Source organism: Streptomyces sp. S07_1.15 (assembly GCF_020739505.1).
GTDB lineage: Bacteria > Actinomycetota > Actinomycetes > Streptomycetales > Streptomycetaceae > Streptomyces > Streptomyces xinghaiensis.
Genome location: NZ_JAJBZK010000001.1, coordinates 1252705 through 1310375 on the forward strand (window position 1 = coordinate 1252705; position 57671 = coordinate 1310375).

The window sequence follows — 57671 nt, forward strand, 5'->3', positions numbered from 1 at the left end:
GGGTGGCGGCGCCCGCGGCCGGGTCGGGGGCCGCCGTGTCGAGCCGGCCGCTCTGGCCGTAGAAGGCCACGGGGTTGCGCCACAGGACCTGGTCGGTCTCGTCCTCGGTGAATCCGGCGGCGAGCATCGCGTCGCCGGCCTGCCGGGTCGTCAGCGGGTCGCTGCGGCCCCAGTCGGCGGCGGAGTTGACGAGCATGCGTTCGGTGCCGTGGGAGCGGAGGATCGCGACCATGCGGGCCGGGTCCATCTTGGTGTCGGGGTAGAGGGAGAAGCCGAGCCAGCAGCCGCTGTCACGGGCCTCGTCGACGGTCGTCTCGTTGAGGTGGTCGAGCAGGACGAGTCCGGGGTCCAGGTCCGAGCGGCGGACGGCGTCGAGGGTGCGGCGCAGGCCGGCGGCCTTGTCGCGGTGCGGGGTGTGGACCAGGGCGGGCAGTTCGTGGTCGGCGGCCAGCTGGAGCTGCGCCTCCAGGGCGGCGTCCTCGGCGGGCGTCATCGAGTCGTAGCCGATCTCCCCGACGGCGACGACCGAGTCCTTGACGAGATAGCGCGGCAGCTCGTCCAGGACGGGGGCGCAGCGCGGGTCGTTCGCCTCCTTCGGGTTGAGGGCGATCGTGCAGTGGTGCGCGATGCCGTACTGGGCGGCGCGGAACGGCTCCCAGCCGAGGAGCGCGTCGAAGTAGTCGAAGAAGCTGGCGGGTGCGGTGCGGGGCTGGCCGAGCCAGAACGACGGCTCGACGACGGCGCGGACGCCCGCCGCGTACATGGCCTCGTAGTCGTCGGTGGTGCGCGAGGTCATATGGATGTGCGGGTCGAAGATACGCATCGCTGGGTCAGGGCTCCTCTGTCGCGGCGGGCTCCGTGCGGGACGGCTCGGTCGCGGCCGGCTCCATGGCGGGAGGGCCGGTGACGGGCGATTCGGCCGCCGCCGGCTCCGGCTCCGTCCCCGGCTCCGTCCCCGCTGCCGTCAGGGCCAGGACGTGGTGGAGATCCGGAGGGACGGGGCGGCCGGCCGCGGTGCGCTCGCGGGCGTAGTCGGTGAGCATCCGGGCCAGCTCGGCATCGCCGCGGGCCCGGCCCGCGAGACCGGCCACGGCGGCGACCGGCACCTCGGTGAACAGGCACTTCAGTACGGCGTGCCGCCAGGCGTGCGGGCCGAGGTGCCGCGCCGCGTACGGGCCGACGGCGGCGGCGATCAGCCGGGTGTCGTTCGCCCGGAGCGCGTCCTCGATCAGGGGGACGGCCGCGGGCCCGATGCCCGGGAGATACGGCAGAGCCAGCAGGACGGCACGGCGCTCGGCGGCGGTGCCCTGGTGGTAGAGGCGGTCCAGCGTGCCGGGGGTGGCGCGGGCCGCGCGGAGGAGCAGGACGCGGGCGATGTCCGTGGGGTCGGTGAGGCCCGTGGGGTCGGTGAAGCCGGTGAGGCCGGCTGCCCCGGACAGGCCGGTGACGCCGGCGGAGTCGGGCGGACCGGTGGGATCCGCGGGGGCGCCCCGGCGGGGGGTGGCCGCACCGGGGGCGGTGGCCGGGCCGGGACGGGTATCGGCGTCGGGGCGGATGACGAGGTCGCCGCGGCCTGCGGAGCCGGTGTGGGCGTCCGGGCCGGAGGCCGGGGCCGGTCCGGGGCGGGCGCGGGCGCCGGAGTCGCGGCCGATGTGGCGTCCGGCGGCGGCGAACCGGAGTTCCCAGGCCGGGAGCCGGGTCCGGGCCGGGGGTGCCGGGGCTTCTCCGGCCACGGATCCCGGCGTCGGCTGTGAGGGGGCACGTCCGGCGACCGCGGTCTCCGCCGCCGCCTCCGCCGCGGCAAGAGCCCCGTCCAGCCATGTCCGTGCCGGGGCGGACAGACGGGTGCGGAGACGCTCGCGCAGCTCGGCGAGGCCGGGGGCGGCGGATTCGGCGCCGGCTGACCCGGGGTGGGCGGGCGCGGGGTTGGTGGATCCGGCATCGGCTGACGCGGGGCCGGCGGCTCCGGCATCGGCTGATCCGGGGGTCGCGGGCTCGGGGGCGCCGGATACGGCGTGGGCGTCGGCGGGGTCGGCGGTGCCCGGGCCGGCGGAACCTGGGGCGCTGTCACCGGAGTTGCTGACGGGCGCGTCGGCGGCACCCGGACCGCCGGTGCCGGTGCCGGCTTCTCTGCCGGTGCCGGTGCCGGCTTCTCTGCCGGTGCCGGTGCCGGTGCCGGTGCCGGCTTCGGGTGCGGCTTCGGGTGCGGCTTCGGGTGCCGTCTCGGTCGCGGTGGGACGGCCCGGGGTGGAGCCGGATGGCATCAGCGTCCTCCTCCTGTCGCGGAGCCGGAGAGCCGGGAGGGGCGGCCGGGGAGCGAACGCGGTCCCGCGTGCCGCCCGGGGATGCGGCCGGCCGGGTGCGGGGCGCGGCGGGCGGGTCCGGCGGCCCGGTCCGCAGGGGCGGCGGGTGCGGTATCCGCCGGGCCGGCGTGGCGTGCCCGGGCCTCGGCGTCCGCCCGTACGAGGAAGTCGTAGGAGGAGCGGGCCAGTTCGGGGCCCCGGTGGGAGTCGCGGGGCAGTTCGACGCCGACCAGCCCTCCGTACCCCACCGCGCGCAGCGCCGCGAGCACCGGCGGGAAGTCGATCTCGCCCTCCCCGAAGGGAAGGTGCTCGTGCACCCCGCGCCGCATGTCCTCGATCTGGACGTGCCGCAGCCAGGGCGCGACCGCCCGTACACAGGCGGCGGGCGGCTCGGGTTCGAGGCACTGGCAGTGGCCGATGTCCAGGGTGATGCCGAGGGCGTCCGGGGCGCCGAGTGCCGTGCGCAGCCGGTGGAATCCGGCGATGCCGGAGAGGAGATGGCCGGGTTCGGGCTCGACGGCGAGCGGGGTTCCGGCGGCCGCGGCGGCGTCCACGACCGGGGCCATCGACTCGGCGAGGCGCTGCCAGGCGGTGTCCTCGGACACCCCCGGCGGCACGACGCCGCTGAAGCAGTGCACGGCGTGCGCGCCGAGGTCCGCCCCGGCCCGGACCGCCTTGAGCAGCAGGGCGATACGGGCGCCCCGCGCCTCGGGGTCCGGGTCCAGCAGGGTGGGGTGGTGCTTGCGGCGAGGGTCGAGGACGTACCGGGCACCGGTTTCGACGGTGACCGACAGGCCGAGCCGGTCGAGGCGGCGGGCCACCCGGCGGGTGCGCGCGGCCAGGTCGGGCGCGAGCGGGTCGAGGTGCATGTGGTCGAGCGTCAGCCCGACGCCCTGGTAGCCGAGATCGGCGAGGAGCCCGAGGGCGTCGTCGAGACGGAGATCGGTAAGGCCGTTGGTGCCGTAGGCGAAGCGCGGTGCCGTTTCGTCCGCGGCGGCCGGGTTCCGCGCCCCCGCGGTCCCGGTGGCTCCGGGGTCTCCGGAGGATCCGGCGGATCGGCGGGGAACGGGGGCTCCACCGGCCGCACCGGCCGCACCGGTTCGGTCGGCTCGGCCGGCCCCGGTGTTCCCGGCAGCTCGGCCGGTCGCGGCAGCTTGTCCCGCCCGGCCGGCCCCGGCGGCCTCCGCATCCCCGCCGGCCCGGCCGGCCCCGGAGGTCCCCGGATTCCCGCCGGCTCGGCCGGTCCCGGGGTGGTGTGCGGACGGGTCGGGCGTGGGGGTCACGTGGGGCTCACCTTCCGGGACAGCCGACGGGCCAGCGGCACCAGCGCGAGCAGGGCGGTGGCGGTTCCGGTCCGCCCCGCGCGGGCCGCGAGCGACGCCTGGAGCGGGATCATGGCGCGGATGCCGCCGCCCACGGCCCGCTGGTAGAAGTGCGGCGAGGGGTTCAGCGCGGCGTGGAGGAGCGGGCGCGCTGCCGTGGCGCCGTACAGGGCGGCGAACGCGGCACCGGCCGCCGGGCGGTCACCGCCCGGCGCGGGACGGGCCGCGGTCCGGCGGCGCGTGGGCGGTGGGGCTGGGCGGCCCGGGGGCGGCGGGGTCCGGCGGACGCCCCGGGAGCCCCGGCGGCGCGGCGCATCGGGCCAACTCGCCCTGTCAGGGGCGGGGTTGCGACCGGCGGAGCGGGCGATACCGCCCACGGCGGCCAGTGCGGCGAGCGGCAGCGCCGTCGAACCGCCCGTCGTCTCGCGCCGGGAGACGAGGGTGACGCCGTAGGTGTGCGCGGCGAGCAGCGCGGCGGAGGGCAGCGCCCGGCGCGCCTCCCGCCCGGCACCGGTCCCCGGTGCGGGCCGGCGGGTCCGTACGGCTGCGTGGGGTAGCCGTCCACGGGACGGGCGCGGGGCGGCGACATCGGCACGGGCGGCTGCCGTGGCCGTGGCGGCGGTGCCGAGGAGCAGGTCCAGGCCCCGGGCCGCGGCCATGGCGGCCGGTCCCGCCGGGGTGTTCTTCAGCCACAGGTCGTATGCCCAGACGGTGCCCGCCAAGGTGGTGGCGGTGGCCAGGGCGGGGCGGCCCGCCGCCGCGGCGAGGCCCAGCCCCGCCGCCGTCAGTCCGGCCGCCGTACCCAAGGCGGCCCCGGGCGCGATCCGGCCGGACGGGATCGGGCGGTGCGGGCGTTCCCCGGCGTCGAGGGTGCGGTCGGCCCAGTCGTTGAGTGCCATGCCCGCCTCGTAGAGGCAGAGGGAGGCGCAGACGGCCAGGGCGGTGCCCCGGTTCGCGCGGTGCCCGGCGGCCGCCGCGCCCGCGAGGGCGTCCCCGGGCACGCTGAACACGGCCGGGACGCGCAGGAGTTCGGCCCAGGCCCGGCCCCGGTTCGGGCTGCCGTGCGAGCCCCGGTCCGACGGCCGGTTCCGGTCCTCGTTCCGGTCCTCGTTCGGGTCCCGGTTCGGGCTCGGCGAGGCGGCGTCCGATGCCGCCGCCGACGCGGACCCTGTCGCCCGGGCGCCGGAGGTGCCGGTGTCCGCCGCGGCTGCGGCACCACCGGCCGCGGCCCGTACGGCACCGTCCGCGGAGGAGTCGGTTCCGCCGGTCTCCCGCTCGGGGGGACCCTGCCCGGGCGGAGCGTGGCCTTGCCGGTCCTGCCCGTGTGCCGCGCCGTCCTCGGCCGGACCGGAGTCCGCTCCGTGCCCGGGCTCCGGGGCGGGGCTTGACTCCGGGGCCGGACCGGGCTCCGGCCGGCCCGGGGCGATGGGCCGGTCCGGGTGGCCGGGCCGGTCCGTAGGTCTGCTCAGTTCCGTCATGTGCGGGGTACGGCCCGCCGGGGCGCGGCCGTTGGCGCGCCCCGGGAAGCGGCCCGGATCCGTCATCCGTCCGCCCCCAGCCGCTCGGCGAGGGTCAGCAGGTCACGCCACTGCTCGGAGAGGCCGGACGGGCCCCCGTCCGGGTCCTTGAAGTAGAAGCCGAGGCCGGGCACCGGGCCGGACATCCCGGCGGCGTGCGCGGCGGCCGCCAGCCGGGCCAGGTCGAGGACGAGCGGGGCGGCCAGCGCCGAGTCGCAGCCCTGCCAGATGGTCTGGAGGATCATCCGGGAGCCGAGGAAGCCGTCGAAGGCGATGTGGTCCCAGGCGGTCTTCCAGTCGCCGAGCGCCGGTACGTCGTCGATGTGCACCTCGCCCTCGGGAACCGTGCCGAGCGTGTCGGCCAGGACCCGTTCCTTGCCCGCGTTCTTGGCAGCCGCGGCGGCCGGGTCGGCCAGGGCCGCGCCGTCGCCGCCGCCGAGCAGATTGCTGCCGGACCAGGCCCGTACGGTCAGGGCGCGCTGCAGGAACATCGGCGCCAGGACGGAACGGAGGAGGGTCTGGCCGGTCTTGCCGTCCCGGCCCGCGTACGGCAGTCCGGACGCGGCCGCGAGCCCGGCGAGGGCCGGGTGGTGCAGCCCCGTGGACGGCGTGAAGTTGACGTACGGGCAGCCGGCGCGCAGCGCGGCGGCGGCGTAGAGGGAGCTGGGCGGCAGCCGGTCGTCGCCGGGGCCGGGCGCGGGCTCGGTAGAGGCGACGTTGACGACGACGGCGCGGGCGAGGCCGTGCTCCCCGACGAACGCGGTGAGGTCGGCCGCGAAGTCCGCGATCAGTTCCTCGTCGCTCCGGGTGTCGCCGGACTGCGGGCCGCCGGGGCGGATCGCCGCGTCGGCGGCGGCGAGTTCGGCGCGGACGGCGGCGGGCAGGCCGTGCGGCAGCACACCGCCCTCGGCGAGCGCCTCGGCCCGCTTCGGGAGGGGGCAGGCGTGGGTGTCGTGCCCGCCGAACACCAGGCCGTCGAGCGGGGGGAGGCCGCTGCCGGCGAAGGGCGGGGTCTCGGTGACCATGCCGGTCGGCGGGTGCAGTCCGGCGGCGAGCGCGGCGGCGCCGGCGACGGTCGTGGTGGCGACGGACCCCCGCGCCCCGATCAGCCACACGCCGGTACGGGGCCGGTACGGGCCGTCGCCCCGGCCCGGACCGGCGTCCCGGCGCGGTGTCCGCCGCTCCCCCGGTAGCCGGGTGGATGCGCCGCCGCCCGCCGCCGGGACGGCCGGGCCGTGCTCGGGGTGACCGTCCCGGCTGCCGCCCTCGCCGTCGGGGGCGGGGCGGCCGCCGTGGCCGGGGCCGGAGGGGGTCGGGCTGTTCGTCACTGGCTGCCTCCCAGGGAACGGGCGCTGTGCGGCGCGCGGCATGCGCTGTGCGGCCGGCGGGCACGGGTGCGGCGGTGCGGCGGTGCGGCGGTGCGGCGGTGCGGCGGTGCGGCGGTGCGGCGGTGCGGCGGTGCGGCGGTGCGGCGGTGCGGCGGTGCGGAACGAGCCGGGCGGGCTGGTGGACTCGGTGAACCGTGAGTCCGGTGAACGCGTGAGGCGGCGGACTCCTCAAGGGTGGACCGGTGAACCGGCCCGGTGGAACGGGCTGTTACCAGCGGACGGGGTGGCTCGGGATCACTCCCTTGGCTCCCCGGCCCCATGGCCCCTTGGCCGGGCCCCGGTCCTGATCCCGGTCCCGGTCCGGGTCCGGGTCCAGGTCCCGGTCCGGGGCCCGGACCCGGCGGGTGCGCCGGGCCGGGGCGGAGCGGTGGCCCGGCCGTCCCGGGCCACCGTGGGATTACTGCCCACCTCCGTCCGGGAGTTCGCTGATCCGGATGTTCCGGAACGACACCTCGTCGCCGTCGCCGTGGTTCTGGAGGCCGATGTGGCCCTCGCGGAGACTGCGCGCCGGGTCGGTGTTGGTGAAGTCGTTGACGAGCACGCCGTTCAGCCATACCCGCAGCCGTTCGCCCTCGACCCGGATCTCGAAGGTGTTCCACTCCCCCGGCGGGTTGAGCGCCCCGTCCCGGGCCTCGATGTCGGCGGACTGGACTCCGTAGACGGCGCCCGTGGTCCGGTCGGGTGCGTCGCTGGCGTCAATCTGGATCTCGTAACCCTGCTCCACGGCCGTCCAGGGGTCGTCGGAGGCCGGGAAGCCGACGAAGACACCGGAGTTGTCGTCGCCGGACATGCGCCAGTCGAGCTTGAGCGAGTACGCGGCGAACTCCCGCTCCCCGTACCAGAGGAGGCCCATGCCGCCGGAGGAGGTGAGGGTGGAGCCGTCGGTCTCGTCGGGGGTGAAGGAGCCCGGGCCGGCCTGGCGCCAGGCGTCGAGGCCGGCGCCGGCGCCGTCGAAGAGCGGGGTGTAGCCGGTCTCGGGCCGGCAGTCGGCCGCCGCGTCGCCGGCGGCGTAGCGGATGCCGCCGAGGAGGTGGGCGAGGAAGGCCGGTTCGGCGTAGGACTCCCTGGTGTGGCCGAGGCCGGTGTAGAAGGCGCGGCCGCCCTCGTACTCCTGGCACCAGGCGATGGGGTGGTCCCCGTCCATGGTGCCGCCGCGGTAGGAGGACTCGTCCAGGCTTGCCAGCACCCGGGCGGTGTCGCGGGGGTTGGTGCGGTAGTTGTACCACTCGTCGGTGCGGTCCCAGGTGGGCCCGAGGTGCGCGGTGGCGGCGTGGGCCCGGTCCTCGACGAGGACGGTGGCGGGCTGGATCTCCGGATGGCTCTCGAAGTAGGCGCCGGCCAGACCGCCGTAGAAGGGCCAGTCGTACTCGGTGTCGGCGGCCGCGTGGACGCCGGCGTAGCCGCCGCCGCTGCCGATGTAGCCCTCGAACGCCCGCTGCTGCTCCGCGTCGAGGACGTCCCCGGTGGTGGAGAGGAAGACGACGGCGTCGTAGCGGCCGAGGTTCTCGCGGGTGAAGGCGGCGGCGTCCTCGGTGGCGTCGACGAGGAAGCCGTTCTGCGCGCCGAGGTCCTGGACGGCGGCGATGCCGTCGGGGATGGAGTCGTGGCGGAAGCCGGCCGTCTTGGAGAAGACCAGGATCCGCGTGCTGTCGTCGTCGGCGGCACGCTGCGGCGCCGCGCTGCCGGGAAGAGCCATGGCGCCGAGCATAAGCACGGCGGAGAGCAGCAGCGCGGCCCAGCGGCCGGGGGTGTTGCGGAGGGCCGGTGGCAGGGCGGTCCGGTGGGTGGCCGCCTGACGGCGGGCAGGGGTGAGCGGGGACGGGCGCCGGGTGCGGGGGGTGCGCATGGGGGGTGCTCCTTCCTCCGGGCGGCGAGGGCGGGGGCCGGCCCCGGCCCGGGGTGGTCCCGGGGCGGTGGCCGGGCCGTCCGCCCGGGGCGCGGGGTCGGCCGGTGGTGCGGTCGGCGGCCCGCCGCCGGAGGGCGGCGGGCCGGGTCGGGCGGTGCGTCCTGCGTGGTGCGGCGGTGCGGTGCTGCGTGCTGCGGGGTGCCGGGGGTGCGGGGTGCTCCTGGCGTGGCGGGCGGGCCTCACGGGCCGCCCCGCCGTTCGGTGCGGGCCCCGGCCGGGCCGGCTCATCGCCGTCCCGGCCGGTCAGGAACCGGTGGGGCCCGGGTCCCGGCCCCGGCCCCGGCCCGTTCAGCCGGTGCTGAAGGTGAAGTCGTCCACCTCGAACAGTGATCCGTCACCGGAGCCCTTGGCGACCAGATAGAGCGTCGTGGTCTCCCCGGGCGCCCCCGTCAGTCCGGCGGTGACGTCCTCGTAGCTCTCCCAGCCGCCGGTCGCCGGGACCTCCGCCGAGCCGAGGAGGGTGCCGGCGGGTGAACCGCTGCGGATCTCCAGCGTGCCGCCCGCGCCGCCGGAGGCGACCCGCGCGGTGAGACCGGTGGCGTCCGCGAGCAGATACGGCTCAAAGGCGATCCAGTCACCGTCGTCCAGGGAACCGGCCACCCGGCCGCCGTGGGCTCCCTCGCGCTCGGTGGTCTCGGCGCCCTGCGTGTCGCCGTAGTGCTCGGCCTGGCGGTTCTTCGGCTGGACCACGTTGCGGTCGTTACCGGTGAGCGCGGGCTGGCCGCCCCCGCCGTTGTCCGTGTACGCGGCGTCGAAGACCCCGAAGATGTTGGCGTTGGGGTCGTGCTCGCCGTCCGCCGAGGTCTTCAGGGTGCCGGAGCAGCCCTTGGCCGAGGTGACGGGGTGGCCGTGGCTGTCGTGGCCGAGGATGTGCGTGACCTCGACCTTCGAGCAGTCGATCTCGCCGTCCTCCGGGTCGGTCACCGTCACCTTGAACGGGATCTCGTCGCCGAAGGTGAACAGCTGGCCGTCGCCCGGGAGTTCGAGGGTGACGGTCGGGGCGGTGTTGCCGACGGTGAGGTGGACGCTCGCGGAGCCCGAGCGCCCCGAGGGGTCGGTCGCCGTGACGGTGGCGGTGTAGGTGCCGTTCTCGCGGTAGGTGTGGGTGGGGTCGGCGTACTCCGAGGTGCCGCCGTCGCCGAAGTCCCAGTGGTAGGTCAGCTCGTCGCCGTCGGCGTCTTTGGTGCCCTCGGCGGAGAACGTCACCTTCAGCGGGGCCTGGCCGGAGGTGCGGTCGGCCGCGGCCTCGGCGACCGGCGAGTTGCCGCCGGTGGCGTTCTCGATGCGGTAGAGGGCGGAGTTCTCGTCGCCGCCGAACCAGGAGAGGCCGTAGTCGAGGACGTACAGGGCCCCGTCCGGGCCGAAGGCCATGTCCATGATCTGGGTGCCGGACCAGGGGACGTCGTTGATGGACTCGACCGTCCCGTCCGCGCCGTGTTCGATGCGCTTGATCCACTGGCGGCCGAACTCCCCGGCGAAGAAGTCCCCGTCGTAGGCCTCCGGGAACTTGACCGGCGAGTCGAGGTCCGCGTCGTAGCGGTAGACGGGTCCGCCCATCGGGGACTCGGAGCCGGTGCCGAACTCGGGCAGGGAGCCGCCGTCGTACGGGATCCAGGCCGGCTGGGCGGCGGGCAGCTCGGTGAGGCCCGTGTTGTGCCGGGAGGTGTTGCGGGGTCCGGAGCAGTCGAAGGTCTCGCCGGGGGTGCCGGTGGCGAAGTCGTAGTCCCGGTAGGGCTCGTTGTCGCCGACGCAGTACGGCCAGCCGAAGTTGCCGGGGGCGGTGACGCGGGTGAACTCGACCATGCCGGCCGGGCCGCGGTCCGGGTCGGCGGCGCCCGCGTCGGGGCCGTAGTCACCGACGTAGACGATGCCGGTGGGCCGGTCGACGCTCATCCGGAAGGGGTTGCGGAAGCCCATCGCGTAGATCTCGGGGCGGGTCTTCTCGGTGCCCGGGGCGAAGAGGTTGCCGTCCGGGATCGTGTACGAACCGTCGTCCGCGACCTTGATCCGCAGGATCTTGCCCCGCAGATCGTTGGTGTTGCCGGAGGTGCGGCGGGCGTCGTAGGCCGGGTTGCGGTCCGCGCGGTCGTCGAGGGGCGCGTAGCCGTCGGAGGCGAAGGGGTTGGAGTCGTCGCCGGTGGAGAGGTAGAGGTTCCCCTCGGCGTCGAAGTCGATGTCGCCGCCGACGTGGCAGCAGATGCCGCGGGTGGCGGGGACGTCGAGGACCTTCTTCTCGCTGGCGGTGTCCAGCGTGCCGTCCTCGTTCAGGACGAAGCGGGAGAGCCGGTTGACGCCCTGGTACGGGGCGAAGTCCTCCGCACTGCCGTTGTCCGGGGCGTCGCCGCCGGGGGTGTCGAGCTTGGGCGCGTAGTAGAGGTAGACCGCGCGGTTGTCGCTGAAGTCCGGGTCGACCGCGACGCCTTGGAGACCTTCCTCGTCGTGCGAGTAGACGGGGAGCTTCCCGGAGACCTCGGTGTTCCCGGCGGCGTCGGTGATGCGTAAGGTGCCGTCGCGCGAGGTGTGCAGGACCGAGCGGTCGGGCAGCACGGCGAGGGTCATGGGCTCGCCGGTCTCGGCCACGCCCTTGGCGAGGGTGACCTGCTGGAAGTCCTCCGCCGCGGGGGCCGCCTGCCCGGCGCGTTCGCCGGAGGCGGGAGCGGGGGCGGCGCCCGAGGGCGGGGCGGTGAGGGCGAGGGTGGCTCCGGCGAGCAGTGAACTCGTCAGCAGCGCGAGGGACTTGCGGAGTCTGAGCCGTTTCCTGTGCACGGATGTCCTCCGGAGGATGACGGTGTGTGACAGGCGCGCGCCGTCGCGCCGTGGGGGGTGCGGATAGCGGGGCAGGTGCGGGACGGTAGGGCGGGGTACCGGCCCGGCGGGTACGTCGTACCACCGGGATCACCGTGACCAGTACATCTCAAGGACCGTAGCTTTGTTCGTCCTTTTCGGAAACCCCTTTGACACACATCGGTCACGGCTTCTTCCTGACGCTGGACAAAGGGCGAGGAGGGGCGGACGGGGCCCGGCGCACCATCAGAATGTTCGCGAGGCGGAACATGAGCCGGCCCACGAGGAGTTCGTCCGCGTCATCGAGGAAGGAGAGGTGGAGCAATGAGCCACAGCCGCTGGAAGGCCCTGCGTGAGCGCAAGCTTGCCGAGGGCTTCACCGAGCCGGAGGACGTGGCCGAGGCCCGTCGCGAGATCCGGCTGTCCATGGCCCTCGCACAGGCCGTGTACGACCGGCGCACCGAACTCGGGCTCACCCAGACCGAACTGGCCGCCCGCGCGGGCCTCACCCAGGCGAAGATCTCCCGGATCGAAGGCTCCGACACCGTCCCCACGCTGCCGCTCCTCGCCAAGCTCGCCAAGGCCCTGGACGCGACCCTCAACATCGCCCTCGACAACGACGACACCCAAGTGAGCTTCACCGGGCACCGCACCGACGCGGCCTGAGCCGGCCGGGCACCTTCCTCTGCGTCATCCGTCGGCCTCGCTCCCCTTCCGGTCGTGCTGTCCTCGGACCTGGAGTGCAGCGGAGCCGAGGGCGACAGCCCGCCCGGCGGCCGTGGGGGTGGTCGCCGGACGGGCCGCGCCCTGCCGGCGGCGGTGCCGCCGTGGACCGGGGCCCGCGCCGAGGGCGCGGTGCGGGCCGGGCCCGGTCGGCGCCGCTCGGGAGCGACCGGGCCCGGCGGGCGGGCTGTCGTGGTGCCGGGCTGCCGGGGCGCCGTGCCGTTCAGTCGTCCCCGCCGCCGAAGGCCGCGTCGAAGCTCGCGGACGGCGGGTCGAAGTCGTACGCCTTGAGGTGGCGCAGGGCCTCGGGGGCGCCGGTGAGGCGGTCCATGCCGGCGTCCTCCCATTCGACCGATACCGGGCCGTCGTAGCCGATGGAGCGGAGCATCCGGAAGACGTCCTCCCAGGGCACGTCGCCGTGGCCGGCGGAGACGAAGTCCCAGCCGCGGCGGGGGTCGCCCCAGGGGAGGTGGGAGCCGAGGCGGCCGTTGCGGCCGTCGAGGCGCTTGCGGGCCTCCTTGCAGTCGACGTGGTAGATCCGGTCGCGGAAGTCCCAGAGGAAGCCGACCGGGTCGAGGTCCTGCCAGACGAAGTGGCTGGGGTCGAAGTTGAGGCCGAAGGCGGGGCGGTGGTCCACGGCCTCCAGGGCGCGGTGGGTGGTCCAGTAGTCGTAGGCGATCTCGCCGGGGTGGACCTCGTGGGCGAAGCGGACGCCCTCCGCGTCGTAGACGTCGAGGACGGGGTTCCAGCGTTCCGCGAAGTCCTCGTAGCCGCGTTCGATCATCTGCGGCGGGGCGGGCGGGAACATCGCCACAAGGTGCCAGATGGCGGAGCCGGTGAAGCCGATGACGGTGCGGACGCCGAAGGCGGCGGCGGCCCGGGCGGTGTCGGCCATCTCGGCGGCGGCGCGCCGCCGTACGCCCTCCGGTTCGCCGTCGCCCCAGATGCGGCCGGGGAGGATGGCCCGGTGGCGCTCGTCGATGATGGCGTCGCAGACGGCCTGGCCGACGAGGTGGTTGGAGATCGCGTGGCAGGTGAGGCCGTACTTCTCCAGCAGGGCGTGGCGGCTGGCGAGGTAGTCCGGCTCGGCCAGCGCCCGGTCGACCTCGAAGTGGTCGCCCCAGCAGGCCAGTTCGAGGCCGTCGTAGCCGAAGTCGCGGGCGTGCCGGCAGACCTCCTCCAGGGGCAGGTCGGCCCACTGGCCGGTGAAGAGGGTGAACGGTCGGGTCATCGGGGGCCTCCTCAGGCGAGGGCGGGGAGGACGGGTGCGGGCTCGACGGGTGTGTAGCGGCTGTCGTGCTCGGCGCTCTCCTCGACGGCGGCGAGGACCCGCTGCACCTGCAGCCCGTCGGCGAACGACGGCCGGGGGCCGGTGCCCGCGGCGATGGCGTGCACCAGGTCGCGGGCCTGGTGGACGAAGGTGTGCTCGTAGCCGAGGCCGTGGCCGGGCGGCCACCACGCCTCCAGATACGGGTGTTCGGGTTCGGTGACGAGGATGCGGCGGAAGCCGGAGACCGCGGCCTCCTCCGTGTGGTCGTGGAAGCACAGCTCGTTGAGGCGTTCGAGGTCGAAGAAGAGTGAGCCGAGGGTGCCGTTGAGTTCGATGCGCAGGGCGTTCTTGCGCCCGGCGGCGACCCGGGTGACCTCGAAGGAGGCCAGCGCCCCGGAGGCCAGCCTGCCGGTGAAGAGGGCCGCGTCGTCCACGGTGACCGGGCCGCGCCCCGCGCCGTCCGCCGCCGCGGACAGGCCGTGCGCGGCGCCCGGCAGCGGCCGCTCCTTCACGAAGGTCTCGGTGAGCGCGGAGACCCCGGCCAGGTGTTCGCCCGTCAGATGCTGCGCGAGGTCGACGATGTGCGCGCCGAGGTCACCGAGCGCGCCGGAACCCGCGCGCTCCTTCCGCAGCCGCCAGACGAGGGGGAACTCCGGGTCGGTGATCCAGTCCTGGAGGTAGGTGACGCGGACGTGGCGCAGGGTGCCCAGCCGGCCCGACGCGACCAGCCGCCGGGCGAGCGCCAGGGCGGGCACCCGGCGGTAGTTGAAGCCGACCATGGCGAGTTGGCCGCGCTCCCGGGCCCGGTCGGCCGCCTCCACCATGGCCTCGGCCTCGGCGACCGTGTTGGCGAGCGGCTTCTCGCACAGCACGTGCTTGCCGGCCTCCAGGGCCGCGATGGCGATCTCCGCGTGGCTGTCGCCCGGGGTGCAGATGTCGACGAGCTGGACGTCGTCGCGGGCGATCAGCGCACGCCAGTCCGTCTCGGCGGCGGCCCAGCCGTGCCGGCGGGCCGCCGCCCGCACGGCGGCCGGGTCGCGCCCGCAGACGGCGGCCATCACCGGCGTCAGCGGGAGGTCGAAGACCCGGCCCGCGGTGCGCCACCCCTGGGAGTGGGCGGCGCCCATGAAGGCGTAGCCGACCATGCCCACCCCGAGGGTGGCCGGTGGGGTGTCCGGTGTGTGGGGGCCGGTGTGCGTGTCCGTGCCGGTGCCGGTCTCGTCCATCGGTGCCTCTCCTCGTCGTCATCTCGCTGCTGGCGGGGCGCTCTCCCCGGGCGTGCGGGGCGGGGCGTCAGCTGAAGCCGGTCGGCAGGTACTCGTCGACGTTCTCCTTGGTGACGACGGCCGAGTAGAGGGTGAGCGAGGCGGGGATCTCCTGTTCGGCGAGCCCGCCGACGCCCTTGCCCTGGCCGAGGGCGCGCGCGAGGTCGATCGCGGAGGCGGCCATGGTCGGCGGGTAGAGGACGGTGGCCTTGAGGACGGTGTTGTCCGCCTTGATGGCGTCCATGGCGTGCTTCGCACCGGCGCCGCCGACCATCAGGAACTCGTCGCGTCCGGCCTGCTTGATGGCGCGTTCGGCGCCGACGCCCTGGTCGTCGTCGTGGTTCCAGAGCGCGTCGAAGGAGGACTGGGCCTGGAGCAGCTGCGCCATCTTGGCCTGTCCGGACTCAACGGTGAACTCGGCGGCCTGCCGGGCCACCTTCTTGATGTTCGGGTAGTTCTTGAGGGCGTCGTCGAAGCCCTTGGTGCGCTGCCGGGTGAGCTCCAGGTTGTCCAGGCCGGCGAGTTCGACGACCTTGGCGTTGCGCTTGTCCTTGAGCTGCTCGCCGATGTAGCGGCCGGCGTTGAGGCCCATGCCGTAGTTGTCGCCGCCGATCCAGCAGCGGTACGCCTGCTGGGAGTCGAAGATCCGGTCGAGGTTGACGACGGGGATGCCGGCCCGCATCGCCTTCAGCCCGACCTGGGTGAGGGCCTTGCCGTCGGCCGGCAGGATCACCAGCACGTCGACCTTCTTGTTGATCAGGGTCTCGATCTGGCCGATCTGCTGGGCGGTGTCGTTGGAGCCCTCGGTGGTCTCCAGCGTCACGTCCTCGTACGTCTTGGCGCGGGACGTCGCCTGCTCGTTGATGGCGTTGAGCCAGCCGTGGTCGGCCTGCGGGCCGGCGAAGCCGATGGTGACGGCCTTGCCGGGCTTGTCGTCGGTACCGCCGGCGGGATCCTGCGCGCCGCCCTTCTCATTGCTCTCGTTGCTGGTGCAGCCGGTGAGGAACGCGCCGGCGGAGACGGCGGCGGTGCCGAAGAGGAGACCTCTGCGGCTGGGGACCGGTGGTGTCATGACGGGGAACCTCCACTGTGAGCGGACGCCGGACGCGGCCGGTGGTGCGCGGATGGGCGGTGCGGTGGGGCGGGGGGTGCGGTGGATCGGTGGATCGGGGGTGCGGCGGTGCGGTGGCTCGGCGGTGCGCGGGGCGGCCGTGCGGACGGCCGAGGGGGGCGGCTGGCTGCGGCTTGCGCGCGGGTGTGCGTGCGAGTGTGCGCGCCTCTGCGAGCTCCGCTAAGAGCTCCCGCTGCGCGCCGTGCGGTGCTGGACCAGGACGGCGGCGACGATGATCGCGCCCTTCGCGATCTGCTGGACGTCGCTCTGCAGGTTGTTGAGCGCGAACAGATTGGTGATCGTGGTGAAGACGAGGACGCCGAGCACCGAGCCGGTGATGGTGCCCCGGCCGCCGCTGAGCAGGGTGCCGCCGATGATCGCGGCGGCGATGGCGTCGAGTTCGTAGAGGTTGCCGTTGGTGTTCTGGCCGGATCCGGTGAGGACGATCAGCAGGAACGCGGCGATGCCGCAGCACAGCCCGGAGAGCAGATAGAGCATCAGCCGCTGCCGCCGCACGTCGATGCCGGCCAGGCGGGCGGCCTCCGCGTTGCCGCCGACGGCCACGGTGCGGCGGCCGAAGGTGGTGCGGTTGAGCACCAGCCAGCCGACGACGGTGACGGCGGCGAACACCAGCACGAGCGGCGGTATGCCCAGCACATAGGCGTCGGGCAGGCCGAGTTCGAGCACCGGGTCGACGGTGACGACCTGCGTCCTGCCGTCGCTGATCTGGAGCGCCAGCCCGCGGGCGGAGGCGAGCATCGCCAGGGTGGCGATGAACGGCACCATGCCGCCGTAGGCGATGAGCGCCCCGTTGACCAGCCCGCAGCCCAGGCCCACCAGGACCGCGCAGAGCAGCATGCCGCCCAGCCCGTACTCCTGGGTGGCGAGGGTCGTCGCCCACACCGAGGCGAGCGCGACGATCGCCCCGACGGACAGGTCGATGCCGCCGCCGATGATGACGAGGGTGACGCCGACGGTCACGACCCCGATCACCGACGCCTGGGTGAGGACGAGCTGGAGGTTGTCCCCGGAGAGGAACTGCTCGGGCCGGGTGATCGCGCCGACGACCACCAGCGCCGCCAGCACCCCCAGCAGGGAGAGGTTGCGCAGATCGGCGAAGGCGGCCGGGACGGCCCGGCGCCCGGGCCCCCCGCGCGCTCCGCGCGGCGCGGACGGCTCCTTGCCGGGCGGCGGCCCCTGCGTTCCCGGGCCGTGACCCGCCGGGGAGGCGGTGGACGGCGCCGGGGACGGCGGGGGCACGGCGGGCCCGGGGGTGGCACCCGTGGTCATCGCGACGGGCTCCCTTCCATGACGAGGTCGAGGACACGGTGCTCGTCCAGCTCCCGGGCGGGCGCCGTGTGCACGACGCGGCCCTCCCGGAGGACGAGCACCCGGTCGGCGAGGCCCAGCACTTCGGGCACCTCGCTGGAGACCAGGAGGACGGCCACGCCGTCGTCGGCGAGCCGCCGGATCAGGGCGTACAGCTCGGCCCGCGCGCCGACGTCCACGCCCCGGGTCGGCTCGTCCAGCAGCAGCACCTTGCAGCCGCGCAGCAGCCAGCGGGCGAGAACCACCTTCTGCTGGTTGCCGCCGGAGAGGGTGCGGACGGGGACGGACGGGTCGTCCGGGCGCAGCGACAGCTCGCGGGTGGAGCGGTGCGCGGCGGCCCGCTCACGGGCCCGGTCGAGCCAGCCGCCGCGCGAGAAGCGGGCGAGGGAGGAGACCGAGACGTTGCGGACGACGGACTCCAGCATCAGCAGCCCCTGCGCCTTGCGCTCCTCCGGGGCCAGGCCGATCCCGGCTCGTACGGCGGCGCGGACGCTGCCCGGCGGAAGCGGGCGGCCGTCGACCAGTACCCGGCCGGCATCGGGCTTCCGCGCGCCGAAGACCGTCTCCAGGATCTCGGAGCGCCCGGAGCCGACCAGTCCGGCCAGGCCGGCGATCTCGCCGGGGCGCAGCTCCAGGTCCACCGGCTCGAACTCGCCCGTCCGCGCGAGCCCTTCGACCTTCAGGACGGGGGCCGGGACGGCGGGCCCGGCGGGCTCCGGCGGCGCGGGCCGCTCCGGGAACACGTACTCGACGTCGCGTCCGGTCATCAGCGCCACAACCTCCCGGGTGGGGGTGGTGCGCGCCGGCAGGCCGCGGGCGGCGGCACGGCCGTCCTTGAGGACGGTGACCCGGTCGCCGATGCGGCGGATCTCCTCCAGCCGGTGGGAGATGTAGACGACGGCGACCCCGGCGGCGGTGAGATCGCCGACGATGCGGAAGAGGTTGTCCACCTCGTCCGGGTCGAGGACGGCCGAGGGCTCGTCCATGACGATCAGCCGCACATCGTGCGAGAGGGCGCGGGCCATGGAGACGATCTGCCGGCCGGCCGCGGAGAGATCGCGCACCAGGGTGTCCGGGTCGATCTCGGGGTGGCCGAGCCGGGCCAGCAGGGCGGCGGTGGCGGAGCGGGCGGCGCGGGAGCGGACGAAGCCGGCGGTGGCCGGCTCATGGCCGAGATGGACGTTCTCGGTGACCGACAGGCCGTCGACCAGGTCGAGTTCCTGGTAGATGGTGGCGATGCCGAGGTTCATGGCGGCGGTGGGCGAGGTGAGGTGGACGTGTTCGCCGCGCCAGCGGATCTCCCCCGCGTCGGGGCGGTGGGCTCCGGAGAGCACCTTGATGAGGGTGGACTTCCCGGCCCCGTTCTGGCCGAGGAGGCAGTGCACCTCGCCCGGCAGGACGTCGAGATCGACCCCGTCGAGGGCCCGTACGCCCGGGAAGGACTTGGTGATGCCGGTCATGGTGAGCAGCGGGCCGCCGTCCGGCGCGGACCGGCCGGCCGCCGGTGCCGCGGACGGTTTCGCGGACGATGTCGCGGACGGGGCGGGTGACGGCGAGGGGTCCGGCAGCGGGTCCGGCGACGGGTCCGGTGACGGCGGCGGGTGATCGGGCACGGGTGCCATGGCAGGGCCTCCTCGGCGGGTGCGCCGGCGGGCGGGCAGGGCGCGGCTGCGGTACGGGCGTGCGGAGTTCGCGGCGGAGCCGCGGTGCGGGCGGCTGCGGTGCGGTGGTGCGGCTCGTTCAGCGGTGCGGCTCGGTGGTACGGCGGCGCGGTTCGGCGGTACGAGGTGCGGCGGTACTGAGGTGCGGCGGTACTGAGGTGCGGCGGTACTGAGGTGCGGCGGTACTGAGGCGTCCCCCGGGCCGGTCGCCCGGCCCGGGGCGGCAGGGGTCAGGCGGGTGAGAACAAGTGGTCGCTGATCAGGCGGGCCGCGCCGATCACACCGGCGACGGCGCCGAGTTCGCCCAGGACGATCGGGAGGTTCCCGGTCGCCAGGGGCAGGGACTGGCGGTAGACCTGGGTGCGGATGGCGGCGAGCAGGGTGTGGCCGAGGCCGGTCACCCCGCCGCCGATCACCACCAGGCCCGGGTTGAAGAAGCTGACGAGCCCGGCGATGACCTGGCCGGTGCGCTCGCCGCCCTCACGGATCAGGTCGAGGGCGGCCCCGTCACCCGCGGCCGCCGCGGCGGCGACATCGGCGCCGGTTAGCCGGCCCGCCGTCTCCAGCCGGGCGGCGAGTTCGGCGGAACTGCCGTCGCGGGCGACGGCCTCGGCGTCCCGGGCGAGCGCGGAGCCGCTGAAGTACGCCTCCAGACAGCCCCGGTTGCCGCAGGCGCAGGGACGGCCGTCGGGTTCGACCCGGATGTGGCCGATGTCGCCCGCGCTGCCGGTCGTCCCCCGGTGGACCTCTCCCCCGGCGACGATGCCGCAGCCGATGCCGGTGCCGATCTTGACGCAGAGGAAGTCCTGGACGGAGTTGGCGACCCCGGCGTGCTGCTCCCCCATGGCCATCAGGTTCACGTCGTTGTCGACCATGACGGGGCAGCCGAGCTCCTGGCTCAGCACCTCGCGGACGGGGAAGCCGTCCCAGCCCGGCATGATCGGCGGTGCGACGGGGACGCCCTCGGGGAAGCGGACCGGTCCGGGGACGCCGACGCCCGCGCCGTCGAAGCCGTCCGGCGCGACGCCGGTGGCCCGCAGCTTGCCGGTCATGGCGAGGACCTGCTCGAAGACGGCCACCGGTCCGTCGCGCACGTCCAGCGGCTGGTTGAGGTGGCCGAGGATCTCCAGTTCGGCGTTGGTGACGGCCACATCGACCGAGGTGGCGCCGATGTCCACCCCGAGGAAGCGGAGCGCGGGCGCGAGCCGGATGTTGTGCGAGCGGCGCCCGCCGCGCGAGGCGGCCAGCCCGTCGGCGACGATCAGCCCGGTCTCCAGCAGCCGGTCGACCTCGACGGCGAGCTTGGACCGGGACAGATCCACCCGGTCGCCGAGCTGCGCGCGGGAGTGGGGGCCGTCGTCGCGCAGCAGCCGGAGCAGCCGCGCCTGGTGCGCGTTCGCGGGTCGTGCTGTCATGCGCCTCACGCCACCCCAACCTCCCCCCGCCCACGGCATGGGAAGACACTGGAAGACACTGTCTTCGCCGGTCATCGGCCTCGCCCGGCGGTCCGTCTCCGGCTCGCCGGGCTTTAACGGGGAAGTTAGCAGCGGTCGTTGGGACTGGGAAGAAGTTTGGCAGGAATCATCGGTAACTTTCTCCTGACCGTGGACAAAGGATCGGCCGGAGACGCGGACGAAGCGGACAGCGGACAGCCGCTCCGGGAAGGCCGTCCGGCGGGCCCCCGTCCGGCCCCACCGGTAACGGCATCCGTGCCGGACACCGCAGTGCCCCTCCGCCCCGGGACATGACTGTCACGAAGCTGCAGCCCTCGTGCAGCAAGCTGACACCCATCCATCTGTTCGAGCCCCCGAACGGCTGGGATCGTCTTGTCCACCGCAGAGATCAGCAGAGATCAGCAGGGCACAGCTCGTCCCAGGGGGAAGCCATGTACAGGAATTGCCGTGAGAGAACGATGCCCGTCCGCCGGCGGAGGACCACCGCCGTGATCGGGCTGGCCCTGGTGCTCTCGCTTCCGGCCGGAGTGGCCGCCGCCGCTTCCCCCCAGAGTTCCCCCCGGAACCCCATCCCGGCCGTCCGGAGCGGTCCGGCGGCCCCGGACGCCGGCGCCCCCGGCCTCGGCGGGCTGCCGTCCGCCGTGGTGGGCACCGTCTGCGCCCAGTGGGACCGGCTCGCCGCCGCGGTGCCCGTCCCCGTGGAACCACCGCAGGTGTGCAAGCTGGTCAACGGCTGGGACTAGGCGGCCCGGTGCGGTTTCAGCTGCTCGGGCCGCTGAGTGTCACCGACGGGGCCGACGCCGTCGTCCTCCCTCCCTCCAAGCCGACGATTCTCCTGGCCGTGCTGCTGCTGCACGCCAACTCCGTGGTGTCCGCCGAGCACCTCCAGCGGGCCGTCTGGGGTGAGGCGCGGCCCGCCACCGCGAAGGCCGCGCTGCAGACCTGCGTGCTGCGGCTGCGGCGGCTGCTGCCCCGGCACGGGGTCACCGAGACGCCCATCGAGGCGGTCCCCGGCGGCTACCGGATCACCGCCGGGCCGAAGACCCTCGATCTGCTCGGTTTCCGGGACGCCGTGCGCCATGCCGCCGCCTCCGCGCACGCCCCGGAAGCCGAGCTCTCCACCCTGAAGGAGGGGTTGTCGCTGTGGCAGGGCCCGCTGCTGGCCAACGTGCGGTCCGACACGCTGCACCGGGACGAGGTGCCGCGGCTGGCGGAGGAGCGGCTGCGCGCCGTGGAGCGGGTCTGCGACCTCGAACTGGCCCTCGGGCGGTGCGGGGAGGCGCTGGCCGAGCTGTGGGCGGTGACCCGTGCGCACCCCGGGCACGAGCGGTTCCACGAGCAGCTGATGGAGGCCCTGTACCGCACGGGGCGGCAGGCGGAGGCGCTGGCCGAGTACCGGCGCGTCAAGGAGTACCTGCGGGAGGAGCTGGGCGTGGACCCGTCCCCGACGCTCCGCCGGCTGGAGCTGGCCATCCTGCGCGGTGAGGAGCTGGCCCCGGCGGCGGACGGGGCCGGCCGGGGGCACCCGCGGTCCGGGCCGGTGATCCGCGTCGACCGGGAGCCCGCGGGAGGCGGAACCCCGGGGAGGACAAAGGGACTTGACACCACCGCGCCGGCGGCCGCCCTGGCCGCCGCGCCTCCCCCACCGGCCGCGCTCCCCGCGCGGCCCGCGGACCGGCGGCCGGCCCCGGCCGCCGCGGCCTCGGAGCCGCCCGGCACCCCCGCCGTGCCGTCGTTCACGGGCCGGGCGGCCGAGGTCGGAACCATGGCGGAGAGCCTGGCCCGTTACGCGGAGCACGGCGGCGAACCCCCGCTGATCCTGCTGTGCGGCGCCCCCGGCATCGGCAAGTCGGCGCTGGCCCGGCACGTCGCGCAGCTCGTACGGGCCGCCTTCCCGGGCGGGCCGCTGCTGGTGCCGATGACGGGCCCGGACGGCGCGCCGCGCGAACCGGCCGATGCCGCGGCCGCGTTGACGGCCGGTCTCCGGGAGCGCGGGGACCGCGAGCGGACCCTGCTGATCCTCGACGACGTGGCGGACGCCGCCCAGGTGCGCCCGCTGCTGCCGGCCGGGGCGGGCGGCGCGGCCGTCGTCACCAGCCGGATGGGACTCGCGGGCCTCGTGGCGACGCACGGCGGGCGGGTGCACCGGCTCTCCGTCTTCGGCGAGGACGAGTCGTACCGGCTGCTGTGCGCGGTGCTGGGCGCCGAGCGGGTGGAGGCCGAGCCGGAGGCGGCCCGTCGGCTGGCGGACGTCTGCGGTCACCATCCGCTCGCGCTGCGGATCATGACGGCCCGTCTGCTGACCCGCCCCGGGCTGCGGCTGGCCGACGCCGCCGGCTGGCTGGCCGGCGACCCGATCGGCCGGCTCTCCCTGGCCGATTCCCCCGGTATGTCCGTTCCGGAGGTGTTCGGTGGCGCCCTCGGACGGCTCGACCCCCGGCTCGCCGAGGCCTTCCTGCGGCTCGGGTCACTGCCCGGTGGGACCTTCCGGGCCGGGGACGGCGCCCCGGCGCTCGGCATGACCGGCGCCGAGGCGGAGGCCGTCCTGGAACGGCTGGCCGACGCCGGGCTCCTGGAGGAGGGGCCGCCCGGCCCGTACCGGATGCATCCGCTGCTCCATCTCTTCGCGCGCGAAGCCGCGACCCGAACCCGCCCCACAGAGAAGGTGTGACCGATGACAGCAGACGTGACCGGCACCGCGCCCACCACCGCGAACGGCACCTTCGAGGCGCTCGCCGGCACTCGGCCGCGGGTACGGCGGGACGTGCTCTTCACCGAGACCCCGGGCGGGGTGCTCTTCCACAACGCCGACGGCGGGTTCCACCTCACCGGCCGCGCCGCCTACCGCTTCGCCGCGCTGATGGTGCCGCACCTGGCCGGGCGCAACCGGCTCGGCGAGATCTGCGAGGGCTTCGGACCGGCCCAGCGCGCCATGGCCGGCGAGCTGGTCAAGACGCTGTACGAGCGCGGCTTCGCCCGCGACGTACCCGACGCCGACACGGACGGCCCGGAACCCGGCGACGTCTCCCGCCGGTTCGCCGCCCAGATCGCCTACGTCGACCACTACACCGACGGCGCGCCCCGCCGCTTCGCCCGCTTCCGGGACACCCGCGTCGCCGTGCTGGGCGAGGACGAGACGGCCCGCTGGTGCGCACTGAGCCTGGTCCGCAACGGCTGCGGCCACATCGCGACCACCGCCGCCTTTCCCGAGGTGGACGCGGAGGCGGCCGAGTCCGCCTCCGACGGCTGCCCGGTGCGGGCCGACCGCCTAGACCCCGGCGAGACCACGGGCTGGGCCGCGCTCGACGGCTACGACGTCGTGGTCGTCACCGGCCCCGGGGCCGAGGCCCGCGCCCACCGGCTGCTGTGCGAGGGCGTACCCGAGGGCCGCACCCTGATCCCCGCCTGGACCTTCGGCGGCCGCGCCGTCACCGGTCCGCTGTCCACCGCCACGTCCACCGGCTGCCTGCACTGCGCCCTGCTGCGGCTCGGCGGCACCACGGACGCCGCTGCCGCGGCGGAGATCTGGAGCGGCCTGGCGGGCGGTTCCGCCGCGCCGGCACCCGGCGCCGGCGGACCGCTCGCCGGCCCCGTCGCCGCCATGTCCGGCAATCTGCTGGGCTACGAGATCTTCCGGCTGCGCACCGGGGCGCTGCCCGCCGAGACCGCCGGCCAGGTGCTGGTCCAGGACCTGGAGTCGCTGGACGTCATGGCCGAGCCCGTGCACCCCCATCCGCGCTGCCGCCGCTGCGCCGCAGCGTCTGGTGCGGCGTCCGGCGCGGCGGAGCCGCCCGAGGTGCCGGACCGGCTGGTGCTCCCCGTCACCCCGACCGTGGAGACCGCCCGGGAGGCGGAGGACCTGGTCGAGGAGCTCAACCGGATCAGCGACGCGCTCGTCCGCCCGTACACCGGGGTCTTCCGCCGGTACGACGACGAGGAGCTGACCCAGACCCCGCTGAAGATCAGCCGGGTGGAGGTTCCGCTCGGCCACGGCGTGCGGCGCGAGATCGCCGCGTTCGACGTGCACCATCTCGCGGGTGCGCGCCTGCGGGCCCTGTACGCGGCGGCCGAGGCCTACGTCGAGCACGTGGTCCCCGCCGTGCCCGCCCCCGCCGTGCCCGCCCCCGCCGGAGCCGCCGCCCCCGCCGGAGCCGCCGTCCCCGCCGGAGCCGGCTCCGGGGCCGCGCCGCTGCCGGCCCTGGCCCCCGACGCGCTGACGACGGGCGGCGGCACCGGCCGGGAGGCGGCCGAGGTCACCGCGTGGGTGACCGCCGTGTCGCTGCTCACCCGGGAACCGGTCCGGGTGCCGGCGGCGGCGGTGCGGCCCTTCGGCCCGTACAACCGGGACCGGCTGCACCAGGCGAGCAGCGCGGGAGCCGGGGCGGGCGGCGGATCCGGGGAAGCCGCCGGGCGCGGACTGCTGTCGGCGCTGGCGCACGACGCGCTGCTGCGGGCGGTGCGCGGCACGACGGAGGTGACCCCGCTCGGGGACGCCGTGGGCGATCCGGAGCTGGTCTTCCTGCGGAAATCGGCGGGCAACCTGGATCTGCCGGTGGAGCTGCTCGATCTCGGGGAGGACGCCCGCTCCTCGGCACGCGTGGTGCTGGCGCGGGAGCCGGGGGGCCGCTGGGCGGCCGCCGCCGGCCTGTCGCGCTCCGCGGCGGCCTGCGCGGCGCTGCGGGACCTGCTGGGGCAGGCCCAACTCGCCGCCGAGGAGCCGGAGAGGACCGTCGACCAGGGCGACCCGCTGCTCACCGACCTGGCCCCCGCGGCCATCGCGGTGACGGGCGGCGGCGCGGCGGACGCCGGGACCGGGACGGTGGCACCGGACGCGGAGGCCACGACGTTCGAGACGGTGCTGGACCGGCTCCGCGCGGCCGGACGGGACGTCCTGTACGTCGACACCACGCCGCCCGACCTGCCCGCGGGCGGCATCCGCACCGCCCGGGTCCTGCTCACCACCGGCGCGGCCGGCGGCTCCGGCGCGGACTCCGCGACCGGCACCGGCGCCCGGACCGGCACCTCCACCGCTGCCCGTTCCGGCTCGGACGGCGGCGCCGATGGCCACTGAGACCCCCACCGGGACCACCGACCGGACCACCGACCGGACCACCACCGTGGCCGGGGCCGCCGCGGCCGGGACCACCGGCCGGACAACCCCCGCAACCGCCGCACCGGCCGGGCCGGTCGCACCGGCCGCTGCCCCGGAGGGCGCGGGCGGAGCTTCCCCCGCCGCCCCCGGGGCCGAAGCGCCGGCCCCGGGGGCGCGGCCCCCGGGTACCTCCCCCGGCGCGGCGGCCACCGGACCCGGAGCGCCCTGGGAGCGGTCCCGCCGCGAGCTGGCCGCGCTGCTGCACCGCGGCCTCGCTGCGCACGGAACCCCGGCCCCGCTGGATGTCGCCGCGCTGGGCGTCACCGACGCCTTCACCGCACCGGAGCCCCGGCCGTCCGGGGAGCCCGGCCCGGCCCGTCCCTCCGGCTCCGCCAACCAGCCACATACGCACGGCGGTTCGGGGGCAACGGTGAAGGCCGCTGCCGCACACGGCCCCGCCGGGGCCACCGCACCGGCCGCCCCTTCCGCGCCGGGCACCCCCGCCGTGCCGACCGGTATCCCGGGCACCGGCGGCACCGGCACGGGCACCGGCAGTACGGGCGACGCGGCCGGTACGGCCGGCACAGCCGCACCGGCCGCCCCGGAGGCCGCGCCCCGCGTACCCGGCCCGGCGTCAACTCCCGTGCCGGCCATACCCGGTGGGGCGAACGCCCCCGCCGGGCCCGTCCCCGTACGGTTCTACGGGCATCTCGCCGTCGTCGGCCCCCTCCCCCCGGGGGCCGGCGACTCCCCGCACGCGCCCGGGCCGGCGGGCCCCTGCGCCCGCTGCCTCGACCGCCGGTGGCAGGCCGTGCGCTCCGTCGCGCTGCGCGAGGCGCTGGAGCTGGGCTCCGGTACCCGGGCCGCCGGGGCGTGGCCGTATCTCACCCCGTTCACGGCGGACGCGCTGGCCGCGCTGGTGGCCGCGCGGCTCGGCGGGGCGGGGCCGCGCGGCGGCGCGTTCCCGGCCGTCCATCTGGTCGATCTGCGCACGCTGGCCGTCCGGCACCACCCGCTGGTACCGGACCCGGAGTGCCCGCGCTGCGGCCGCGCCGAGGAGGACACCCCCGAGGCGGCCGTGCTCACCTTCCGCCCCGCGCCCAAGCACCGGCCCGGTTCCTTCCGCGTCCGCGACATCGGCGACTACGAGCTGCCGGCCGAGCCGTACACCAACCCGGTGTGCGGGTCGCTGGGCCCGGCCGTGGTGCACGACATCGCGTCTCCCTCCACCTCCGCGACCATCGGCTGCTTCTCGATGCGCTCCGGGGAGTACCTCCGCGAGACGTTCTGGGGCGGCCATGCCGACAGCTACGCGCAGAGTGTGCGGATCGGCGTCCTGGAGGGGCTGGAGCGGTACGCCGGGATGCGGTCGCGCGCCAAGCCGGCGCAGCTGAGGGACTCCCTGGACGGGCTGCGGGCGCGCGGTGTCCGCGCGCTGGACCCGCGCACCTGCGGCCTGTACTCCGAGGAGTTCCACCGCGCCAATCCGCGGGTCACGCCCTTCTCCCCCGGCCGGGAGATCCCCTGGGTGTGGGGGTACTCGCTGCGCGAGGGCGAGCCCGTCCTCGTCCCCGAGGTGCTGACGTACTACCACGCGCCGGGCCTGGAGAACCGCTTCGTGCAGGAGAGCTCCAACGGCTGCGCGTCCGGCGGCTGTCTGGAGGAGGCGGTCTACTGCGGGCTGATGGAGGTCGTCGAGCGCGACGCCTTCCTGCTCACCTGGTACGGGCGGGCCGCCCTCCCGGAGATCGACCCGCGCACCAGCGCCCGCGCCGCCACCCGGCAGATGGTGGACCGGCTGGAGATGTACGGCTACGAGGCCCGCTTCTTCGACACCCGGATCAGCTTCCCCGTCCCCGTGGTGACCGGGGTCGCCGTCCGCCCCGACGGCGGGATCGGCCGGATGTGCTTCGGCGCGGGCGCCGGTCTCGACCCGGAGGCGGCACTGGCCGGCGCCCTCTGCGAGATCGCCACCGACGCGGTCAACCTCCAGGGGCGCACCGAGCGCGACTGGGAGCGGCTGAGCGCCATGGCACACGACTTCGCGAAGGTCGAGGCGCTGCACGACCATCCGCTGGCCTACGGCGTCCCGGAGATGGGCGACCACGCCCACTTCCTCCTCGGCGAACCGGGCGCGCCCCGCCCGCCGATGCGTTCGCTGGCGGATCTGCGGCGGGAGGTGCCCCCGGTCTCCGGCGATCTCCTGGACGATCTGCGGACCTGCGTGGACGCGGTGACGGGCGCGGGCTTCGACGTGATCGTGGTCGACCAGACCATGCCCGAGCAGCGGGGCCTGGGACTGACGACGGTCTCCGTCCTCGTGCCGGGGCTGCTGCCGATCGACTTCGGCTGGACCCGGCAGCGGGCCCTGGGGATGCCCCGGCTGCGCACCGCCCTGCGGGAGGCGGGGCTGCGCGAGCGCGATCTCGTACCCGACGACGTCAACCCGGCGCCGCACCCGTTCCCCTGACCGCCACCGCCGGCCACGACCGACCACGACCGCTACCACGACGCACCACGGCGCACCACGACCGGCAGACGACCGGCCACGCCCGCGCACGGCCCGGCGGGCCGGCCGGGCCCGACAGCTTCAGAGGCAGCAGGAAAGGCAGGGCACACCGTGGGATACGCCCAGGAGTACGCCACCGCGATCATGCACCGCGGGCGGGTCCCGATGGATCCCGCCGACTTCGTCCCCGACTGGGCCGACGGCCCGCGCAAGGCCAAGTTCTACCCGGGTGCGGACAGCCTGCCGCTGCCCGCTTCCGGCTATCCGGCGGCGGCCGGCCTGGACCGGGGCCTCGCCGCTCTCGGCGGGGCGCTGCCGGCGCTCGCGGAGCGGGACGAGGCGGACGGCCCGGACAGCCCGAACGGCGGGACCGGCCAGGACGGCGAGGCCGGCGAGGCCGGGGAGGCCGGCGAGGCCGGGGAGGCGGGCGCCGGGCGGCCGTTCGACCTCGCCGCCCTGTCGGGCATGCTGCGCGACTCCTACGGGCTGACCGGCCGCCGCCTCGGCGTCCAGGCCAACACGGACCTCGGCGCGCTGCCGTACTACCCGCTCGCCAACTGGTCGCGCGGCTCGGCCTCCGGCGGCGGCCTCTACCCGGTCAGCGTCTACTGGGTCTCCGGGCGGAGCGGCCCGGTGCCGCCCGGGGTGCACTACTACTCCACCCGCCACCACGCCATGCAGCGGCTGCTCACCGGCGACGTCTCGGGCGAGGTGCGGGCCGCGCTGGGCGGCGGCGCGCCCGGACCGGCCACCGACCAGTACCTCGTCCTCGGCGTCAAGTACTGGCAGAACGCCTTCAAGTACAACAGCTTCTCCTTCCACGCCGTGTCCATGGACCTGGGCGCCGCCGTACAGACCTGGCGGCTGTGGGCCGGGGCGCGCGGACTCGCCGTCGAGCCCGCGTTCTGGTTCGACGAGGAGCGGCTGGCCCGGCTGCTCGGGGTGCGCACCGAGGAGGAGGGCATCTTCGCCGTCGTCCCGCTGCGGTGGGAGGGCGCCGCGCCCGGTCCGGCGGCCGGCCGGGCCCCGGCCACGGCCGGCCCAATCTCCGTGCGCCGGCGGGACGTCGAGCGGTCCCGCACCGTGCTGACCTTCGACGCCCTGCTGCGGATGCAGGCCGCCACCGCCGAACACGCCGCCGACCGGCCCGCGCCGGGTGCGCTCGCCCCGGCCGCCGCGCCGCCCCCGGACCCGGACCGGCCCGTCCGCCCGCTGCCCCCACCACGGCCGCTCGCCGCCGACGTGCGCGCGGCGCTCCGCGCGCGGCGCAGCAGCTTCGGCCGCTTCGACGCGCAGCGGCCGGTGGCGGCGGACCAGTTCGCCGCCTGTCTGGCCGCCGCCTCCGCCGGTTCCGTGCTCGGCGGGGACACCGGCACCGGAAAGACCCCGCTCACCAAGCTCTACGCCTTCGTCAACCATGTGGACGGCCTGGAGCCGGGGGCGTACGAGTACGATCCGGCCGGGCGGGCGCTGCGGCTGGTCAAGCCCGGCCGGCCCGGGGAGTTCCTGCAGAAGAACTACTTCCTGGCGAACTACAACCTGGAGCAGTCCGGCGCGGTCCTGGTGCCCGCGGTCCGCACCGCGGCCGTGCTCGACGCGGTCGGCGACCGCGGCTACCGCCTGGTCAACGCCGCCGTCGGGGCGGTCGCGCAGACGCTCTACACCGCCTGCGCCGCGCTCGGCCTCGGCTGCGGGGTCGCGCTGGGCTTCGACAACATCTCGTACATCGAGGAACTCGGCCTGGCGGAGACGGGCGAGTCCCCGCTGCTGATCATGATGATCGGTCATGAACGGCCCGCCCCGGCCGACTTCCGGTACGAGATCGCCTGAGCGCGGCATGAACACCGGACGAGAGACCACCGGACGAGAGACCACCGCCCTGCCGGACCCCGCCCCGGCAGCCGGCGAACCCGCCGAACCCGGCCGCGCGGACGGCCCGTTCGTCCTGCGCATCGCGGGACTGCCCGTGGAGACCCTGCGGGAGCTGCGCTGCCCCGGCAGCCGCCGCTGGGCCGACAGCGTGCTGTGCGAGACGGAGCGGCTGCGCGCCGAGGGCGAGGCCGTCGGCGACCGGCTGCACGACCTCGTCGGCGGCCACCCGGCCACGGAGAGCGGCACCGTGCGCCGCGGGCTGCTGAAGCTGCGCCGCGAGGTCTACAACAACCGGCTGCCCCGGGACGGCGACGCCGCCCTCGCCCTGGTCGCCGGGGTGGACGGGGCCGCCGGGGAGGCGCTCGCCGGCTGGCTGCGCGACCGGCGCCGGCTGGAGGAGCAGCGCACCGGGGGCGCGGCCCTGCTCGCCGGGGAGACCGCGCGGAGCCGGGCCGCGCTGCGCCGGCTGGCGCAGGAGGAGCGGCTGCGCAAGGGCCTGCTGCTGGCCTCCCCCGCCCTCGACGGGCAGCTCGACGGCCTGCTGCGGGCGGCGGACGGCGGTACCGCCGGCGATTCCCCCGGCGGTCCCCCCGGCAAGAAGCAGCGGAAGATCGAGCGTTCGCTGCTGTCGTACCTCTACCGGACGGTCTGCAAGACCAGTCCGTTCTCGACCTTCACCGGGGTCGCCCTCGGCGAACTGGCCGAGGGGGACGGGCGGCACGGCGGGGACAGCGCGCTCACCGTGCACGCCGGCGCCCCCTGGACCGGCCACGCCCGGCTCAACGTCGTCGCCCTCGGGCGGCTGGCCGAGACCGTGCTCGCCGACCCGGCCCGCCGCGCCGATCTGCCCGTCTCCCCCGCCTCCGGCTGGGGCCGCGAGGCGGACCGGGTCCGCTATGTGCGCCGCTGGGTGACCGAGGGCGACGAGGACACGGCCGTCACCTTCGACGCCGTGAAGGACCGGCTGTTCTTCCTGCGCCGCACCGGCACCCTGGAGCGGCTGCTCGGCCTCTTCGAGGAGCGCGGCACCGTCCGCTACGGCGAGCTGTCGGCGTGGCTGGCCGCCGACCGGGGGGCCTCGGCGGAGGAGTGCGACCGGTATCTGGAGGCGCTGCTGCGGATCGGCATGGTGCAGGTGCCGTGCCTGCGCACGGAGGTGCACGACACCGACCCGCTGCGGGCGTTCCAGCGGTCCCTGCGGGGCCTGGACCGGCCGTGGGCGGCGCGGCTCGCGGACCGGCTCGGCGGGCCCGTCTCCCTCGTCGACCGCTTCGCCGCCGCGGAACCCGCCGCGCGCCGCGCCCTCCTCACCGAGCTGCGCCGCGAACTGGTCGCCGTACAGGAGGAGTTGGGTTCCGAGCGGGCCAAGGTGCCGCAGACGCTGCTCTACGAGGACGCGGCGGCGGACCGGAGCACCACCCTGGACGCGGCCGCCTGGACGGAGCTGGCCGCCGGGCCGCTGGGCGCGGTGGAGAGGATCCTGCCCGCGTTCGACCTCACCCTGCCGCAGCGGATCACCTTCAGGGGCTTCTTCCTCGCCCGCTTCGGGCAGGGCGGCCGCTGCGACGACCTGCTGAAGCTCGTCCACGACTTCCACGAGGACTTCTTCGACCAGTACATGACCTTCACCGCCGGCCACACCTCGTACGACGCGGACGGCCGCTATGTACCGGAGGTCAACTGGCTGGGGCTGCCCCAGCTGAAGGCCCTGGACACGGCCCGGCAGACCTTCACCGAGCGGATGCGGGGCCTGTGGGAGGCCCGGGACGGGGCCGGGGGCCGGGACGGAGCGGCGGCGGCCGGGGGCGAGATCGTCCTCGGCGAGGCCCTCATCGACGAGATCGCCGCCGAACTGGCGCCGGTGGCACCGGACTTCGCCCCGATGAGCCACCACGTCCAGATCGCCGACCGCCCGGCGGACGCCGGCGGCCCCCTCCTCGTCCTGAACCGCTCCTACGGCGGGCTGTCCTTCCCGTTCAGCCGCTTCACCCACTGCTTCGACGGACTGGAGCAGCGGCTGCTGCGCGCCGCCGGGGAGGTCTGCCCGGAGGGCGCGGTGTTCGCGGAGGTCACCGGCGGCCCGGTGACCAGCAATCTCAATCTGCACGGGCGGCTCACCGAGTACGAGATCGTCTGCCCCGGCGAGACCGGCACCCTGCCGGAGGAGTTCCGGCTCGGCCTGGACGACCTGTCCGTCGAGCACGACGAGAGCGCCGACCGGCTCGTGCTGCGCTCGGCGCGGCTCGGCCGCGAGGTGATCCCGGTCTACCTCGGCTATCTGGTGCCGCTGGCGCTGCCGGAACTCCCGCGCACCCTGCTGCTGCTGTCGCCGACCTCCATGGCCCCGCTCAACGTCTGGGGCGGCGTACCGGAGAGCGAGCCGGTGGACGGCGTGACCGCGCGGCCCCGGGTGCGGCACGGCGGTGTCGTGCTCAGCCGGCGCAGCTGGAGCGCCCCCGCCTCCGCCCTGCCGGAGCGCCCGCCGGGCCAGTCCGAGGCGGACCGCTTCCTGGAGTGGCACCGCTTCCGCCGCGCGCACGGGCTGCCGGACCGGGTGTTCGCCACCGTCTCCGACAGTGGGGCGCGCGGTGCGACCGGCGCGAAGCCGCAGTACCTGGACTTCGACAGCCCGCTGTCCCTGGCGGCGTTCGAGGCGCTGGTGAAGTCCCCCGAGGCACGGGTGGTGTTCCGGGAGGCGCTGCCCGGCGAGGACGAACTGCACGCCGTCTCCGGGCGGGGCCGCCATGTCGCCGAGCTGGCCGTGGAGACGGCCGTCGCGCCCGCCCGAACCCGACCGAGGAGCAATACCCGATGACGGCCACCACGACCACCACGACCACCACACCCTCCGCGGCCTCCGCAGCCTCCGCGGCCGGCGGCGGCGACGCCGGGGCGGGCGCCTGGCAGGCGACGCACATCTTCTACGCCGCCAACCCGCGTCCCCTGCTGCTGCAGTGCGTCCGCCCGCTGGTGGACGAGCTGGCGGCGGACGGGCTCCTGGCGAACTGGTTCTTCATCAACTACTGGCTGGAGGGCCCGCACGTCCGCCTCCGCATCAAGCCGTCCTCACCGGAGGCGGCGGAGGAGGTGCGGCGCCGCACCGGGGCGGCCATCGACGCCTTCCTCGCCGAGCGGCCCGCGCTCTACGAGGTGGACTCCGGTTTCCTCAACGACTTCTACAACACCCTCTTCGAGATCGAGTTCCCCGGCGGGGAGCGCGCCCCGTATCTCGACGGCGACGGCCGGATGCGGCTGCGGCCCAACAACTCCCGGCACGCGGAGCCCTACGAGCCGGAGGACGGCAAATACGGCGGCCCGGCCGGGATCGAGCTGGCCGAGTGGCACTTCCGGCACTCCAGCGAGCTGGTCGCCGACGCCTTCCGCACCAAGAACCTGCATCTGCGGACCGTGCTGCTCGGCACCTCGGCGCAGCTGATGATGGTGATGTCCGGCTGTTTCCTCCCCGGCGACCGGGAGCTGGCCGGCTACCTGGACAGCTACTACGAGTTCTGGCACCGGGCCTTCCCCGGCACCGGCTTCATCGGCACCGAGGAGTACGACCGCAACTACGCGGCGACGGCACCCGCCCTGGCCGCGCAGTTCGCGCGCATCCGCGCCGCCGTCGCCGGGGACGGGACGGCGGCAGCGGGGTCCGCGGACTCCGCGGACCCCGGGGCGGGCACGGGCGCCCCGCGGCTGCCCGCCTTCCTCGCCGGCTGGGCCGAGCACTGCGCCGAACTGCGCGATCGGGCGGTGCGGCTGGCCACGGACGGCGAGCTGGTGTTCCGGTCCTGGGACGGCGAGCGGGACGAACAGGTGACCGACCCGGCGGTGGCTCTGCCGCTGCTGCTCTCCCCGTATATGCACATGACCAACAACCGTCTGCACGTGACCATCCGGGACGAGGCGTACCTCTCGCACGTCCTGGGCCGCTGCCTGCGCGAGTCCCGTCCCGGAACGGCGGAGGCCGGGGCATGACCGCCCCGGCGGCCGTCCCGCGCCGCTACCGGCCCGAGCTGCGGGCCGGAGTGCTGGTGGGCGGCGCCCTGCTGCACGGGCCGGCGACCGTCCATCTGATCAAGAACACCGAGAGCGGCCTGTCCTTCAAGGTCGGGGAGAAGGAGCACTTCCTGATCTCCCGGATGGACGGCTCGCGCAGCCTGGAGGAGCTGGGCGCGGAGTACGCGGCCCGGTACGGGCGCCGGCTGGCCGACGCCAACTGGCAGCAGCTGCTGGGCATGCTGGGCACCCGGGGGCTGCTGGCCGGGGCGCCCGCCGGCTCCGGCGGCGGCCCGGGGGCGCGGCCCGGCCCCGGGCCCGGCCCGGAGGCGGGCCCGGATGCGCAGCGGGCAGCCGGCCCGCAGGCGCCCCCGGAGCGGAAGCTGCTGAGCGGCAGCATCCGGCTCGTCGCCGACGCGGACGCCACCACCGGCCGCCTGCACCGCGCCGTGGGCTTTCTGCTGTCGCCGCCGTGGATGGTGCCGCTGCTGTGCCTGGCCGTCGTCATGGAGGCCGTCCTCGCCACCCGTCTCGGCGAACTGGTGCTCGGCGCGCGGGCGTTGTTCCTCCACCCGGTGCTGCTGACGGCCGCGGGCACTCTGCTGTGGCTGAGCACCGCCCTGCACGAGCTGGCCCACGGCGTGGTCGCGCGCCACTACGGCGGCCGGGTCTCCGAGATCGGGCTGCGCTGGCGGCTCCCCGTGGTGATCATGTACTGCACGGTGGACGACTACCTCCATCTGGGCACCCGGGCGGCCCGGATCGCCACCGCCGCGGCCGGCGCGGTGATGAACCTGCTGTTCCTGCTGCCCTTCTGGGCGGTGTGGATGCTGGCCCCGGTGGACGACGCCACCGGGGACGCGCTCGCGGGGCTGCTGTTCCTGGGCAGCGTCCAGGCGCTGGCCATGCTGATCCCCCTCCCGCCCCTCGACGGCTACAAGATCGCGAGCCAGCTGCTGGGCGCCACCGGGCTGGCCGCCTCCAGCAAGGAGTACCTGCGGCTCGCCGTGCGCCGGGACCCGGCCGCGGCGGCCTATCCGCGCCGGGCCAGAACCGCCTATCTTCTCTACGGCCTGGGCGCGCCGCTCGTCCTGGCGGCGCTCGCCGCGGCCCTCGCCGTCCTCGTCCACTTCCTGCTGACGGCACCGTGAGCGCCCGGTGAGCCGCAGCCGCCCCCCGACCCCCGCGCCGTCCGCCGCGTATTCCGCGGCGTCCGCGCCGGCACCACCCGCTACCAAGGAGCACCCCATGCCCCCCATTCCCTCCCCGGACGGCCCGGCCGTCGTCCTCGACGAGGTGCACAAGTCGTACGGCGCCACCCGGGCCGTCGACGGCATCTCGCTGACCGTGGCACGCGGGGAGTTCTTCGGGCTGCTCGGGCCCAACGGCGCGGGCAAGACCACTCTCATCGAGATCATGGAGGGGCAGCGGCGGGCGGACTCCGGCACCGTCACCGTCCTCGGCGAGCACCCCTGGCCGCGCAACACGGCGCTGCTGCCCAAGCTGGGCGTGCAGACGCAGACCTCGGCGTTCTTCGTCCGGCTGACGGCCCGTGAACACCTGGAGACCATGGCCGCCCTCTACGGCGCCGGCCCGGACGCCGCCGAACGCGCCCTGGCCACCGTCGGGCTGACCGACGACGGCGGCACGCGCGTCGACGACCTCTCCGGCGGCCGGCGGCAGCGGCTGGCCATCGCCTCCGCCCTCGTCCACGACCCCGAACTGATCTTCCTGGACGAGCCGACCGCCGCCCTCGACCCGCAGGCGCGCCGCGACCTGTGGCAGGTGCTGCGCGACCTCAAGAGCGCCGGGCGCACCATCGTCTACACCACCCACCACCTCGACGAGGCGGAGGCGCTGTGCGACCGGGTGGCGATCGTCGTCAAGGGGCGGATCAGCGCCCTGGACTCCCCCGGCCGCCTCATCGCCGCGGGCAGCCCCGTCACCCGCCTGGTGGTCCCGGCGGGCCGGCTGACCCCGGAGGCGGCGCGGGCCATCCCCGGCGTCGACCGGGTCGGCGAGGAGGGGGACGGCCTGGTGCTGGAGACGCTGGACTCCGGTCCCGTGCTGGCCGCGATCGCCGAACTCGCCGGGCTCCAGGGGGTGCAGACGCGCACCGCGAGCCTGGAGGACGTCTACCTCGAACTGACCGGCACCGGCACCCCGCGGCCGTGAACACCGAAGCCGCGAACACCGCGGCCGTGAGACCGCACCGCCCGCCCGGCGGCGCACGCCTGGCACCGCACCGGATACGGAGAACACCTTCCACATGAGCGCCTACGCCGCACTGAGCAGGGCGGGCTACCGGGCCTACGTCCGCGACAAGACCACCCTGTTCTTCACCTTCGCCTTCCCGCTGCTCTTCCTCGTCGTCTTCGGGCTGATCTTCCACGGCAAGTCCGTGGAGGAGAGCGGCAAGCCGTACATCAACTACATCGCCCCGGGCGTGCTGTCCTGGGGCGTCGCCAACGCCGCCGTCTTCGGGGTCGGCTTCGTGCTGATGCAGTGGCGCCGCGACGACATCCTGCGGCTGATCCGGATGACGCCGGCCCGGCTGCCGGCCGTACTGGGTTCCCGCTACGTGCTGGCCATCGGCATCGGCATCGTGCAGGCGGTGCTGTTCGTCGCGGTGGCGCTGCTGCCGTCCTTCGGGCTGAGCCTGGCCGGCGGCTGGCCGCTCGCGCTGCCCGTCCTGGTGCTCGGGATCACGGCGTTCCTGGCGATCGGCGTGATCGTCGGCTCGTACGCCCGGACGCCGGAGGCGGTCGCCGCCGTGGCCAACTGCCTGATGATCCCGATGGCCTTCCTCTCCGGTTCCTTCTTCCCGCTGGACGCCATGCCGGAGTGGATGCGCTCGCTGTCGCTGGTGCTGCCGCTGCGCTACCTCAACGACGGGGTGTCCGCCGCGCTCACCGGCTCCGGGCCCGCCGGGGACATCGTCACCGCCTGCGCTGTACTCGCCGGATTCGCCCTTGTCTTCGGCGCCGTGGCCCTGAAGACCTTCCGCTGGAGCGACCGCACATGACGACGACCGCACCCCCGGCGCCGGATGTCCCGGCGGCGCCCCTGGAGACGGGCCGGGACCTGCTGCAGCGCGCACTCACCGAACGCTACGAGCGCGACGAGCGGTACGAACACGATGAGCGGCACGCGCGCGCGGCGCGCGCCGCGCGCGAGCAGCGGGCCCCCGCGGGAGCCGCCGGGGCCGGGCGGCCGCTGCCCGCGCCGCTGGTGGTGCCGCTCGGCGCCGCCGACACCCTCGGCTTCGGCCGGCCGGACCCGTACGGCCTGCTGCGCCCCCGCGCCACCGTGCAGCTCACCGCGCGGGCCGCGCTGATCGGCCCCTGGGGCGGCGAGGGGACGGCCGCCTGCGGGCAGTGCCTGGCCATGCGCTGGCAGCGGCTGCGCAGCCGCTCCGAACGCGAGGCGCTCGAACTGGGCCACGCACCGCACGGCGCCACCGGCTGGCCCGTCCTCACCGGCTACGCCCTCGACGCGGTGTGGTCCGTCTACCGGGCCGTCATGCCCGGCGGGCGCGCAGCCCCGTCGGCGGTGCCGGCCGACCGCGTGCTGCCGCAGGTGACCCGGGTCGATCTGGGCACGCTCGCCACCGCGACCTTCCCGCTGCTGCCGGAACCGCTCTGCCCGGCCTGCGTGCCGCTGCGGCCCGACACCGCGGAGGACGCCCGGATGGTCCTCGGGCCGGTGCCCAAGCCGGACCCGGACGGCTACCGCTCGCGGTCCCTGGACGCGTATCCGCTGCCGGAGTCCGCGCTCGCCAACCCCGTGTGCGGCGCGCTGGGTTCGGACACCTGGATCAACCCGGTCTCCACCACGACCGCGCCGGTGGCCGGCACCCACTTCGTGCGCGGCTACGCCGGGCTCAACGACGTCACCTGGAGCGGGCAGGCCGACGCCTACGGCACCAGCCGCCGGCTGGCGTTCCTGGAGGGCCTGGAGCGGTACGCGGGGACGCACCGGCGGCGCGGCACCTCGCCCGTCACCGCCTCGTACCACCGGCTCCTGGCGCGCGGGGAGCCGGTCCTGGACCCGGCCGCGTGCGGCTTCTACGCGCCGGAGACCTACGAACGGGACCATCTCGTCAGCCCGTTCGACCCCGACCGGGACATCCCCTGGGTGTGGGGCCACTCGCTCCGCGACGACCGGCCCGTCCTGGTACCGGCCCGGCTCGCGCACTACAGCGCGGGCGTGGACGCCGACAACTTTGTGTTCGAGTGCTCCAACGGCTGTGCCACCGGCGGCACTCCGGAGGAGGCGATCCTCTTCGGGCTGCTGGAGCTCGTCGAGCGGGACGCCTTCCTGCTCGCCTGGTACGGACGGGCCCGGCTGACCGAGATCGACCTCGGCTCCTGCCGGGGCGGCGCCACCCGCACCCTGCTCGACCGGGCCGCGCTGCACGGCTACGACGTCCGGGCGTTCGACACCCGGATGGACACCGCGGTGCCCGTGGTGACCGCCCTGGCGGTGCGCCGCGACGGCGGCCTCGGCACGCTCTCCTTCAGCGCCGCAGCGGGGTTCGGCCCGGAGGGCACCGTCGACGCCGCGCTGTCGGAGGTGCTGACGTACATCCCGCACCTGCCGTACCAGGTCGCCGAGCGGCGCGCCGAACTGGAGGCCATGGCGCGGGACTACGGCAAGGTGCTGCACCTGAAGGACCACGCCCAGCTCTACGGGCTGCCGGAGATGGCCGGGCACGCCCGGGAGTATCTGGAGCCCGAGGCCGTCGTGCCGCTCGGCGAGGCGTTCCCCGGCTGGCGGGAACGGAGACCGCGCACCGGCGATCTGCTGGACGACCTGCGGCTGCTCCGCGACGAGTTGGTGCGCACCGGGCACGACGTCATCGCCGTGGACCAGACGACGCCGGAGCAGCGCGCCATGGGCCTGCACACGGTCGGCACCATCGTGCCCGGGCTGCTGCCGCTGGACTTCGGCTGGAGCCGGCAGCGCGCGCTGCTGATGCCGCGGCTGCGCACCGGCCTCAGGGCGGCGGGACGGCGGGACACCGACCTGGGCGAGGCGGAGATCAGGGCCGTGCCGCACCCGTTCCCGTGAGCGCCGTCCGGTGAACAGGCGCGCCGGTGCGGCGCCCGGCGGCATCCGGCAGCCCCCTCCGGTACGGGAGATCCCGCTCCGGAGGGGGCTGCCGGGCCCGGGGCGCCGTGGATCAGGCGCTGCAGGAGGTGGTGGAGGTGGTGCTGGAGCAGGTGGACGTCGAGGAGGAAGACGTCGAACCCGCGAGCACGACCTCGACGGCGTCCGAGTAGTCGGAGATCTCGAAGGTCTCCGACTCCAGCTCCAGGATGTCGTTGGCGAGGGTGGCGAGCTCGGTCTTGGCGTCCATGTGGTTCTCCCTTGGCCTGCCGGGGCCCGCCGGCGGATCCGGCGGCGCTCCCGTGCGCTGGTCCCATTGGAGCGCGGGCCGCTGTCGGATCGGCCCGGCTTCCGCTGTCAGATCGCTGACACCCCGTGAGAGCGGGGGGTGGAGCACCTGACGCGGCGGAACCGCACACTGGCGGGCGGCGGGCGGCCCGCGGGCCCGGAGGCCGCGGAATCCGGAAGTCCGGGCGTCCGGGATTCCGTTCGGCCGGCGGATGACGGGGAACGCGCGAGAACCCGGGGCCCGGCGGCCACCGCGGCGCCGGGGACACCGGGGCACCGGGGCACCGGTGGTCCGGGACGCACGGAACGGAGAGCAGGCACCGCACACCGGGACGCACGGGAGAACGGCGCCGTCCGGGGCAACGGTGACGCCCGGGGCGTGCCGTCCGCTGGATGGACAGACGGGGCTCGTCCGGAGGCGGGGGGTCCGCGCACACCGGGGGGACGGGCCGGGGGCCTGCCCGGGACCGGCACCGTCGCGGCCGTCCGGCCGGCGGCCGCCGGGGGAAGCGGAAGGCCGGCGGCAACGAGGGCGAGGGGAGAGGTGATCCATTGACCGGGACAGCGCGGGCCGTACCGGAGAACGGACCGCAAGCCGGGCCGCGGGCCGGGCAGCAGGCCGCGTCGCCGGCCGCAGCGCCGCCCGCCGGGCCGCAGGGGGTGCCGCTCGGCATCCTGCGTCCCGCCGTCGAGCTGTACGTCGATCTGCACGCCCATCCCGAGCTCTCCGGTGCCGAGGTGCGCACCGCCGGCCGGTTCGCCGCCGCGCTGGAGCGGCACGGCGCCGCGGTCACCCGCGGTGTGGGCGGGCACGGTGTGGTCGGGGTGCTGGCCAACGGCCCCGGGCCGGTGGTCCTGCTGCGCGCCGAGCTCGACGCCCTCCCGGTCACCGAGCGCACCGGTCTGCCGTACGCCAGTACCGCCGCGGGCGTGATGCACGCCTGCGGGCACGACCTCCATCTGGCCGCCGCGTCCGGGGCGCTGGCGCTGCTGGCGCGGTCCCGGGAGACCTGGCGCGGCACCGTCCTGGTCGTCGGCCAGCCCGCCGAGGAGACCCTGGAGGGGGCACGGGCGATGCTGGCGGACGGTCTGTACGAGCGCTTCGGCACCCCGGACGCGGTCCTCGCCCAGCACGCGGCCCCGCTGCCGGCCGGCACCGTGGCCCACGGCCGGGGCGGCCCGCTGATGGCGGGCAGCGCGGCACTGGACGTGGTGATCCACGGGCGGGGCGGCCACGCGGGCGCGCCCCAGCTCGCCGTCGACCCGGTGCTGACGGCCGCCGCCACCGTGCTGCGGCTCCAGTCCGTCGTGGCGCGCGAGACCGCCCCCTCGGAGCAGGTGGTGCTGACGGTCGGTTCGCTGCACGCGGGCGAACGCGGCAACGTCATCCCGGACCGGGCCGAACTGAGCCTGTCCGTACGGGCGTTCAGCGATGCCGCGCTGGACCGCGTGACGGCCGCCGTGGAGCGGATCGTGCGGGCCGAGTGCGCGGCCTCCGGCTGCCCGGACGAGCCGGAGTTCACCCTCGTCTCGCGGTCCCCGGCTCTGCTGCCCGATCCGGACACCGCGGCCGCCGTGCGCCGGGTGCACGAGGGGCTGTTCGGGCCGCACCGGGTGACCGACTGGCCGCCCGCCACCGCCACCGAGGACTTCCCGCGCTACGGCGCCGCCGACGCCGGGATCCGCACGGTGTACTGGATGCTGGGAGTGACCGGTGCCCGGCAGTGGCGGGCCGCGCGCGAGGGCGCCGTGCCGCCCCCGGCCAACCACGCGCCGGACTTCGCCCCGGACGTCCGGACGGCCCTGCCGGCCGGCATCACGGCGATGGCCGGCGCCGCCCTGCACATCCTGCCCGCCGCCGAGGAGGAAGCGCGTTGACGGACGACGACACCCCCGGCCGGGACCATCTGCTCGTCACCGTCCGCCGGAAAGGCCGGGGGGCCGCGGCGGCGACGACGGTGGTGCGCCTTCTGGGCCTGCTCCCGGCGGACCGGGTCTGCACGGCGGAGCCGGCGCAGGACACCATCCGGCTCCGGATGGAACTGGACGGCACGGACGCCGACCGTGCCGCGGCGCACGGCGCCGTACGGCGGGTCCTGGCCGACCGGGCGCTGGACGGCTGGGCGCTGGACGGCCGGGCTGAGGACGGCCGGGCGGAGGAGAACTGAGCCGGCGGTGCGGAGCGGCCGGCACCCGCGGCCCGCGGCGGCCCGCGCATCCGGTGGCGGCCCGGCACCCGGGCGCGGCGACCCGGCGGGGCCGGTCAGATCCAGCCGCGCTCGCGGGCCAGCAGCGCCGCCTGCGCCCGGCTGGCCGCGCCGAGCGTCTGCAGCAGATCGGCGACGTACCGCCGGTAGGTGCGGACCGAGACGCCCAGCTCCCGGGCCCCCGCCTCGTCCTTCCCGACGGAGCACATCGACACCAGCACCCGGCGCTCGAAGTCGGGGAGCGCTTCCCCGGTCTCCTCGCCGCCCTCCTCCCCCGGGCCGGTGAACTCCTCGGCCTGCTGCCAGATCTTCTCGAAGAGGGCGACGATGTTGGCGACGAGCCCGCTCTTGCGGGCGAGCAGCGCGCCCCGCGCCGTGTTGGCCGGGTCCAGCGGCACCAGGGCGGCCCGCCGGTCGTAGACGAGCATGCGTTCGGTGATGTCGCGGGCCACGCGGATCCTGGCCCCGTGGGCGACCAGTTCCCGCAGATAGTCCGCGGTCGGGGTGTCGTCCAGGGCACGGCGCAGGACCACGCTGCGGATCTCGACGCCGCGGCGCAGACAGCGGTGGTCGAGCGGGCGGGAGCGGGCGATGTTCTCCGGCGACAGCCGGGTGTACGGTTCCACGGACAAGATCTCGTCGCGGGCGAAGAAGGCCAGGTCGTCGATCCGGTCCCGGATCTGTTCCAGCCCCTCCAACTGCTCGATGCCCGTGCCGGCCTGGGCCCGGGGTCCCTGCTCCGCGCGTAGACCGTCGACGACGTGGCGTGACTGGGTGACCTGACGCAGCTCCTGGTGGAGTGCCCGCAGCCGGATGTCCGTCAGCCGGGCCAGAGCGATCTCGGGGTCCGCCGGGTTGATCAGCTTGTCGTCCCCCATGGGGTGGAGCAGCCCGAGTCCGCGCAGCCGGTCGAGGGAGCACCGGACGCGTTCGCGCTCGGTGTGGAGCAGGAGGTGGATGTCGTCCGGGGAGGTCCCCGGGTTCCGCAGGAAATGCCGGTAGATCTCCTCCTCCAGAGGAGAGACCCCGAACACGGACATCTCGTTTCCAGCCAACTGCGCCCCCATGCCGCCGGTCCACCACCGGCCGTTGCCCACGGCGGGTCGAGCCCATGGCTGCCGGAGTGGTTCGGCACACAGTAAACGGCGGAAGTGACGTCCCTGGAAAGGGATGAGAGCGACCAGCAGGCCGAATGCGGGATTTTGTGGTATTACGCCCTGCCGATTGACATCGGGTCAATAAGCATACGCCCCTCAACGCGCCATCCACAGCCGTTGGTTGAGGGAACGGCCAATCCCCCGCCCCCTCCCGGCAGGACCGCCACATCACCGCCACATCACCGCCACGGCCCCGTCCGCGCCCCCTTCGGGGCCCTCGCCCGGCTCCACCCGCCACCGCCCGCCGCCACCCGCACGGAGCAGCCGTCCGGCCCGGCCGTCCACCCGGACGGAGCGCCGCCCACCCCACGCCGCACGGCCGTATACCGGTAGAAAGATAATTAAAGCGGTAGAAGTGCGCTAATCTGCGCTCATCCCTTGGTTCTCCCCGCGGGCCGCGGCACCGCTCCCGGGGACGCGCCCAAGCCCACCCGGCCTCGCAGGTGAGGACATGTTCAATCCGAGCGCACCGGTCGTGACCGTGTTCGCGGTCTATCTGGTCGCCGTGATCGGCGTGGGTGTCTGGGCCTACCCCCGCATCCGCACCTTCGCCGACTTCGCCCTGGGCGGCCGCCGCCTCCCGCCGCTGGTCGCCGCCCTGTCCGCCGGGGCCAGCGACATGTCCGGCTGGCTCTTCCTGGCCCTGCCCGGAGCCGTGTACGCGGCCGGGATCGGCGCCACCTGGATCGCCGTCGGCCTGGCGGTCGGCACCTACCTCAACTGGCTGTTCGTCGCGCCGCGGCTGCGGACCTACACCGAGCGCGCCGGCAACGCCGTGAGTCTGTCGGCCTATCTGGAGGAACGCTTCGAGGACCGCACCCGGCTGCTCCGGATCGTCACGGCCGCCGTCACCATCGTGTTCTTCACCCTCTACGTGGCCGGCGGACTGGTCGCCGGGGGGCTCCTCTTCGAGCAGGTCTTCGATGCCGCCTTCGGGCTCGGGGTCGTCCTGACCGCGCTGGTGATCGTCGTCTACTCGTGTCTGGGCGGCTTCCTCGCGGTGAGCCTGACGCACGTGGTGCAGGGCACGCTGATGTTCCTGGCCCTGGTCGTCCTGCCGGTGACCGGCCTCGTGATGCTCGGCGGGTTCGGGACGCTGAGCGAGGAACTCGGCCGCGAGACGGGCTCCCTCCTGGAGATGGGCTCCCAGGCCGACTACTCCGGCGGCGAGTGGTCCGCGGGCCGGCCGCTCGGTGCCGTCGCGGTCGTCTCCCTGCTCGCCTGGGGCCTCGGCTACTTCGGCCAGCCGCACATCCTCGCCCGCTTCATGGGCATCCGCAGCATCCGCGCCGTCCCGGCGGCCCGGCGCATCGGCACGTTCTGGGTGCTCGTCGTGCTCACCGGCGCGTCGCTCACCGGCCTGGCGGGCATCGCCCTGCTCGACGAGCCGCTCGCCAACCCCGAGACCGTGTTCATCGCCCTGTCGGAGACCCTGCTCACCCCGTGGATCGCGGGCTTCATGCTGATCGCCGTCCTGGCCGCGATCCTGTCGACCGCGGACAGCCAGCTGCTGGTGTCCTCGGTCGCCCTCACCGAGGACGTCTACCACGCGTTCCTCAGCCGCCACGCCTCGGACCGGGTCCTGGTGTGGGCCGGCCGCCTCGCCGTGGTGGTGGTGACGCTGACCGCCACCGTCATCGCGCTGGAGGGCGGCGGCGTGCTGGACATCGTGGCCCACGCCTGGGCGGGCTTCGGCGCCTCCTTCGGCCCCGTCGTCCTCCTCTCGCTCCACTGGCCGCGCATGACCTGGGCCGGGGCCATGGCCGGCATCGTGACGGGCGCGGGTGTCGTCCTCTTCTGGGAGCGGATCAATCCGCTCCTCGGGCCGCTGGAGTCCGGGATCTACGAGATGGTCCCGGGCGTGCTGGCCGCCACCGCCGCCACCCTGCTCTTCGGCCGCTGGGCCGGCCGCCCCCCGCAGCGCGCCTTCTGGCGGCTGCCGGGAGGCGGGGTGAACCAGCTGATGCTGGAGCCGTCCCTCGGCCAGGCGCCGATCGGCATGGCCATGGTCGACAGCGATCTGCGGTACGTCTGGGTGAACAAGGTGCTGGAACGCATGGCCCCGCTGGAGCAGCGGCTGGGACGGCGGGTGACGGACATCCTCCCGCGCCGGCAGGCGGAAGCGCTGGAGGAGCGCATGCGGTCCGTGCTGGACACCGGCGAGCCGGTGCTGGACTACGAGTTCGGCGGCCCCGGTTTCACGGACCCGCACCAGGACCGGGCGTACTCGGTCTCCATCTTCGGGATGGAGGACCGCCACGGGCAGCGCGTCGGGATCTGGTACATGGTCCTCGACGTCACGGACCGCTGGAAGGCCCGGCAGCGCCTGGCCCTGCTGAACGACGCCAGCGCCCGGATCGGCAGCACCCTGGACGTGATGCTGACCGCGCAGGAACTGGCCGACGACACCGTCCCCTCCCTCGCCGACTTCGCCGCCGTCGAGCTGCTGGACTCGGTGGTGCGGGGCGAGGAGCCCGCCGCCGGCCCGCTCGCCACCACCCCCGCCCTGCGGCGGGCGGGACAGAAGCCGGCGGCCGAGCCGGCGGCCCCCGGCGGGGAGGCCGGACCGGCCGCCGGGCAGCCGGCCCGCACCGTGCCCGGCTCCCCGGCGGCACGCTGCCTGCTCCGGGGCGAGACCCTGCTGGAGACGGGTCCCGGTCTCACCGGGCAGTCCTGGGTGACGGACGATCCGGCCCTGGAGGCCTTCGCCGGCGCGCCCGGGTTCCACGCGGTGATGGCGGTGCCGATGCGGGCCCGCGGAGTCTTCCTGGGCGCGGCCGTCTTCCTCCGCTCCCGGCGCCTGGGCGCCTTCGAGGAGGACGACGTCCGCCTCGCCGAGGAGCTGGTCTCCCGTGCCGCCGTGAGCATCGACAACGCCCGCCGCTACGCCCGCGAGCGCACCGCGGCCCAGACCATGCAGCGCTCCCTGCTGCCGCACGGCCTGACCGGGGGTTCCGCCCTGGAGGTGGCCTCCTGGTACCTCCCGGCCGACGCGCCGAGCGGCGTCGGCGGCGACTGGTTCGACGTGATCCCGCTCTCCGGGGCGCGGGTCGCGCTGACCGTCGGGGACGTGGTCGGCCACGGCATCAACGCCGCCACCACGATGGGGCGGCTCCGCACGGCCGTCCGCACGCTCGCCAACCTGGACTACCCCCCGGACGAACTCCTCGCCCATCTGGACGACCTGGTCATCGACCTCATGGGGCCGGACCCGGACCGCGAGGAGGGGCCGTCGGCCGCGGCGAACGAGAGCGTGGCCGCCACGTTCCTCGGCGCCACCTGCCTCTACGCCGTGTACGACCCGGTCAGCGGGCTGTGCACGCTGGCCCGGGCCGGTCACCTCCCGCCCGTGGTCGTCCGCCCCGACGGCTCCGTCGAGGTGCTGGAGCTGCCCGCCGGGCCGCCGCTGGGCCTGGGGGCCCTGCCGTTCGAGTCCGCCGACTTCACGCTGGAGGAGGGCAGCCTTCTCGCCCTCTACACCGACGGCCTCATCCAGGCGTACGACCTGGACCTCGACGTCGGGCTGTCCCGGCTGAGCCGGGTCCTCGCCGCCCCCCGCCCGGGCCTGGAGGAGACGGGCGACCAGGTGATGGAGGCCCTGCTGGCCGGCCCGCCCTCCGACGACGCCGCCCTGCTCCTCGCCCGGACCCGGGTCCTGGACTCCACCCGGGTCGCCTCCCTCGAACTGCCGGGGGATCCGGCCGTCGTCTCCGAGGCCCGCGCCTTCGTCACCCGGCAGCTGTCGGAGTGGGACATGGACGAGCTGCTCTTCACCACGGAACTCATCGTCAGCGAGCTGGTCACCAACGCCATCCGTCACGGGGCCGGGCCGATCACGCTGCGCCTGATCCGGGAGCGGGCACTGATCTGCGAGGTGTCCGACACCAGCAGCACCTCGCCCCGGCTGCGCCACGCGCGGACCACGGACGAGGGCGGCCGGGGCCTGCTGATCGTCGCGCAGCTCGCCCGGCGGTGGGGCACCCGCTACACGGCGGAGGGCAAGATCATCTGGGCGGAACAGGGCGTGCCCTCCGACGACGCCCCGGACGGCGCCACCGTTCCCGGGGTGTGACCCGGCGGTCGCGGCGCCCCTTCTCGGGGTGCGAGTCTCGGGTGTGAGTCGCAGGTGCGAGTCTCAGGGTGCGAGCCGGCCCTCCGGCGTCCAGACGCTCAGCGCCCACAGGACGACCAGGTCGATCCCGATCATGACGATCGCCCAGACCGGGTAGTACGGCAGCCAGAGGAAGTTGGCGACCAGATGGAGCGCGACCAGCACGATGGCGGTATAGCGCGCCCAGGACGCTCCCTGCACGACGCCGTAACCGGTGAACGCGACCAGGGCGCCGAGCACCAGGTGGAGCCAGCCCCAGCCGGTCAGGTCGACTTCGAAGACGTAGTCGCCGACCTCGGCGAAGACGTCGTCGTTGGCGATGGCGGCGATCCCCTGCAGGACGCCGAGGACCCCGGCGATCAGCAGGACGGCGCCCGCGAAGACGGCGGTCCCGCCGGGTCCCGTGGTGCTGCGGGTCGAGGACCGGTGAGCACTCGCCGTGGTGTGTGAAGCCTGGTTCATGACTGCCTCCAGGACATGAGCCGCGTTGCGCGGCGGCGCGGCGCCCGGGCCGGCGGGCCGCCGGCGGGATGGGCCGCGCCTCCTTCAGGCTAGGCAGAGGCGTCTCCGCCCCGCATCCGGAGGCGGGGCCCGCCGGAGGCGGGCGGCGGTGACGGGGGTGACGGTGCTCACCCGTCACGGCCCGGGAATCCGCTGTGCCGAGGGGGCCGCCCTCCGCAGAATGGGCGGTGTCCACTCCGGGTGGCCGTCCCGTCCCGGCCGTCCCGGCCGTCCCGTCCGCCGTCACAGCAGTCACACCAGTCACAGCAGGGAGCAGCCCGTTGCAGCGTCTCGACCCCGCCGAGGTGAAAGCGGCCGCCGGCCGGACCGCCGGGCACGTCCGGCCGGTGAGCGTGGTCCCCGTCGAGCCGGGCGGCGTCCTCACCGCCCGCGGCGGAACGGGCCCGGAGCAGGAGGGGCCGGAGCCGTACCGGCTGTGGCTGGCGCTGGAGCAGCTGCAGCACACCGGTTCCTACAAGGCGCGCGGCGCCTGGAACTTCGTCGCCGCCCACCGCGACGCCGGGACCCTCCCGGCCGCCGGGGTGACCATCGCCTCCGGTGGCAACGCCGGGCTGGCCTGTGCCTGGGCCGCCCGGCGGTGCGGGGCGCGGGCGACGGTCTTCCTCCCGGCCACCGCCCCGGAGGTCAAGGTCGAACGGCTGCGCGGTTACGGCGCCGAGGTGCGGCTGACCGGCTCTTCCTACGCGGAGGCGCTCGCCGCCTGCGAGGAGTTCGCGGCCTCCAGCGGCGCGCTGCGCTCCCACGCCTACGACCATCCGCTGATCGCGGCCGGGGCGGGGACGCTGGCGGAGGAGATCCGGCAGCGGGTTCCCGAGGCGGACACCGTCGTGGTCGCCGTCGGCGGCGGCGGGCTCTTCGCCGGAGTGGCCACCGCCGCCGGCCGGCACGGCCTGCGGACCGTCGCCGTCGAACCCGAGCACTGCCGGGCGCTCAACGCCGCCGTGGAGGCGGGCCGGATCGTGGACGTCACCGTGGACTCGGTCGCCGCCGACTCCCTGGGCGCCCCCCGCACCTCCGAGATGGCGCTGTCGGCGGCGCTCGGCGGCGACGCGCGGTCGGTGCTGGTGCCGGACGCGGAGATCGTCCGGGCCCGCCGGGCGCTGTGGGAGGACCGGCGGCTGGTGGTGGAGACCGGCGCCGCGAGCGCCCTCGCGGCCCTGACGGCCGGCGAGCCGTACGGGTACCGGCCCTCCCCCGGGGAGAACGTCGTCGTGGTGCTGTGCGGGGCCAACACCGATCCGGGCGACCTGGTGGACCGGGACTGACGCCCCCGGAACCGGCCGCGGCGGGGATCAGCCGTCCCGTCCCGTGCGCGGCGCCGCCGATCCGGGGCATACGGTGGCCGTCGGGACGGACACGCAGGCGGGAGACAGCACATGGGCCGGGTCACCGAGCGGCGGCGGGTCGTACGGATCCGGGACGGCGCGGTGAGCACGCGTCCGGACACGCTCGTCGCGGAGGAGCCCCTGGAGATCCGGCTGGGCGGCAAGCCGCTCGCGATCACCATGCGCACCCCCGGTGACGACTTCGCGCTCGCCGCCGGGTTCCTGGTGAGCGAGGGCGTTCTGGGGCGGGCGGAGGAGCTGACCGGCATCGCCTACTGCGCCGGGGCCACGGCCGACGGGGGCAACACGTACAACGTGGTGGACGTCCGGCTCGCCCCGGGGGTGCCGGTGCCCTCCATCACCCTGGAGCGCAACGTCTACACGACCTCCTCCTGCGGGCTCTGCGGCAAGGCCAGCCTCGACGCCGTGCGTACCACGGCCCGCTGGGCGATCGCCGACGAGCCGCCGGTCCGCGTCACGCCCGGGGTGCTGGCCGGGCTGCCGGAGCGGCTGCGCGCCGCCCAGCGGGTGTTCGACCGGACGGGCGGGCTGCACGCGGCCGGACTGTTCTCGCCCGAGGGCGAGTTGCTGGACCTGCGGGAGGACGTCGGCCGGCACAACGCGGTCGACAAGCTGGTGGGGCGGGCGCTGCAGGACGGGCGGCTGCCGCTGTCGCGGTGCGTGCTGCTGGTCTCCGGGCGGGCCTCGTTCGAGCTGGCGCAGAAGGCGGTGATGGCCGGAATCCCGGTCCTGGCGGCCGTCTCCGCGCCGTCCTCGCTCGCGGTGGACCTCGCCGATGAGGCCGGGCTGACCCTCGTCGGCTTCCTCCGCGGCGCGTCGATGAACGTCTACGCGGGCGCGGAGCGCGTCACGGTGTGAGAAGCCGGGGCCGGCTCCGGACCGGGCACGGAGCGCCGCCGGGAGCGCCGCGCCCCCGCCGGGGCGGACTCCCCGTGCGGCGGCGCCCCGTGAAGCACCGGTGCCCGTCCGGCGGGGATCGCGTGGAGACGGTGAAAGGCGAACTGACTCCCCGGTCAGGTATCGGCCGAGGTCAGCGCCCCGCTCCGCCATTTCCCCACCTGACCTGCACATTTACCGCACTCTACGGTTGCGGTGCGAACCTCACGCCGATCAGGATCCATCGGGTACCGTCACCGCGCTGTGCGAAGTTCCGAGGAGCGATGCGTTGCGCGACATCTCCACCCCCGCTGTCACGGCGGCGCCCCGGGCCGGCGGCCTGGCCGACGCCGTCTTCGACCGCGCCGCCCGGGAGCCGGACAAGGTCGTCCTGGGCCGCAAGTCGGACGGCGTGTGGCGGGACGTGACCGCGGCGGAGTTCCGGGACGAGGTGATGGCGCTCGCCAAGGGACTGATAGCCCAGGGCGTCCGCTTCGCCGACCGCGTCGCCATCATGTCCCGGACCCGCTACGAGTGGACCCTCTTCGACTTCGCCCTGTGGAGCATCGGCGCCCAGCCCATCCCGATCTACCCGACCTCCTCCGCCGAGCAGGTCCTGTGGATCCTCCACGACGCGGACGTCTCGGCCTGCCTCGTCGAGCACGAGGACCACGCCATGACGGTCGGCTCGGTGATCGACCGGCTGCCGCGGATGGGCCGGCTGTGGCAGCTCAACGCCGACGCGGTCGGGCAGCTCACCGCCGCCGGGGCGCACATCGAGGACGATGTGGTGCACCGCCACCGGCGCGCCGTGACCCCTGACTCGACCGCCACGGTGATCTACACCTCGGGCACCACCGGCCGCCCCAAGGGCTGCGTGCTGACCCACGCCAACTTCCTCTTCGAGACCGACACGATGGCCACCCGCTGGGAGCCGGTCTTCCACTCCCGGCCCGGTGACGAGCCGTCCACCCTGCTCTTCCTGCCGATCTCCCACGTCTTCGGCCGGATGGTGGAGGTCGCGGCGGTCCGCCACGGCGTCAAACTCGGCCACCAGCCGAACCTCGCCGCGAGCGAACTCCTCCCGGATCTGGCCGTGTTCCAGCCCACCTTCGTCCTCGCCGTGCCGCACGTCTTCGAGAAGATCTTCCACGCGGCCCGGCGGAAGGCGGAGGCCGAGGGCAGGGTCAAGCCCTTCGACCGGGCGGTGGAGGTGGCGGTGCGCTACGCCGAGGCGCTGGAGGACCGGGCCTTCGGGGCCGGCTCCGGGCCCGGCCCCGGGCTGCGGATGCAGCACCAGCTCTTCGACAAGCTCGTCTACGGCAAGCTGCGCGCGGCCATGGGCGGCCGCATCCGGCACGCCATGTCGGGCGGTTCGGCGATGGAACGCCGGCTCGGACTGTTCTTCGCGGGCGCCGGCGTCACCGTCTACGAGGGCTACGGACTGACCGAGTCGACCGCCGCCGCCACCGCCAACCCCCCGGAGCGCACCCGCTACGGCACCGTCGGCCTGCCCATCCCCGGCACCTCGGTGCACATCGCGGAGGACGGCGAGATCTGGCTGAGCGGCGGGAACGTCTTCGGCGGCTACCTCAACGAGCCCAAGGCCACCCACGAGACCCTGCGCGACGGCTGGCTGGCCACCGGGGACCTCGGCTCGCTCGACGAGGACGGCTATCTCACCATCACCGGGCGGAAGAAGGAGATCCTGGTGACCTCCAGCGGAAAGAGCGTCTCCCCGGGCCCGCTGGAGGAGCGGGTGCGGCTGCATCCGCTGGTCGCCCAGTGCATCGTCGTCGGCAACGACCGGCCCTATGTCGCCGCGCTGGTCACCCTGGACCCGGAGGCCGTGGACCACTGGCTGCGGATGCGCGGCAAGCCGCGGCTCAAGGCCTCGGAGCTGGTGCGGGACAAGGAGCTGGAGACGGAGATCCGCCGCGCGGTCGTAGCCGCCAACACCATGGTGTCCAAGGCCGAGTCGATCCGCACCTTCCGCATCCTCTCCGCCCAGTTCTCCGAGGAGCAGGGGCTGCTCACCCCCTCGCTGAAGCTCAAGCGCAAGGCCATCGAGTCCGCGTACGCCGGCGAGGTCGAGGCTCTGTACCGCGGCTGAACGGGCGGCCCCGCCGGCACCGCCGGCCACGGAGGCAACCGCCGGGCTCCGGCATCCCCCGGGAACGGTGTCACGCGGAATACGCTTACCGGAACGCGGAATACGCGGGCCGTCATTGATCGTCCGATCAGGGGCAGGAGCCGCGGGAGTGCCGCGGTTCCCGAGTGACCGCGCACGACGACTTCCGAGTGACCGCACGAGACGCAAAGGACCGACCGCCTGTGAGCCACGTCCCCACAGTCACCCTCAACAACGGTGCCCGCATGCCGCAACTCGGCTTCGGCGTCTGGCAGATCCCGGACGACGAGGCCGCCGCGGCCGTGGCGGCCGCGCTGGAAGCGGGCTACCGCAGCATCGACACCGCCGCCGTCTACGGCAACGAGACCGGCACCGGCGCGGGCATCGCCCGCTCCGGCGTCCCCCGCGAGGACGTCTTCGTCACCACGAAGGTCTGGAACAGCGACCACGGTTACGACGCCACGCTGCGCGCCTTCGACACCTCGCTGGAGAAGCTCGGCCTGGACTACGTGGACCTGTACCTCATCCACTGGCCGCTGCCGAAACGCGACCGCTACGTCGAGACCTACCGCGCCCTGGAGAAGATCAAGGAGGACGGCCGCGCCCGGGCGATCGGCGTCTCCAACTTCCTGCCCGGGCATCTGACCCGCCTGCTGGACGAGACGTCCGTCGTGCCCGCCGTCAACCAGATCGAGCTGCACCCCTGGTTCCAGCAGGCCGGCTCCCGCGCCTTCCACGCCGAGCACGGCATCGCCACCGAGGCGTGGTCCCCGCTCGGCCAGGGCAAGGGCCTGCTCGACGATCCCGTCATCGCCCGGCTCGCCGCGCGGCACGACCGCACCCCCGCGCAGATCGTGCTCCGCTGGCATCTGCAGCTCGGCAATGTGGCGATCCCCAAGTCCGCGACCCCGGCCCGGATCAGGGAGAACTTCGACGTCTTCGGGTTCGAGCTGGGCGAGGACGACATGGCGGCGCTCGCCACCCTGGACTCCACCCGGCGTCTGGGCGCCGACCCGGCCACGGCCGACTTCAGCTGATCCCCGGCCCGGCGGCCCCCCGCGCCCCCGCGCCCCGGCCCGCCGGGGCGCGGGGCGGCGGCCGTCCGGCGGAACCCCCGCGTCCGCGGCCGGCGGCGGCCCGCCCCCGTAAAAAAGGCGTTGACCTCACGTTCGCTTGAGCTCCTACGGTGGCGGCCATGGATATGGAAGTCACCGCGTGGACCTCGCTCCACCATGCCGCGAACGCCACCCGCAAGGACGACGGGCGGCCCTTCTCGCGGGAGACGCTCCGCCGCATCGGCGCCTTCGCCCGCCCCCACCGCACCCGGCTGAGCTGGTTCCTGCTGCTGAGCGTCGTCACGGCGGCCCTGGCCGTCGCCACCCCCGTGCTCGCCGGGCGCGTCGTCGACTCCATCGTGAAGAGCGCACCCGCGGCCACCGTCACCTCGCTGGCCGTGCTCATCGCCGTCATCGCGGTGGCCGAGGCCGGGCTCGGGCTGCTGGCCCGCCGGCTCTCCGCCGGCATCGGCGAGGGGCTCATCCTCGATCTGCGCACCGCCGTCTTCGACCATGTGCAGCGGATGCCCGTCGCCTTCTTCACCCGGACCCGCACCGGCGCCCTGGTCAGCCGGCTCAACAACGACGTCATCGGCGCGCAGCGGGCGTTCAGCGACACCCTCTCCGGGGTCGTCGGCAACCTCGTCACGCTGGCGCTCACCCTGGTCGTGATGGTCAGCCTCTCCTGGCGGATCACCCTGCTGGCGCTGCTCCTGCTGCCGGTGTTCGTGCTGCCCGCGCGCCGGATGGGCGCCCGGCTGGCCCGGCTGCGGCGGGAGGCCGCGCGCTACAACTCCGAGATGTCCACCCAGATGACGGAGCGCTTCTCCGCGCCCGGCGCGACCCTCGTGAAGCTCTTCGGGCGGCCCGCGGAGGAGTCGGCCGAGTTCGCCGCCCGCGCCCGGCGGGTGCGCGACATCGGCGTCCGCACCGCGATGACGCAGACGGTCTTCATCACCGCCCTGACCCTGGTCTCCGCCCTCGCCCTGGCCCTCGTCTACGGCCTCGGCGGCTTCTACGCGCTGCGCGGCAGCCTGGAGCCGGGCGCCGTCGTCGCGCTGGCCCTGCTGCTCACCCGGCTCTACGCACCGCTGACCGCCCTGGCCGGGGCCCGGGTCGAGGTGATGAGCGCCATGGTCAGCTTCGAGCGGGTCTTCGAGGTGCTGGACCTGAAGCCGCTGATCGGGGAGAAGCCGGACGCGGTGCGCGTACCGGAGGGCCCGGTGTCCGTGGAGTTCGACCGGGTGTCCTTCGGCTACCCGCCGGCGGACAAGGTGTCCCTGGCCTCCCTGGAGGAGGTCGCCGTGCTCGACACCCGGGGCGGCACCGAGGTGCTGCACGAGGTGTCGTTCCGCGTCGAACCCGGCCGCATGGTCGCGCTCGTCGGCTCCTCGGGCGCCGGCAAGTCCACCATCGCGCAACTGCTGCCGCGGCTGTACGACGTGGACAGCGGGGCGGTCCGGCTCTCCGGCACGGACGTCCGGGAGCTGACGGCCGAGTCGGTGCGGGCGACGGTCGGCCTGGTCACCCAGGACGGCCACCTCTTCCACGAGTCGGTGCGGGCCAACCTGCTGCTGGCTCGCCCGGAGGCCACGGAGGAGGAGCTGTGGGAGGTGCTGCGCCGGGCCCGGCTCGACGGGCTGATCGCCGAACTCCCCGACGGCCTCGACACCATCGTCGGCGAACGCGGCTACCGGCTCTCCGGCGGCGAGCGCCAGCGGCTGACCATCGCCCGGCTGCTGCTGGCCCGGCAGCGGGTGGTCGTCCTGGACGAGGCCACCGCGCATCTGGACTCCACCTCCGAGGCGGCGGTGCAGGAGGCTCTCGGCGAGGCGCTGTCCGGGCGGACGGCCGTGGTGATCGCCCACCGGCTGTCGACGGTACGGGCGGCGGACGAGATCCTCGTCGTCGAGGACGGGCGGATCGCCGAACGCGGCACCCACGGGGAACTGCTGGCCCGGGGCGGCCGCTACGAGGAGCTGTACCGCACCCAGTTCGACGAGCCCGGCGCGGAGCCGGACGCCCTCACCCCGGCGGGGACGGCATGAACGGCGCGGGATCCAACGGCACGGGGTCGAACGGCACGGGGGTGAACGGCGCGGACGGCGGACGGCTGGTGCCCGGCGCCGAGGTCACCGTACGGCTCGTCAAGGCCCCCCGCCCGGACAAGAGCTATCCGGCGGCCGTGGTCGGCGACGACGGGACACGGATCGTGGTGCGGGCGCCGTGGGCGGGGGGCACGGCGCGCGACTTCGGCTTCGTCCGGTTCGAGCCCGGCGACGTGTTCACCGAGCACTTCTGGCGCGACCGCTGGTACGCCGTCAAGGAGGTCCGGGCGGCGGACGGCACCCTCAAGGGCTGGTACTGCGATGTGACGCGGCCCGTGCGGGTGACGGACGAGGACGGCGGCACCCTCGTCGTCGCGGACCTCGACCTCGACCTGTGGCGGTCGGCCGACGGCCGGCTCGTCCTCCGCCTCGACGAGGACGAGTTCGCCGCGAGCGGCCTCGCCGGACGCGACCCGGACGCGGCGGCCCGCGCCGAGGCGGCCCTGGACGAACTCGAACGGCTCGCCCGGCACGACGGGTTCACCGCGCTGACCGGTTAGGACCGACAGGACCCGACCGCGCTCCGCGCTCCCGCCCGGCCGGCGGCGGGAGCGCGGAGGGGAGCATGCCGAACACGGCGATCTTCCGTACCGCGACCAGGGCGGCCACCAGCAGGATGCCGTCCCAGGTGGGGTCGTGCGACAGCCGCAGCAGGCCGGCGCCCGTGAGGAAGTCCAGCAGCACCCGCAGGGCGAGACGCGGCCGGCGGGTGCCCGCGAGGGTGGCGAGAGCGGAGAGCAGACCGGCCGCGGTGACGAGCAGCGCGGCCGTCTCCAGCAGGGAGTTCACCGCCCCGGTTCCCCGGCGGCACGCGGATGACCGGTCTTCTCCGTGCCCACGGGCGGGTCGTCCCCGCGTTCGAGTTCGGCGCGCTCATGGGCGATCTCCCGGGCGAGGAAGAAGTTGAGCGCGGTCCGGATGGCGGCGATCGCCGCGAGCTGCCCGATCTCGGTGAAGCTGGGCGCCACCGCCGTGCGCAGCACGTCACCGGCGAGCTGGAACTCCAGCCCCAGCGCGAGGAACCGGCCCAGGGTCAGGCGGATCCTGTTGAACCCCCGGGCCCGCCCGCCGGCCCGGACCAGAGCCGTCAGGAAACGGGCGAAGGCCCATACGGCGCCGATGAAGATGATCAGGGCGCCGGCCGCCTCCACGAGACGGACCAGCAGCCCGACGGCATCGCGCAGCCATGACTCCGGCAGAAGCTCAACAGAAAGGATCACGCCCACGCGGTTACCCGCCGGCCGGACGTCCTACCGCCGCGGCTGCCCCGCCGGCGCCTCTTCGACCCGAACAGCGGGTGCCGCCCGGCCACGCCCTCCCCCGGCGGGCGCCGCCCGCGCCCGGGCCGCGCGGCCGCTCCGCGGCCCGATCGAGGACCGGGGAGTGCGGTTCCGTTCCCCGTCCGCCTTCTGTTCGGCACCGGACCGAGTGCTTCCCCGTCCGTCTGCGTACTGTCCTGCGTGCTGTGTTCGTGCCGGGTCATGAGACCCCTGCCCCCGTCCGGGATGTCCGGTGGCCGCCCGGGGCTCCTCGGCGGCTCCCCGGACGGGCCGGGCGGCGCCGGGGGCCGGCCCGGGCGGCGCGCGATCCCGCCGTTCCGGCAGGCCTCCCGCCCCCGGACCCATCCGTACGGCGCACGGCTCCGAATACGGGGTGGGCCGGTCCTCGGGGCCGGCCGTCCCCCGTGCACGACGGCACGACGGCCGGTTCTTCCGCCGGCCGCCCCCTGCTTCCTGGAGGACGACATGAGGTCAGCCCGCACCGGCCGGCCCGGGCACGGCGCTCCGCCGCCACCCGGGTCCCGGCGTCGGAGAGCCGGAGGTGCCGCGGCGTGAGAGAAGCCGTCTTCTTGGGCGAGGTATCGGCTCCCGGCCCCGATCTGGGGGCTCTGCTGGGCAGGGTCGCGCGCGGCGACCAGGAGGCGTTCGGAGCGGTGTACGACATGGTGGCCGGACCGGTGCACGGTCTGGTGCGCCGTGTGCTGCGCGACCCCGCGCAGTCCGAGGAGGTCACCCAGGAGGTGCTGGTGGAGATATGGCGCGGCGCGGCCCGCTTCCGGCCGGACCGGGGCAGTGCCATGGCCTGGGTGATGACCCTCGCGCACCGGCGCGCGGTGGACCGGGTGCGGTCGGTGCAGGCCGGCTCCGACCGGGAGCACCGGGCGGCGCTGCTGGACCGGACCCCGGCGTTCGACGAGGTGACCGAGCAGGTGGAGGCCCGGCTGGAGCGCGAGCAGGTGCGGCGCTGCCTGCGCGGCCTGACCGAGCTGCAGCGGCACGCGGTGACGCTCGCCTACTACCGCGGCCTCACCTACCGTGAGGTCGCCGAACTGCTGGGGGCCCCGCTGGGCACCGTGAAGACACGGTTGCGCGACGGGCTCATCCGGCTGCGCGACTGCCTGGGGGTGACGGCGTGAGCAGGCGCAGAGGGCGCGGGAACCACGGCAGGCCCGGACACGGCGGGCCGGGCGGCGGCACCGGCTGGTTCGACGGCCCCGACGGAGGCGGCCCCGGCGGGCTGCCCGGCGGACCGGCCGGACCGGGCGGGTTCGGCGGTCCTGCCGGCCCCGGTGGGTTCGACGGCCCATCCGGTCCCGGAGGATTCGGCGGGTCCGGCGGTCCCGGCCGGGACGACGGCCCCGGGGCCGGGGACGGCTCCGATGTGCACACCCTCACCGGCGCCTACGCCCTGCACGCGCTGCCGGCGGACGAACGGGCCCGGTTCGAGCGGCACTTGGCGGTCTGCGGGGCCTGCGAGCAGGAGGTCCTGGAGCTGTCCGCGACCGCCGGCCGGCTCGGCTCGGCCGAGTCGGTGGAGCCGCCGCCGGAGATGCGGGACCGGGTGCTGGCCCGGATCGCCTCCGTCCGGCAGGACCCTCCGGGGGTGCCCCGGCCCCGGCCGGAGGGCCCCCGGCCGCACGCCGCCCGGCCCGGCGGCGGCGGAGCGGAGAGGAACGGCCCCGGTGGCGGCCGTGCCGGTGCGGGCGGCGCCGGACGGCGCGGGACGCGCGGAAGGTCGTACTTCGTCCTGGCGGCGTGTCTGGCCGTCCTGGCCGGCGGGCTCGGCGGAGTGGCGGTGTGGCAGCGGCAGGAGGCACGGGACGCCCGGGCCGAGGCGCGGGCGGCGGAGCGGCGTTCCGGGGAGCTGGCCCGGGTGCTGACCGCGCCGGACGCCCGGACCGGTTCGGTCCCGCTGGGTGACGGCGCCAGCGGGACGGTCGTCGTCTCGCGTTCCGAGGACCGGGCGGCGTTCC

Annotated in this window: 40 protein-coding genes and 1 pseudogene (2 of these 41 only partly in view); 23 read left to right on the forward strand and 18 right to left on the reverse strand. The window is 75.2% G+C overall.

The genetic code is table 11. The features are described from left to right. The 7 genes and pseudogenes from LIX60_RS05365 to LIX60_RS05395 all read right to left on the reverse strand — a co-directional run. Positions 1 to 823 carry the 5' portion of a TatD family hydrolase gene (locus LIX60_RS05365; protein WP_227957436.1) on the reverse strand. Its footprint begins 35 nt before the window's first position, so the window shows 823 of its 858 coding nt (coding positions 1–823); its start codon is at positions 821 to 823; the stop codon falls past the left edge of the window. 7 nt (positions 824 to 830) lie between these two features. Beyond that, positions 831 to 1556 (reverse strand): EboA domain-containing protein, encoded by a 726-nt coding sequence (locus LIX60_RS05370; protein WP_374117961.1) that lies wholly within the window; start codon positions 1554 to 1556, stop codon positions 831 to 833. A gap of 707 nt (positions 1557 to 2263) precedes the next feature. Further along, positions 2264 to 3277 (reverse strand): annotated as a pseudogene (locus tag LIX60_RS05375) (sugar phosphate isomerase/epimerase family protein); the annotation flags it as partial. A gap of 305 nt (positions 3278 to 3582) precedes the next feature. Further along, positions 3583 to 5169, reverse strand: coding sequence for an SCO3242 family prenyltransferase (locus LIX60_RS05380; protein WP_374117800.1), 1587 nt, complete (start codon positions 5167 to 5169; stop codon positions 3583 to 3585). Then, entirely contained in the window at positions 5166 to 6257 is a 1092-nt protein-coding gene (locus LIX60_RS05385) for an inositol-3-phosphate synthase (RefSeq protein ID WP_227962632.1), read from the reverse strand. The genes LIX60_RS05380 and LIX60_RS05385 overlap by 4 nt, the downstream gene beginning before the upstream one ends. Before the next feature lie 670 nt (positions 6258 to 6927). After that, positions 6928 to 8226 (reverse strand): ThuA domain-containing protein, encoded by a 1299-nt coding sequence (locus LIX60_RS05390; protein WP_227962633.1) that lies wholly within the window; start codon positions 8224 to 8226, stop codon positions 6928 to 6930. Positions 8227 to 8724: 498 nt separating this feature from the next. Beyond that, positions 8725 to 11202 (reverse strand): PQQ-dependent sugar dehydrogenase, encoded by a 2478-nt coding sequence (locus LIX60_RS05395; RefSeq protein ID WP_227957438.1) that lies wholly within the window; start codon positions 11200 to 11202, stop codon positions 8725 to 8727. A 342-nt stretch (positions 11203 to 11544) separates the two neighbouring features. On the opposite strand from LIX60_RS05395, the gene LIX60_RS05400 reads away from it, so the two are divergent. After that, positions 11545 to 11886: a helix-turn-helix domain-containing protein gene (locus tag LIX60_RS05400; protein ID WP_227957439.1), complete on the forward strand. Its 342-nt coding sequence runs from the start codon at positions 11545 to 11547 to the stop codon at positions 11884 to 11886. A gap of 280 nt (positions 11887 to 12166) precedes the next feature. On the opposite strand, the gene LIX60_RS05405 is transcribed toward LIX60_RS05400, so the two are convergent. From LIX60_RS05405 to LIX60_RS05430, 6 genes are all read right to left on the reverse strand, one after another. Next, positions 12167 to 13174, reverse strand: coding sequence for a sugar phosphate isomerase/epimerase (locus tag LIX60_RS05405; protein ID WP_227957440.1), 1008 nt, complete (start codon positions 13172 to 13174; stop codon positions 12167 to 12169). A gap of 11 nt (positions 13175 to 13185) precedes the next feature. Continuing rightward, a complete protein-coding gene (locus LIX60_RS05410; RefSeq protein WP_374117801.1) occupies positions 13186 to 14439 on the reverse strand; it encodes a Gfo/Idh/MocA family protein in 1254 nt (417 codons plus the stop codon). A gap of 67 nt (positions 14440 to 14506) precedes the next feature. After that, entirely contained in the window at positions 14507 to 15550 is a 1044-nt protein-coding gene (locus tag LIX60_RS05415; RefSeq protein ID WP_019710906.1) for a substrate-binding domain-containing protein, read from the reverse strand. A 219-nt stretch (positions 15551 to 15769) separates the two neighbouring features. Continuing rightward, the gene (locus LIX60_RS05420; protein ID WP_227957441.1) at positions 15770 to 16879 is read right to left on the reverse strand and encodes an ABC transporter permease; all 1110 of its coding nucleotides are present in this window, start codon (positions 16877 to 16879) and stop codon (positions 15770 to 15772) included. After that, positions 16876 to 18378 carry a sugar ABC transporter ATP-binding protein gene (locus tag LIX60_RS05425; protein WP_227962635.1) on the reverse strand — a complete coding sequence of 501 codons (1503 nt, stop codon included), beginning with the start codon at positions 18376 to 18378 and terminating at the stop codon, positions 16876 to 16878. The genes LIX60_RS05420 and LIX60_RS05425 overlap by 4 nt, the downstream gene beginning before the upstream one ends. Before the next feature lie 431 nt (positions 18379 to 18809). After that, positions 18810 to 19994 carry an ROK family transcriptional regulator gene (locus tag LIX60_RS05430; RefSeq protein WP_095756650.1) on the reverse strand — a complete coding sequence of 395 codons (1185 nt, stop codon included), beginning with the start codon at positions 19992 to 19994 and terminating at the stop codon, positions 18810 to 18812. Between the two features lie 527 nt (positions 19995 to 20521). On the opposite strand from LIX60_RS05430, the gene LIX60_RS05435 reads away from it, so the two are divergent. The 11 genes from LIX60_RS05435 to LIX60_RS05485 all read left to right on the forward strand — a co-directional run bounded on the left by LIX60_RS05435 (position 20522) and on the right by LIX60_RS05485 (position 38578). After that, on the forward strand, positions 20522 to 20776 hold the full coding sequence (locus LIX60_RS05435; protein WP_227957442.1) for a hypothetical protein: 255 nt from the start codon (positions 20522 to 20524) through the stop codon (positions 20774 to 20776). A gap of 8 nt (positions 20777 to 20784) precedes the next feature. Continuing rightward, positions 20785 to 22704 carry a BTAD domain-containing putative transcriptional regulator gene (locus LIX60_RS05440; protein ID WP_227957443.1) on the forward strand — a complete coding sequence of 640 codons (1920 nt, stop codon included), beginning with the start codon at positions 20785 to 20787 and terminating at the stop codon, positions 22702 to 22704. A gap of 3 nt (positions 22705 to 22707) precedes the next feature. Next, on the forward strand, positions 22708 to 25104 hold the full coding sequence (locus tag LIX60_RS05445; RefSeq protein ID WP_227957444.1) for a TOMM precursor leader peptide-binding protein: 2397 nt from the start codon (positions 22708 to 22710) through the stop codon (positions 25102 to 25104). Positions 25105 to 25630: 526 nt separating this feature from the next. After that, positions 25631 to 27595 carry a TOMM precursor leader peptide-binding protein gene (locus LIX60_RS05450; RefSeq protein WP_374117962.1) on the forward strand — a complete coding sequence of 655 codons (1965 nt, stop codon included), beginning with the start codon at positions 25631 to 25633 and terminating at the stop codon, positions 27593 to 27595. Positions 27596 to 27745: 150 nt separating this feature from the next. Continuing rightward, positions 27746 to 29464, forward strand: a complete 1719-nt coding sequence (locus tag LIX60_RS05455) for a SagB family peptide dehydrogenase (protein WP_227957445.1) — start codon at positions 27746 to 27748, stop codon at positions 29462 to 29464. Between the two features lie 7 nt (positions 29465 to 29471). After that, positions 29472 to 32321 carry a lantibiotic dehydratase gene (locus tag LIX60_RS05460; RefSeq protein ID WP_227957446.1) on the forward strand — a complete coding sequence of 950 codons (2850 nt, stop codon included), beginning with the start codon at positions 29472 to 29474 and terminating at the stop codon, positions 32319 to 32321. Beyond that, a complete protein-coding gene (locus tag LIX60_RS05465; protein WP_227957447.1) occupies positions 32318 to 33484 on the forward strand; it encodes a lantibiotic dehydratase C-terminal domain-containing protein in 1167 nt (388 codons plus the stop codon). The genes LIX60_RS05460 and LIX60_RS05465 overlap by 4 nt, the downstream gene beginning before the upstream one ends. Then, complete coding sequence (locus LIX60_RS05470; protein ID WP_227957448.1) at positions 33481 to 34656, forward strand: site-2 protease family protein; 1176 nt, start codon at positions 33481 to 33483, stop codon at positions 34654 to 34656. The genes LIX60_RS05465 and LIX60_RS05470 overlap by 4 nt, the downstream gene beginning before the upstream one ends. A 97-nt stretch (positions 34657 to 34753) precedes the next feature. Then, entirely contained in the window at positions 34754 to 35680 is a 927-nt protein-coding gene (locus LIX60_RS05475) for an ABC transporter ATP-binding protein (RefSeq protein ID WP_227957449.1), read from the forward strand. A 94-nt stretch (positions 35681 to 35774) separates the two neighbouring features. Further along, positions 35775 to 36530, forward strand: a complete 756-nt coding sequence (locus LIX60_RS05480; RefSeq protein WP_125624276.1) for an ABC transporter permease — start codon at positions 35775 to 35777, stop codon at positions 36528 to 36530. Next, the gene (locus tag LIX60_RS05485) at positions 36527 to 38578 is read left to right on the forward strand and encodes a TOMM precursor leader peptide-binding protein (protein WP_227957450.1); all 2052 of its coding nucleotides are present in this window, start codon (positions 36527 to 36529) and stop codon (positions 38576 to 38578) included. The genes LIX60_RS05480 and LIX60_RS05485 overlap by 4 nt, the downstream gene beginning before the upstream one ends. 112 nt (positions 38579 to 38690) lie before the next feature. On the opposite strand, the gene LIX60_RS05490 is transcribed toward LIX60_RS05485, so the two are convergent. Continuing rightward, a complete protein-coding gene (locus LIX60_RS05490; protein WP_019710917.1) occupies positions 38691 to 38867 on the reverse strand; it encodes a thiazolylpeptide-type bacteriocin in 177 nt (58 codons plus the stop codon). Between the two features lie 590 nt (positions 38868 to 39457). Between LIX60_RS05490 and LIX60_RS05495 the strand changes: the two genes are divergently transcribed. Beyond that, the gene (locus tag LIX60_RS05495) at positions 39458 to 40783 is read left to right on the forward strand and encodes an amidohydrolase (protein WP_374117802.1); all 1326 of its coding nucleotides are present in this window, start codon (positions 39458 to 39460) and stop codon (positions 40781 to 40783) included. Then, entirely contained in the window at positions 40780 to 41073 is a 294-nt protein-coding gene (locus LIX60_RS05500; RefSeq protein WP_227962983.1) for a hypothetical protein, read from the forward strand. Before LIX60_RS05495 ends, LIX60_RS05500 begins: the two co-directional genes overlap by 4 nt. 95 nt (positions 41074 to 41168) lie before the next feature. On the opposite strand, the gene LIX60_RS05505 is transcribed toward LIX60_RS05500, so the two are convergent. Continuing rightward, entirely contained in the window at positions 41169 to 42152 is a 984-nt protein-coding gene (locus tag LIX60_RS05505) for a helix-turn-helix transcriptional regulator (protein WP_227957451.1), read from the reverse strand. 568 nt (positions 42153 to 42720) lie between these two features. Between LIX60_RS05505 and putP the strand changes: the two genes are divergently transcribed. Beyond that, positions 42721 to 46341 carry a sodium/proline symporter PutP gene (gene putP, locus LIX60_RS05510; RefSeq protein WP_227957452.1) on the forward strand — a complete coding sequence of 1207 codons (3621 nt, stop codon included), beginning with the start codon at positions 42721 to 42723 and terminating at the stop codon, positions 46339 to 46341. 63 nt (positions 46342 to 46404) lie between these two features. On the opposite strand, the gene LIX60_RS05515 is transcribed toward putP, so the two are convergent. Further along, positions 46405 to 46842, reverse strand: a complete 438-nt coding sequence (locus LIX60_RS05515) for a hypothetical protein (RefSeq protein ID WP_227957453.1) — start codon at positions 46840 to 46842, stop codon at positions 46405 to 46407. Positions 46843 to 47162: 320 nt separating this feature from the next. Between LIX60_RS05515 and LIX60_RS05520 the strand changes: the two genes are divergently transcribed. The 6 genes from LIX60_RS05520 (at position 47163) to LIX60_RS05545 (ending at position 54918) form a co-directional block, all read left to right on the forward strand. Beyond that, the gene (locus LIX60_RS05520) at positions 47163 to 48167 is read left to right on the forward strand and encodes a serine/threonine dehydratase (RefSeq protein ID WP_227957454.1); all 1005 of its coding nucleotides are present in this window, start codon (positions 47163 to 47165) and stop codon (positions 48165 to 48167) included. A gap of 111 nt (positions 48168 to 48278) precedes the next feature. Next, the gene (fdhD, locus tag LIX60_RS05525) at positions 48279 to 49106 is read left to right on the forward strand and encodes a formate dehydrogenase accessory sulfurtransferase FdhD (protein WP_227957455.1); all 828 of its coding nucleotides are present in this window, start codon (positions 48279 to 48281) and stop codon (positions 49104 to 49106) included. A gap of 307 nt (positions 49107 to 49413) precedes the next feature. Continuing rightward, a complete protein-coding gene (locus LIX60_RS05530; protein ID WP_227957456.1) occupies positions 49414 to 51237 on the forward strand; it encodes a long-chain fatty acid--CoA ligase in 1824 nt (607 codons plus the stop codon). A 221-nt stretch (positions 51238 to 51458) separates the two neighbouring features. Continuing rightward, positions 51459 to 52292: an aldo/keto reductase gene (locus tag LIX60_RS05535; protein WP_308101095.1), complete on the forward strand. Its 834-nt coding sequence runs from the start codon at positions 51459 to 51461 to the stop codon at positions 52290 to 52292. Positions 52293 to 52450: 158 nt separating this feature from the next. Continuing rightward, positions 52451 to 54358 (forward strand): ABC transporter ATP-binding protein, encoded by a 1908-nt coding sequence (locus LIX60_RS05540; protein ID WP_227957457.1) that lies wholly within the window; start codon positions 52451 to 52453, stop codon positions 54356 to 54358. After that, positions 54355 to 54918, forward strand: coding sequence for a DUF402 domain-containing protein (locus LIX60_RS05545; protein ID WP_227957458.1), 564 nt, complete (start codon positions 54355 to 54357; stop codon positions 54916 to 54918). The genes LIX60_RS05540 and LIX60_RS05545 overlap by 4 nt, the downstream gene beginning before the upstream one ends. On the opposite strand, the gene LIX60_RS05550 is transcribed toward LIX60_RS05545, so the two are convergent. Beyond that, complete coding sequence (locus LIX60_RS05550; protein ID WP_227957459.1) at positions 54899 to 55207, reverse strand: hypothetical protein; 309 nt, start codon at positions 55205 to 55207, stop codon at positions 54899 to 54901. The two genes, LIX60_RS05545 and LIX60_RS05550, sit on opposite strands and share 20 nt — an antisense overlap. Further along, positions 55204 to 55638 carry a DUF1622 domain-containing protein gene (locus LIX60_RS05555; protein WP_227957460.1) on the reverse strand — a complete coding sequence of 145 codons (435 nt, stop codon included), beginning with the start codon at positions 55636 to 55638 and terminating at the stop codon, positions 55204 to 55206. The genes LIX60_RS05550 and LIX60_RS05555 overlap by 4 nt, the downstream gene beginning before the upstream one ends. A 611-nt stretch (positions 55639 to 56249) precedes the next feature. On the opposite strand from LIX60_RS05555, the gene LIX60_RS05560 reads away from it, so the two are divergent. Together LIX60_RS05560 and LIX60_RS05570 are read left to right on the forward strand one after the other, a co-directional pair. Beyond that, positions 56250 to 56834 (forward strand): sigma-70 family RNA polymerase sigma factor, encoded by a 585-nt coding sequence (locus LIX60_RS05560; protein ID WP_227957461.1) that lies wholly within the window; start codon positions 56250 to 56252, stop codon positions 56832 to 56834. Positions 56835 to 57079: 245 nt separating this feature from the next. Further along, positions 57080 to 57671, forward strand: the 5' portion of a protein-coding gene (locus tag LIX60_RS05570; RefSeq protein ID WP_227957462.1) for an anti-sigma factor domain-containing protein. It continues 248 nt past the right edge of the window; 592 of the gene's 840 nt are visible here — the first part of the coding sequence; the start codon lies at positions 57080 to 57082; its stop codon lies off the right edge, out of view.

What these genes read in the sequence shown, in the direction of transcription:
- LIX60_RS05380 (WP_374117800.1), bottom strand. Translation starts at nt 5,169, where the DNA reads ATGACGGATCCGGGCCGCTTCCCGGGGCGCGCCAACGGCCGCGCCCCG.
- LIX60_RS05390 (WP_227962633.1), bottom strand. Translation starts at nt 8,226, where the DNA reads ATGGCTCTTCCCGGCAGCGCGGCGCCGCAGCGTGCCGCCGACGACGAC.
- LIX60_RS05400 (WP_227957439.1), top strand. Translation starts at nt 11,545, where the DNA reads ATGAGCCACAGCCGCTGGAAGGCCCTGCGTGAGCGCAAGCTTGCCGAG.
- LIX60_RS05405 (WP_227957440.1), bottom strand. Translation starts at nt 13,174, where the DNA reads ATGACCCGACCGTTCACCCTCTTCACCGGCCAGTGGGCCGACCTGCCC.
- LIX60_RS05410 (WP_374117801.1), bottom strand. Translation starts at nt 14,439, where the DNA reads ATGGACGAGACCGGCACCGGCACGGACACGCACACCGGCCCCCACACA.
- LIX60_RS05415 (WP_019710906.1), bottom strand. Translation starts at nt 15,550, where the DNA reads ATGACACCACCGGTCCCCAGCCGCAGAGGTCTCCTCTTCGGCACCGCC.
- LIX60_RS05420 (WP_227957441.1), bottom strand. Translation starts at nt 16,879, where the DNA reads ATGACCACGGGTGCCACCCCCGGGCCCGCCGTGCCCCCGCCGTCCCCG.
- LIX60_RS05425 (WP_227962635.1), bottom strand. Translation starts at nt 18,378, where the DNA reads ATGACCGGCATCACCAAGTCCTTCCCGGGCGTACGGGCCCTCGACGGG.
- LIX60_RS05430 (WP_095756650.1), bottom strand. Translation starts at nt 19,994, where the DNA reads ATGACAGCACGACCCGCGAACGCGCACCAGGCGCGGCTGCTCCGGCTG.
- LIX60_RS05445 (WP_227957444.1), top strand. Translation starts at nt 22,708, where the DNA reads ATGACAGCAGACGTGACCGGCACCGCGCCCACCACCGCGAACGGCACC.
- LIX60_RS05460 (WP_227957446.1), top strand. Translation starts at nt 29,472, where the DNA reads ATGAACACCGGACGAGAGACCACCGGACGAGAGACCACCGCCCTGCCG.
- LIX60_RS05465 (WP_227957447.1), top strand. Translation starts at nt 32,318, where the DNA reads ATGACGGCCACCACGACCACCACGACCACCACACCCTCCGCGGCCTCC.
- LIX60_RS05470 (WP_227957448.1), top strand. Translation starts at nt 33,481, where the DNA reads ATGACCGCCCCGGCGGCCGTCCCGCGCCGCTACCGGCCCGAGCTGCGG.
- LIX60_RS05475 (WP_227957449.1), top strand. Translation starts at nt 34,754, where the DNA reads ATGCCCCCCATTCCCTCCCCGGACGGCCCGGCCGTCGTCCTCGACGAG.
- LIX60_RS05480 (WP_125624276.1), top strand. Translation starts at nt 35,775, where the DNA reads ATGAGCGCCTACGCCGCACTGAGCAGGGCGGGCTACCGGGCCTACGTC.
- LIX60_RS05485 (WP_227957450.1), top strand. Translation starts at nt 36,527, where the DNA reads ATGACGACGACCGCACCCCCGGCGCCGGATGTCCCGGCGGCGCCCCTG.
- LIX60_RS05490 (WP_019710917.1), bottom strand. Translation starts at nt 38,867, where the DNA reads ATGGACGCCAAGACCGAGCTCGCCACCCTCGCCAACGACATCCTGGAG.
- LIX60_RS05505 (WP_227957451.1), bottom strand. Translation starts at nt 42,152, where the DNA reads ATGTCCGTGTTCGGGGTCTCTCCTCTGGAGGAGGAGATCTACCGGCAT.
- putP (WP_227957452.1), top strand. Translation starts at nt 42,721, where the DNA reads ATGTTCAATCCGAGCGCACCGGTCGTGACCGTGTTCGCGGTCTATCTG.
- LIX60_RS05515 (WP_227957453.1), bottom strand. Translation starts at nt 46,842, where the DNA reads ATGAACCAGGCTTCACACACCACGGCGAGTGCTCACCGGTCCTCGACC.
- fdhD (WP_227957455.1), top strand. Translation starts at nt 48,279, where the DNA reads ATGGGCCGGGTCACCGAGCGGCGGCGGGTCGTACGGATCCGGGACGGC.
- LIX60_RS05540 (WP_227957457.1), top strand. Translation starts at nt 52,451, where the DNA reads ATGGATATGGAAGTCACCGCGTGGACCTCGCTCCACCATGCCGCGAAC.
- LIX60_RS05545 (WP_227957458.1), top strand. Translation starts at nt 54,355, where the DNA reads ATGAACGGCGCGGGATCCAACGGCACGGGGTCGAACGGCACGGGGGTG.